Annotated in this window: 56 protein-coding genes and 3 pseudogenes (1 of these 59 running past the window's edge); 16 read left to right on the top strand and 43 right to left on the bottom strand. The window is 53.3% G+C overall.

The features are described from left to right. Positions 1–727, top strand: the 3' end of a protein-coding gene (locus F452_RS0105645) for an FAD-dependent oxidoreductase (RefSeq protein ID WP_152567453.1). The gene continues 1,715 nt to the left of window position 1, outside the view; only the last 727 of its 2,442 coding nucleotides appear in the window; its start codon lies off the left edge, out of view; the stop codon is at positions 725–727. Between the two features lie 43 nt (positions 728–770). Beyond that, positions 771–1,151, top strand: a complete 381-nt coding sequence (locus F452_RS0105640; RefSeq protein ID WP_018965261.1) for a winged helix DNA-binding protein — start codon at positions 771–773, stop codon at positions 1,149–1,151. Positions 1,152–1,210: 59 nt separating this feature from the next. Here F452_RS0105640 and F452_RS0105635 read toward each other — a convergent pair whose 3' ends face one another. From F452_RS0105635 to metG, 3 genes are read right to left on the bottom strand one after another with little or no spacing between them, the layout of a single operon-like run. Further along, entirely contained in the window at positions 1,211–1,993 is a 783-nt protein-coding gene (locus F452_RS0105635; protein WP_018965260.1) for a 3'-5' exonuclease, read from the bottom strand. Further along, positions 1,990–3,762, bottom strand: a complete 1,773-nt coding sequence (locus tag F452_RS0105630) for a bifunctional metallophosphatase/5'-nucleotidase (protein ID WP_018965259.1) — start codon at positions 3,760–3,762, stop codon at positions 1,990–1,992. Before F452_RS0105630 ends, F452_RS0105635 begins: the two co-directional genes overlap by 4 nt. A gap of 29 nt (positions 3,763–3,791) precedes the next feature. Beyond that, positions 3,792–5,834 carry a methionine--tRNA ligase gene (metG, locus tag F452_RS0105625; protein ID WP_018965258.1) on the bottom strand — a complete coding sequence of 681 codons (2,043 nt, stop codon included), beginning with the start codon at positions 5,832–5,834 and terminating at the stop codon, positions 3,792–3,794. 282 nt (positions 5,835–6,116) lie between these two features. Here metG and F452_RS13330 point away from each other — a divergent pair, with 282 nt between their 5' ends. Then, positions 6,117–6,269, top strand: a complete 153-nt coding sequence (locus tag F452_RS13330; RefSeq protein WP_394331910.1) for a DUF1661 domain-containing protein — start codon at positions 6,117–6,119, stop codon at positions 6,267–6,269. Between the two features lie 147 nt (positions 6,270–6,416). Here F452_RS13330 and F452_RS0105615 read toward each other — a convergent pair whose 3' ends face one another. The 3 genes from F452_RS0105615 to F452_RS0105605 are packed head-to-tail and all read right to left on the bottom strand — an operon-like array spanning position 6,417 to position 8,809. Continuing rightward, the gene (locus F452_RS0105615; RefSeq protein WP_018965256.1) at positions 6,417–7,025 is read right to left on the bottom strand and encodes an IMPACT family protein; all 609 of its coding nucleotides are present in this window, start codon (positions 7,023–7,025) and stop codon (positions 6,417–6,419) included. A 3-nt stretch (positions 7,026–7,028) separates the two neighbouring features. Next, a complete protein-coding gene (locus F452_RS0105610; RefSeq protein WP_018965255.1) occupies positions 7,029–7,577 on the bottom strand; it encodes a DUF4924 family protein in 549 nt (182 codons plus the stop codon). Continuing rightward, entirely contained in the window at positions 7,574–8,809 is a 1,236-nt protein-coding gene (locus F452_RS0105605) for a nucleotide pyrophosphatase/phosphodiesterase family protein (protein ID WP_018965254.1), read from the bottom strand. Before F452_RS0105605 ends, F452_RS0105610 begins: the two co-directional genes overlap by 4 nt. Before the next feature lie 926 nt (positions 8,810–9,735). Between F452_RS0105605 and hemH the strand changes: the two genes are divergently transcribed. Genes hemH through F452_RS0105585 form a run of 3 tightly spaced genes read left to right on the top strand, consistent with a single transcriptional unit; the run spans position 9,736 to position 12,917 of the window. Beyond that, a complete protein-coding gene (gene hemH, locus F452_RS0105595; RefSeq protein WP_018965252.1) occupies positions 9,736–10,773 on the top strand; it encodes a ferrochelatase in 1,038 nt (345 codons plus the stop codon). Between the two features lie 7 nt (positions 10,774–10,780). After that, the gene (locus F452_RS0105590) at positions 10,781–11,755 is read left to right on the top strand and encodes a lipopolysaccharide kinase InaA family protein (RefSeq protein WP_018965251.1); all 975 of its coding nucleotides are present in this window, start codon (positions 10,781–10,783) and stop codon (positions 11,753–11,755) included. Between the two features lie 16 nt (positions 11,756–11,771). Beyond that, on the top strand, positions 11,772–12,917 hold the full coding sequence (locus F452_RS0105585) for a glycosyltransferase family 4 protein (RefSeq protein WP_018965250.1): 1,146 nt from the start codon (positions 11,772–11,774) through the stop codon (positions 12,915–12,917). A gap of 137 nt (positions 12,918–13,054) precedes the next feature. On the opposite strand, the gene gpmA is transcribed toward F452_RS0105585, so the two are convergent. Together gpmA and F452_RS12740 are read right to left on the bottom strand one after the other, a co-directional pair. Then, a complete protein-coding gene (gene gpmA / locus F452_RS0105580) occupies positions 13,055–13,801 on the bottom strand; it encodes a 2,3-diphosphoglycerate-dependent phosphoglycerate mutase (protein WP_005875265.1) in 747 nt (248 codons plus the stop codon). Positions 13,802–13,814: 13 nt separating this feature from the next. Beyond that, complete coding sequence (locus F452_RS12740; protein ID WP_244263769.1) at positions 13,815–14,057, bottom strand: hypothetical protein; 243 nt, start codon at positions 14,055–14,057, stop codon at positions 13,815–13,817. Here F452_RS12740 and F452_RS13325 point away from each other — a divergent pair. After that, positions 14,037–14,126 carry a hypothetical protein gene (locus F452_RS13325; RefSeq protein ID WP_230587964.1) on the top strand — a complete coding sequence of 30 codons (90 nt, stop codon included), beginning with the start codon at positions 14,037–14,039 and terminating at the stop codon, positions 14,124–14,126. The genes F452_RS12740 and F452_RS13325 overlap by 21 nt on opposite strands. Here F452_RS13325 and F452_RS0105570 read toward each other — a convergent pair. Genes F452_RS0105570 through rsmA form a run of 4 tightly spaced genes read right to left on the bottom strand, consistent with a single transcriptional unit; the run spans position 14,085 to position 19,079 of the window. Next, positions 14,085–15,395 (bottom strand): hypothetical protein, encoded by a 1,311-nt coding sequence (locus F452_RS0105570; protein ID WP_018965248.1) that lies wholly within the window; start codon positions 15,393–15,395, stop codon positions 14,085–14,087. The two genes, F452_RS13325 and F452_RS0105570, sit on opposite strands and share 42 nt — an antisense overlap. After that, positions 15,392–16,897, bottom strand: a complete 1,506-nt coding sequence (locus F452_RS0105565; protein ID WP_018965247.1) for a polysaccharide biosynthesis C-terminal domain-containing protein — start codon at positions 16,895–16,897, stop codon at positions 15,392–15,394. Before F452_RS0105565 ends, F452_RS0105570 begins: the two co-directional genes overlap by 4 nt. 20 nt (positions 16,898–16,917) lie before the next feature. Beyond that, entirely contained in the window at positions 16,918–18,270 is a 1,353-nt protein-coding gene (mgtE, locus tag F452_RS0105560; RefSeq protein WP_018965246.1) for a magnesium transporter, read from the bottom strand. 32 nt (positions 18,271–18,302) lie between these two features. Further along, on the bottom strand, positions 18,303–19,079 hold the full coding sequence (rsmA, locus tag F452_RS0105555) for a 16S rRNA (adenine(1518)-N(6)/adenine(1519)-N(6))-dimethyltransferase RsmA (RefSeq protein ID WP_026292228.1): 777 nt from the start codon (positions 19,077–19,079) through the stop codon (positions 18,303–18,305). A gap of 130 nt (positions 19,080–19,209) precedes the next feature. Between rsmA and F452_RS0105550 the strand changes: the two genes are divergently transcribed. The 3 genes from F452_RS0105550 to fabD all read left to right on the top strand — a co-directional run bounded on the left by F452_RS0105550 (position 19,210) and on the right by fabD (position 22,732). Next, positions 19,210–20,259, top strand: a complete 1,050-nt coding sequence (locus tag F452_RS0105550; protein ID WP_018965244.1) for a lysylphosphatidylglycerol synthase transmembrane domain-containing protein — start codon at positions 19,210–19,212, stop codon at positions 20,257–20,259. A gap of 30 nt (positions 20,260–20,289) precedes the next feature. Further along, positions 20,290–21,744 (top strand): aminoacyl-histidine dipeptidase, encoded by a 1,455-nt coding sequence (gene pepD, locus F452_RS0105545; protein ID WP_018965243.1) that lies wholly within the window; start codon positions 20,290–20,292, stop codon positions 21,742–21,744. Positions 21,745–21,850: 106 nt separating this feature from the next. After that, complete coding sequence (gene fabD / locus F452_RS0105540; RefSeq protein ID WP_018965242.1) at positions 21,851–22,732, top strand: ACP S-malonyltransferase; 882 nt, start codon at positions 21,851–21,853, stop codon at positions 22,730–22,732. A 181-nt stretch (positions 22,733–22,913) separates the two neighbouring features. Here fabD and F452_RS0105535 read toward each other — a convergent pair whose 3' ends face one another. The 16 genes and pseudogenes from F452_RS0105535 to F452_RS12310 all read right to left on the bottom strand — a co-directional run. Then, complete coding sequence (locus F452_RS0105535; protein WP_018965241.1) at positions 22,914–24,260, bottom strand: lytic transglycosylase domain-containing protein; 1,347 nt, start codon at positions 24,258–24,260, stop codon at positions 22,914–22,916. 18 nt (positions 24,261–24,278) lie between these two features. Further along, positions 24,279–24,986 (bottom strand): DUF5683 domain-containing protein, encoded by a 708-nt coding sequence (locus F452_RS0105530; protein ID WP_018965240.1) that lies wholly within the window; start codon positions 24,984–24,986, stop codon positions 24,279–24,281. A gap of 19 nt (positions 24,987–25,005) precedes the next feature. Beyond that, positions 25,006–25,875, bottom strand: a complete 870-nt coding sequence (locus F452_RS0105525; RefSeq protein ID WP_018965239.1) for a ParB/RepB/Spo0J family partition protein — start codon at positions 25,873–25,875, stop codon at positions 25,006–25,008. A gap of 8 nt (positions 25,876–25,883) precedes the next feature. Then, complete coding sequence (locus F452_RS0105520; protein ID WP_018965238.1) at positions 25,884–26,660, bottom strand: ParA family protein; 777 nt, start codon at positions 26,658–26,660, stop codon at positions 25,884–25,886. A 214-nt stretch (positions 26,661–26,874) separates the two neighbouring features. Beyond that, positions 26,875–27,753 carry a carbon-nitrogen hydrolase gene (locus F452_RS0105515; RefSeq protein WP_018965237.1) on the bottom strand — a complete coding sequence of 293 codons (879 nt, stop codon included), beginning with the start codon at positions 27,751–27,753 and terminating at the stop codon, positions 26,875–26,877. Positions 27,754–27,770: 17 nt separating this feature from the next. Further along, the gene (locus tag F452_RS0105510) at positions 27,771–28,796 is read right to left on the bottom strand and encodes an agmatine deiminase family protein (protein WP_018965236.1); all 1,026 of its coding nucleotides are present in this window, start codon (positions 28,794–28,796) and stop codon (positions 27,771–27,773) included. Between the two features lie 350 nt (positions 28,797–29,146). Then, entirely contained in the window at positions 29,147–29,533 is a 387-nt protein-coding gene (gene secG, locus F452_RS0105500; protein ID WP_018965234.1) for a preprotein translocase subunit SecG, read from the bottom strand. Between the two features lie 2 nt (positions 29,534–29,535). Further along, positions 29,536–30,243, bottom strand: a complete 708-nt coding sequence (locus tag F452_RS0105495) for a hypothetical protein (protein ID WP_018965233.1) — start codon at positions 30,241–30,243, stop codon at positions 29,536–29,538. 12 nt (positions 30,244–30,255) lie between these two features. Continuing rightward, a complete protein-coding gene (lptE, locus tag F452_RS0105490) occupies positions 30,256–30,795 on the bottom strand; it encodes an LPS assembly lipoprotein LptE (RefSeq protein ID WP_018965232.1) in 540 nt (179 codons plus the stop codon). Then, a complete protein-coding gene (locus tag F452_RS0105485; RefSeq protein ID WP_018965231.1) occupies positions 30,782–32,035 on the bottom strand; it encodes a sigma-54 interaction domain-containing protein in 1,254 nt (417 codons plus the stop codon). Before F452_RS0105485 ends, lptE begins: the two co-directional genes overlap by 14 nt. A 27-nt stretch (positions 32,036–32,062) precedes the next feature. Then, positions 32,063–33,331, bottom strand: a complete 1,269-nt coding sequence (locus tag F452_RS0105480; protein ID WP_026292227.1) for a LysM peptidoglycan-binding domain-containing protein — start codon at positions 33,329–33,331, stop codon at positions 32,063–32,065. A gap of 36 nt (positions 33,332–33,367) precedes the next feature. Beyond that, on the bottom strand, positions 33,368–34,672 hold the full coding sequence (gene rimO / locus F452_RS0105475) for a 30S ribosomal protein S12 methylthiotransferase RimO (protein WP_018965229.1): 1,305 nt from the start codon (positions 34,670–34,672) through the stop codon (positions 33,368–33,370). Beyond that, on the bottom strand, positions 34,669–35,622 hold the full coding sequence (gene ftsY / locus F452_RS0105470) for a signal recognition particle-docking protein FtsY (protein ID WP_018965228.1): 954 nt from the start codon (positions 35,620–35,622) through the stop codon (positions 34,669–34,671). Before ftsY ends, rimO begins: the two co-directional genes overlap by 4 nt. A 26-nt stretch (positions 35,623–35,648) precedes the next feature. Next, positions 35,649–36,785, bottom strand: a complete 1,137-nt coding sequence (nspC, locus tag F452_RS0105465) for a carboxynorspermidine decarboxylase (RefSeq protein ID WP_018965227.1) — start codon at positions 36,783–36,785, stop codon at positions 35,649–35,651. A gap of 9 nt (positions 36,786–36,794) precedes the next feature. Continuing rightward, on the bottom strand, positions 36,795–38,558 hold the full coding sequence (aspS, locus tag F452_RS0105460; protein WP_026292226.1) for an aspartate--tRNA ligase: 1,764 nt from the start codon (positions 38,556–38,558) through the stop codon (positions 36,795–36,797). 185 nt (positions 38,559–38,743) lie between these two features. Next, a pseudogene (locus tag F452_RS12310) lies at positions 38,744–38,890 on the bottom strand (hypothetical protein); the annotation flags it as partial. A gap of 43 nt (positions 38,891–38,933) precedes the next feature. On the opposite strand from F452_RS12310, the pseudogene F452_RS12735 reads away from it, so the two are divergent. After that, positions 38,934–39,035, top strand: a pseudogene (locus tag F452_RS12735) (hypothetical protein); the annotation flags it as partial. On the opposite strand, the gene ribD reads toward F452_RS12735, so the two are convergent. Beyond that, positions 38,989–39,981, bottom strand: a complete 993-nt coding sequence (ribD, locus tag F452_RS0105455) for a bifunctional diaminohydroxyphosphoribosylaminopyrimidine deaminase/5-amino-6-(5-phosphoribosylamino)uracil reductase RibD (protein WP_018965225.1) — start codon at positions 39,979–39,981, stop codon at positions 38,989–38,991. The pseudogene F452_RS12735 and the gene ribD sit on opposite strands and share 47 nt — an antisense overlap. Positions 39,982–40,005: 24 nt before the next feature. Here ribD and prmC point away from each other — a divergent pair, with 24 nt between their 5' ends. Genes prmC through F452_RS0105440 form a run of 3 tightly spaced genes read left to right on the top strand, consistent with a single transcriptional unit; the run spans position 40,006 to position 42,093 of the window. Then, entirely contained in the window at positions 40,006–40,887 is an 882-nt protein-coding gene (gene prmC, locus F452_RS0105450) for a peptide chain release factor N(5)-glutamine methyltransferase (protein ID WP_018965224.1), read from the top strand. Then, on the top strand, positions 40,884–41,369 hold the full coding sequence (locus tag F452_RS0105445) for a regulatory protein RecX (protein WP_018965223.1): 486 nt from the start codon (positions 40,884–40,886) through the stop codon (positions 41,367–41,369). Before prmC ends, F452_RS0105445 begins: the two co-directional genes overlap by 4 nt. Continuing rightward, positions 41,353–42,093: a ComF family protein gene (locus F452_RS0105440; protein ID WP_018965222.1), complete on the top strand. Its 741-nt coding sequence runs from the start codon at positions 41,353–41,355 to the stop codon at positions 42,091–42,093. The genes F452_RS0105445 and F452_RS0105440 overlap by 17 nt, the downstream gene beginning before the upstream one ends. Before the next feature lie 118 nt (positions 42,094–42,211). Here F452_RS0105440 and F452_RS0105435 read toward each other — a convergent pair whose 3' ends face one another. The 10 genes from F452_RS0105435 to F452_RS12730 form a co-directional block, all read right to left on the bottom strand. Beyond that, positions 42,212–44,281 carry a M13 family metallopeptidase gene (locus tag F452_RS0105435; protein ID WP_026292225.1) on the bottom strand — a complete coding sequence of 690 codons (2,070 nt, stop codon included), beginning with the start codon at positions 44,279–44,281 and terminating at the stop codon, positions 42,212–42,214. A gap of 18 nt (positions 44,282–44,299) precedes the next feature. After that, the gene (locus F452_RS0105430) at positions 44,300–45,202 is read right to left on the bottom strand and encodes a nucleotidyltransferase family protein (RefSeq protein ID WP_026292224.1); all 903 of its coding nucleotides are present in this window, start codon (positions 45,200–45,202) and stop codon (positions 44,300–44,302) included. 181 nt (positions 45,203–45,383) lie between these two features. Beyond that, positions 45,384–45,518 carry a hypothetical protein gene (locus F452_RS13025; protein WP_021662031.1) on the bottom strand — a complete coding sequence of 45 codons (135 nt, stop codon included), beginning with the start codon at positions 45,516–45,518 and terminating at the stop codon, positions 45,384–45,386. A gap of 103 nt (positions 45,519–45,621) precedes the next feature. Then, positions 45,622–46,203 carry a T9SS-regulating ECF sigma factor SigP gene (sigP, locus tag F452_RS0105420; protein ID WP_018965218.1) on the bottom strand — a complete coding sequence of 194 codons (582 nt, stop codon included), beginning with the start codon at positions 46,201–46,203 and terminating at the stop codon, positions 45,622–45,624. A gap of 146 nt (positions 46,204–46,349) precedes the next feature. Beyond that, a complete protein-coding gene (locus F452_RS0105415) occupies positions 46,350–47,999 on the bottom strand; it encodes a diphosphate--fructose-6-phosphate 1-phosphotransferase (protein WP_026292223.1) in 1,650 nt (549 codons plus the stop codon). A 195-nt stretch (positions 48,000–48,194) separates the two neighbouring features. Then, positions 48,195–48,509 (bottom strand): DUF1905 domain-containing protein, encoded by a 315-nt coding sequence (locus tag F452_RS10740; RefSeq protein WP_018965216.1) that lies wholly within the window; start codon positions 48,507–48,509, stop codon positions 48,195–48,197. Further along, the gene (locus tag F452_RS0105405; RefSeq protein WP_018965215.1) at positions 48,484–48,921 is read right to left on the bottom strand and encodes an RNA-binding S4 domain-containing protein; all 438 of its coding nucleotides are present in this window, start codon (positions 48,919–48,921) and stop codon (positions 48,484–48,486) included. The genes F452_RS10740 and F452_RS0105405 overlap by 26 nt, the downstream gene beginning before the upstream one ends. 6 nt (positions 48,922–48,927) lie before the next feature. Further along, a complete protein-coding gene (pth, locus tag F452_RS0105400) occupies positions 48,928–49,485 on the bottom strand; it encodes an aminoacyl-tRNA hydrolase (protein WP_018965214.1) in 558 nt (185 codons plus the stop codon). Between the two features lie 142 nt (positions 49,486–49,627). Next, on the bottom strand, positions 49,628–50,206 hold the full coding sequence (locus tag F452_RS0105395; protein ID WP_018965213.1) for a 50S ribosomal protein L25/general stress protein Ctc: 579 nt from the start codon (positions 50,204–50,206) through the stop codon (positions 49,628–49,630). A 297-nt stretch (positions 50,207–50,503) separates the two neighbouring features. Further along, a complete protein-coding gene (locus tag F452_RS12730) occupies positions 50,504–50,608 on the bottom strand; it encodes a DUF1661 domain-containing protein (RefSeq protein ID WP_230587292.1) in 105 nt (34 codons plus the stop codon). Between F452_RS12730 and F452_RS12725 the strand changes: the two genes are divergently transcribed. Continuing rightward, positions 50,607–50,681: a hypothetical protein gene (locus F452_RS12725; protein WP_230587293.1), complete on the top strand. Its 75-nt coding sequence runs from the start codon at positions 50,607–50,609 to the stop codon at positions 50,679–50,681. The genes F452_RS12730 and F452_RS12725 overlap by 2 nt on opposite strands. A gap of 162 nt (positions 50,682–50,843) precedes the next feature. Here F452_RS12725 and bioA read toward each other — a convergent pair whose 3' ends face one another. The 4 genes from bioA to F452_RS0105365 form a co-directional block, all read right to left on the bottom strand. Then, positions 50,844–52,124, bottom strand: coding sequence for an adenosylmethionine--8-amino-7-oxononanoate transaminase (gene bioA, locus F452_RS0105380; RefSeq protein ID WP_018965210.1), 1,281 nt, complete (start codon positions 52,122–52,124; stop codon positions 50,844–50,846). Continuing rightward, positions 52,114–53,106 carry a biotin synthase BioB gene (gene bioB / locus F452_RS0105375; protein WP_018965209.1) on the bottom strand — a complete coding sequence of 331 codons (993 nt, stop codon included), beginning with the start codon at positions 53,104–53,106 and terminating at the stop codon, positions 52,114–52,116. Before bioB ends, bioA begins: the two co-directional genes overlap by 11 nt. A 192-nt stretch (positions 53,107–53,298) precedes the next feature. Continuing rightward, positions 53,299–54,831, bottom strand: coding sequence for a peptide MFS transporter (locus tag F452_RS0105370; RefSeq protein ID WP_018965208.1), 1,533 nt, complete (start codon positions 54,829–54,831; stop codon positions 53,299–53,301). A 25-nt stretch (positions 54,832–54,856) separates the two neighbouring features. After that, positions 54,857–55,948 (bottom strand): DUF4831 family protein, encoded by a 1,092-nt coding sequence (locus F452_RS0105365; RefSeq protein WP_018965207.1) that lies wholly within the window; start codon positions 55,946–55,948, stop codon positions 54,857–54,859. Positions 55,949–56,469: 521 nt separating this feature from the next. Between F452_RS0105365 and F452_RS12420 the strand changes: the two are divergent. Then, positions 56,470–56,681, top strand: a pseudogene (locus F452_RS12420) (hypothetical protein); the annotation flags it as partial.

The following is a 56,681-nucleotide window of genomic DNA, read 5'->3' as shown; positions in this document are numbered from 1 at the left end:
GGTACTGGAGGTGGATGCCTGCGGCATGTCCTGTCCGGGGCCGATCCTCAAGCTCAAACAATCCATGGATCAAATAGCTGTAGGAGAGCAGCTCTGCATCTTGGCTACCGACCCCGGATTTGCTCGTGATGCTCAGGCTTGGTGCGACACGACCGGGCACAATCTGATCCGACAGGAGACCATAAAGGGCAAATACAAAGTGACCATCGAAAAGACTGCTTGCAAGGAGGAGGGCACTTGTGTGAGCGAGACTCCATCCAAAGGCAAGACATTCATTCTCTTCAGTGACGATCTGGACAAGGCTTTGGCCACATTCGTACTGGCCAATGGAGCAGCAGCGACGGGACAGCCGGTGACCATATTCTTTACATTCTGGGGTCTGAATGCCATCAAAAAGCCTCACGCCGTAAAAGCGAAGAAAGACATTTGGGGCAAGATGTTCGGCATGATGCTTCCGAAGAACAGCAAAGGGCTGGGACTGTCCAAAATGAACATGTTCGGCTTAGGAGCGAAGATGATGCGCATGGTCATGAAAGAAAAGCATGTGGATTCACTGGAGAGCATGCGCAAGCAGGCGTTAGAAAACGGCGTAGAGTTTATCGCCTGTCAGATGTCCATGGATGTAATGGGGATCAGTCGGGAAGAATTGCTCGACGAGGTAAGCATCGGCGGAGTTGCCACTTACATGAATAGAGCGGAAGAAGCCAACGTCAATCTATTCATCTAAATTTGTGCAGTAACAATCAATCGAGGCTACCGCCTTCCAGCCGATGGAAAATGTAGAGTGTATCTGTACGATGAAGAAGCTGATGGTCGCCATCCGAGAATTGGAATCCAATCTTTTGGATTCCACCGGATGCGATCTCAATCAGGCCATGCTCCTGTGCGTGATAGCCGATGATTCGCTATCAGCGTCCGAAATAGCTGCACAAATAGGCGTATTGCCGGCCCAAAATTCCAAGCTGCTTGCGGCGGCAGAAGACAGGGGGTGGGTCATGCGCAGGCTGGGACATGACGACAAGCGAAAGATTTATTTCAATCTGACGGAAGAAGGTCGAAGGCAATTGGAAAAGGTGAAAGCACTGAACATCGATGTACCGGATCTGATCCGCCCCATATTGGATTCATCCGAAAAGGAAAGGAGGGAGTAAACACCCCCTCCTTCTTTTTTTTAGCTTTGCTCAAATTGCGCACGCACCAATCGGAGATCTTACTCCAACGAGGGCGTGGTCGGATTCATCCGACGCAGACATGCTCCTACGAGACGTATATCGTTCCGCACCTTCTCGCGATAGGTCGTCCTAACTCCCGGCAATCCGAAATAGAGGGCACCGAACAGCTCGGTCAGGCGTGGCAGCTTCCACGTTCCACAGCTCCCGTACAAGTGGGTAAAATCGACTCCCGCCTCCATCGTACAATAATCATCAAGGGAGAACAAGGGAGACGGATCGAATCCCCTCCGTCTCATATCATAGACCAAAACAGAACGGTGAAAGGCCAGATTGTGGGCAGACAGTACTTTTGCTTTCGATACAGCCCCAAGCAAACGTGCGTACACCTCATGCGGATCATCGCCGTGTAGCGAAGCATCCGCGATGCCGTGCAGAGCTGCAGCCTCTGGTGAAACCGGTTCGTCAGTGGACAGCCGGCAAACGACCTCCTCTATACATCTGAAACGAAAGTCCAGCAACTGCCAGCCGACCGATACGGGTGCCGGCGCATCCGCTCCGACCATGAACTGCGTTTCGTCCGCAGGCAATCCGGTCGTCTCCGTATCGATAACGAGAAAACAAGGACGGCTATCCGCAGCGGCAGGCACAGGCACCAACAAATGTGAGGCATCGGCATCGATGATCCCCTTCCGACGAAACTGATCCGAAGAGCCTTCCGATGGCAGGTTGTCAGCCTGCCATGGATCTTTCGGCTTCCATAACGTCATAAAAGCCATGCCTGCGATCAGCACAAGCAGGGCAACAGCCATCCACAGCGTCATCGAGTAGTTTTCTTTCTCTTACCGAAGAGAAACTCCCGATCGCGTGCGATCGCTTCCTTGACTGATCCTGCCGGCACAAATTGCCAATCGCAAACAGGAGGCACCTCTACCCTACCGGTGCGGCGCACATAGCGAATCAGTGCTTGGCGGATATCCACGGCTGTAGAGTTCTTGAGACGAGCACGCAGTTCTTCGGGTGCAATGCCGGCTCCTTCCGTCATCAGTCCGCCCCCACCGTTGGCTCGATATGAATTGAGAGCCACCGTGTATACGCTATCAAGTGCAAAGGGCTTGTATACCCCATCGCCGGACATCTTGTCCCTCACTTCTGTGATGAGCACTCTCTCCCCTATCGGTTTGGTCACATCTACGGTATAGCGCAGTCCTCCCGCCGCACTGAAGTTGAAGGAAGGATACATCGTTTTGAAGCGGTCGGAAGCAACGACATCCTTTTTCAGCAGGATGAGATGACCATTCTGCCGAGTCGGATCCGCCACCCATCGGGAATAGGAAAACTCCAAATAGTCACGTATTTCGCGGCCGGTCATTTGCATCGTGCAAAGAAAATTCTCGTACGGATAGATGGCGAACATGTGGTACATATAGATCGAATCCGCCGGCAAATCCGTATTGGTGAAGAGAGGAGCTGCAAATGATATATCCGCGCCGGACTCGCTCAGCATCACATGATGAATCAGATCCATGAAAGGAGACGAGCCGAACAGTGCGTCTGCAGAGCTTATTTCGGTGGAGGAAACACACATAGGCTCGTTCACAAACCGGCGAACGGCAGCTTCATCGAAGGAGAAATGCGCCATAAAGGCCGAATCGGGAGTAAGCCGCGATATGTCCGTCAAGCCACCTTCCACTCTTTTGTGCAGCACCTTGTCCCCTTTGCGAGTGAGACTGAGCCGCACATCGGACACTTTGTCCAAATGGTTAGCCGGGTTGAGAATGAGAACGGAGTCGGCTCCCCCTCCTTTCACCCTCCGGCTGTACTCCTGATGATCATGTCCGAGCAGCAGTAGATCTATGCCTGCGACTTCACGCGCAAGGGTCATACCGGCGTCTTCGAGGTAGTTCGCATTGTCGTTCTCCCTACCGGAATGCAGTACGCAGACGACAAAGTCCGGTTTTTCCTCTTGAATCACAAACGGCACCCAGTACTTGGCCGATTCGATTATATCGTCGAATCGCATCCCCGTCCACAGGCTTTGCGGCAGCCACTCAGGAATAGCCGGAGTGATAAAGCCCAACAGAGCCACCCTCAGCCCGTTCCGATCGAAAACCGTATAAGGAGCCCAATATGGCTTGCCGGTCTCGGTGTCGATAGCGTTTGCCGCCAAGAAAGGGAAGTCGCAGCCGGCTACCCATTTGTCATAGACGGCATGGCCGGTCTCGATGTCGTGATTGCCCGGTATGGCGGCATCATAGCGCAAGTAGTTCATCGCACGGGAGAAAAGATGAGTACCCGTCGTGTCCATGTAGTTATAATAGTAGGCCGTAGGATCGCCCTGCAATACGTCGCCACCATCGAAGAGCAGCAACTCCGATCTGTCCGACCGGGCAACTTTCAGGAAGGAAGCCAAGCGCGACATTCCACCCGAAGTCGGTCTTAAAGCTTTGAAATCAGTGGGGAATACATTCCCGTGAAGATCCGTAGTGTGGATAATGCGAAGGGAATGCTCCTGCCTGCTTGCACATCCACCGAGGAGAAACACTGCCAGCGGAAGCAGGACGGAAAGTAAACCGAGAAGTCTCTTCTTCATACCGTACGATCTGTAGTACCTCTAAAAGTCTATTTCACCTGACTACCGGCGGCAACTCCTGCTGCCGGCACAATGACCCTGAGCGATCCGTCCGCATCCTCTGCCGAAAGGATCATGCCCTCGGACTCGATACCTTTGAGCTTGCGCGGAGGCAAATTGGCGATGAAGCATACCTGCTTGCCTACCAGCTCTTCCGGAGCATAGTGTTTGGCAATACCCGAAACGATCGTCCGGCCACCCAGACCATCATCGATACGAAAACGCAAGAGCTTGTCCGCCTTAGGCACCTTCTCACACTCCAGCACCGTGCCCACACGGATGTCCAGCTTGAGGAAGTCCTCGAATGCAATGTCTTCGGCTATCGGAGCAGCCTGATGGGCAGCCTTTTCGTTGGCCAGCTTGGTAGCCTGCAATTTCTGAATCTGTGCATCTATCACACTGTCCTCCAGCTTTTCGAACAGCAATTCGGGACTGCCCAAGACATGACCTTCGGGCAAGAGATCCGTACTACCCAAACGATCCCAGCCGAAAGGACAGTCGGTGGAGAGCATAGACAGGAGCTTTGCCGAGGAGAAAGGCAGGAACGGTTCGAAGGCGATAGCCAGATTGGCCGTTATCTGCAGGGACAGATTGAGGATCGTAGCCACACGGTTCATATCCGTTTTTGCCAGCTTCCAAGGTTCCGTATCGGCCAGATATTTATTGCCTATACGTGCCAGATTCATCGCTTCTTTCAGGGCTTCGCGGAAGTGGAACGTATCCAGCTGATGCTCCAAAGCCTGCTTCACGGCTGCAAACTCCTCTATCGTGCGACTGTCGTAATCCGTCAGCTCGCCTTTGGCCGGCACAGCACCACCGAAGTACTTATGAGTAAGGACCAATGCCCGGTTCACGAAATTGCCGAATATGGCTACCAGTTCGTTGTTGTTGCGAGCCTGAAAGTCGCGCCATGTGAAGTCGTTGTCCTTCGTTTCGGGAGCGTTGGCCGTGAGCACATAGCGCAGGACATCCTGCTTGCCAGGGAACTCTTCGAGGTATTCATGCAGCCAGACAGCCCAGTTCCGACTGGTGGAAATCTTATCTCCTTCGAGGTTGAGAAACTCGTTGGCAGGTACATTGTCAGGCAGGATAAACGAACCTTCGGCTCGGAGCATGGCCGGAAAAACGATACAGTGGAATACAATATTGTCCTTACCGATAAAATGAACGAGACGGGTATCTTCCGACTTCCACCACGTCTCCCAACTATCGGGACACAGCTCTTTGGTATTGGAGATATAGCCTATCGGAGCATCGAACCATACATACAGCACCTTTCCTTCGGCACCCTCCACCGGCACGGGGATACCCCAGTCCAAATCGCGACTCACGGCACGGGGTTGCAGCCCCATATCCAGCCAACTCTTGCACTGGCCGTAGACGTTGCTCTTCCACTCCTTATGTTCATCGAGGATCCACTCTTTCAGGAAAGGCTCATGCTTGTCCAGAGGCAAATACCAGTGTTTCGTCTCACGCAGCACGGGAGCACTGCCGGATATCGTACTGCGGGGATTGATCAGGTCAGTGGCATTGAGCGAGGTACCGCAGGCTTCGCACTGGTCGCCGTAAGCCCGATCGTTGCTACAGTGCGGACAAGTACCGGTGATATAGCGGTCGGCCAGGAATTGCTTGGCTTCTTCGTCATAATACTGCTCGCTCGTCTGCTCCACGAACTCACCCTTTTCATACAAGGTCTTGAAGAAGTCGCTTGCCGTACGGCGATGCATATCGCTTGTCGTACGTGAGTATATATCGAAGGAGATACCCAGCCCCTCGAACGAACGCTTGATCTGTTCGTGGTAACGGTCTACGACCTCCTGAGGAGTACAGCCCTCGGCCTTGGCTTTCAGGGCGATGGGTACGCCATGCTCATCCGATCCGCCGATCAGCAGGCAGTCTCTGCCACGCAGGCGCAGATAGCGTGCATATATATCGGCCGGGACGTAGACGCCGGCCAGGTGTCCGATATGTACAGGCCCATTGGCATACGGAAGGGCCGTGGTGATAAGAGTTCGTTTGAATTGTTTATCCATTATTGTTCAGATTGTTTTTTCGTATCTAATTGCTGCAAAGATAATGATTTGACCACCGTTGATAATTGTCCGAAAGTCTCAATGCTACCGATGCCGCCACGAAGATCAGAATTAGAAAGAAGCCATACGGCGACACTATTTGTATTAGAGCGGCATTCATATCCTGCTTTTTTGTTCCGACTCAGTGCTATTTCCTTCTTGATTCGCCTCTCCCCTCTTTGAGCTTCTTACGTTCCAAAAAATGATCACGCACGGAGCGAAAAAACGTGGCGCGAGAATTTTTTGCTTCCCGCGCCAAAAGAAAAAATTTCTCGAACCAAAACGAAATTTTTTAGGCGCGAGTTTTTCAGAAAACACGAACCGCAATTTGTCCGTTTTACGCTCGAAAAGCTCAATTTGCCCTTTCTCGACAAACAGACTTTTCCCAACGGTTGAGAAAAGAGTCGGATGGTGAAGTAGTAACCGGAGGCAACAGGCAGAAGTTCTTCTACACATAAAACAGCTACGACACAAGTGCTTTCGGAATGAAGTGCATCTGTAGTCGGTTTTATATACTCTCTGCGATTCGGAAAAGGGAGTGGATCAATCTTCGTCTTGGAGGAGGGTGACGCCGTAGATGGAAGAGAGGCGATTGCGCAGGATGGCGGCATCGTTGCCGCGGAGGCTGACGGTAAGCCTGCAATTCTCGGCAAAATCCTGCGAGCGGATAGAGGCTCCGGCATCTTTCGCCAGTCGCATCACTTCGCCCAGCAAAGGATATTCGAAGGCGATAGTCAGTTCTTCATACAGGATCTCTTCTTTTCGGTCGGCTGCTTCGAGAGCTTCGCGAGCTGCTTCGCGATAGGCAACGATAAGACCGCTCGTACCCAGCTTGACACCTCCGAAGTAGCGTACCACGGCAACGAATACCTGTGTAAGCCCCTGCGAGGTGATCTGACCGAGGATGGGTTTGCCGGCAGTCCCCGACGGTTCTCCGTCGTCATTGGATCGGGTACGTTCGCCTTTGGCTCCCAGCTTGTACGCCCAGCATACATGGCGCGCATCGAAGTAGCGGCGGCGCAGATCGGCTACAAGCGAAAGTGCCTCCTCTTCCGAACTCACGGGATAGGCGAAAGCCAGAAAGCGGCTGCGCTTCTCCGTGTACTGCGCTTCCGAGGGAGCACCGATCGTGAAGTAGGAATCTTCGGCCATGGTTCAGAGAAGAGCCTCTTCCGTGCCCTGCTCTTGGGCGGCAAACTTTTCGGACAGGACGGAGAGGAGCGTACTCATTTGTTTGATACTGGCGAGCGTCTCTTCGCTCACTTCCTTTTTTTGCAGGCGCAGGGTCAGCAGACCGTATATGGCAGTCAGGCAAGTCTCTATCTCTCCCGTATTGCTGCCTGCGCTCTTGGCTCTAAGCTGTACGATGGCAGGGAGTACCTGATAGTAAAGTCCTTGATAAATCATCTCTTTGGGGTCTGCCATCAACCGCGTATGGATCTCTTCCATTTGCATGATGGCTATGCGGACGATATTGATATGCCCCTGCTCGCGGACGCCCTCGGTCAGCATCATATCCACCAGCTCGGCATACCAGCGGTCTATCTCGGCGGTCGTCTCCCTATCTTGCCGATATTGGGCGATGACAGTGGTGCGAAGCCGCTGCATATCCAGTTCGTTGGCACGTATGAGATCCTCTATCTGCCACATGTAGAGGACGTACTCGGCGATATTGTTGCGCCGTTTTTCCCTTGCTATGATCATAGTCGTTGGTCTCGGATGAGGTCGTTCAGCAACGTTTCGTCTGCGTCATTGGGTGCAGGCTCTATGCCCAACAGTCTGCATATCAGCGGATAGATGGTGATATTCGGCAGATTTTCCACCCTGCTGCCCGGACGAAAACCGGGTCCCACAGCCCGGAGTAAAGCCCTCATTTCCGGTGCTTGGTTGTCATAGCCATGTGCCGCTCCCGGACGAACGTCTTCGTCTACTGAGAAAAACACGGTGGAGCCTATGTCCGGGATTACGACCAGTTCGCCCAAGCGTGGATTGGTACCACAGTGCAGGCGCGCAGGCACATCCCCTTTGCGGTAAACCGATATATGAGGAATGGTCCGCAGGATCTCATAGGCTCGCTCGGTATAGGAGGGCTTCGGGTACAAGTGGGTGAAGGCTCCGGTGGCCATGTAGAGGAAGCTGTCCGCAGGCAGATGATGCGCCAGATTGACGCATTTCTCATTTTCGTATGTAGCCATACCATGATCGGATACTATGATGAAGTCGGTCTGAGCGGCTATGGGAAGAGACTCCAACCGTTTGCGGAAATAGCCGACCACACTGTCCAGCCGCTCTACCATAGCCAGTGTCAGCGGGCTTTCGGGCGTTTGAGAATGGCCGATCATATCCGGCTCCTCGATGTACCACATGAGCAAGCGCGGTCGCTCCTTTTCGGGCAGACTGAGCCACGCGATGACGGAGTCGGCACGGTTACGAAACGGAACGGTGGAGGAGAATTTTTTCCACCGCCACGGCCGAAGCCCATTTACAGCCGTCTCGGATCCTACCCAAAAGTAGACACCGGCACGGATGCCTTGGCGTGCAGCCGTATTCCAAACCGGCTCACCGCCCCAGAATCCGGGAGTCTCCACGGCTTTTCGGTCGGATATGCGAAAAACGCCCAGAACCGAATCCACAAACTCATTGGCTACGATGCCGTGATGGTCGGGGTAAAGCCCCGTAGCCATGCTGTAATGATTGGGAAACGTAAGCGAGGGGAAGCATGGCCGGAGCGACCCGCTCAATCCTTCCTGCGCCATCCGATCCAACTCCGGTGTATGTGCCCGATCGGTATAGTCCGGCCGGAAGCCGTCCAAAGACAGGACCACGACGTACCGTTCCGATTGCTTAGGTGTTTGTCGGGCTGTCCGGCAACCGACATAAGAGAAGGCAAGAAGCAGAAACAGGATGAAAGGAAATAGAGGTAAATGCTGTCTCATTTTTATAAAAATCTTTCGATTTGATACGGCCAAAGGTAAGGGATTCCTCTTTTACTACCGTAAGCAGATCGGTTTTTGAGCCGATGATTTTCACATGTCATCGGGAGTGCAAAAATCACAGGCATACCCACAGCCGACCCTTCCGACCTCTCCAAGAGCAGCACGACAGACTTTTTTGGTCGGGAAAATGCCATTGTTCGTCGGGGAATCTGCATTTCGGTTCTGCAATGCAGATTGTTCGGCGTGCAAACCTGCAAGTCGGACACGAAATTCGTTCCCGCAATTTGCGGGAAAGCATCTCCGAGCCGAAAACCCTCGCCGCAACTTGCGGGACGACAAGTTCGCGACAAAAAAGCTCCCCGCAACTTGAGGGAAGCTTTTTCGGGTCAAAGATGTATTCCCGCAAGTTGCGGCGACCTTTTTGGTCGGGAAAGTGTCATTGTCCGCCGGGGAATCTGCATTTCGGCTCTGCAATGCAGATTGTTCGGCGTGCAAACCTGCAAATCGGACACGAAATTCGCTGCTCCGACTTGGAGGACGACAAGTCCGCGCCGAAAAACCTTCCTCCAACTTGGAGCATGACAAAGTTGCACCGCAATTGCTTCCTCCAAGTTGGAGGGCGACAAGTCCACACCGAAAAAGCTTCCTCCACCTTGGAGCGACCTTTTTCGGCTCCGCGATGCAGATTTCCTGTCGGACATTCCCTCTTTTGCCGAAAGTACCCGTATATCCTAATTCGGAGAGAGACTCTCGCACGGCATTTTCGTCGGATCCTTTTGCAGCAGAGTCGATCCCTTTATTCATTGCACATCCGAGCTTCGGCCAATATGACTTCCTTACTCCGTTAATGCTCACATTCATTTAGGGAATGGGATCGGAAAAATAAGGGACGCGAACGGAATCTTACCTATCTTCGTCTTGAAATTATGGCAGATAGTAGAAGAACCGATGACAATAAAGGTGCGGAAGAGGTGGTATTGCTGCTGAATATCGGCTCGCCGGACAGCCCTGAGGTGAAGGACGTGGCACGCTACCTCAATTCTTTTCTGACCGACAGGAGGATCATCACTTTGCCTTTTCTCCTGAGACAGCTGCTCGTACGAGGCATTATCACTCCTTTCAGAAAGAAAAGTTCGGCTCGCAAGTATCGGACTGTTTGGGACGAAGCCTCCCGATCTTTCCCCCTCTTGTCGCATACGAAAGCCATAGCCCGAGCACTGGCACATACGGGCAGAGAAGTCCACGTAGCCATGCGCTACGGCAAGCCGGCTGTGGCCGATGTACTGAAGGAGCTGCCGCGCGATCGAAGTCTCGTCGTCCTTCCGCTCTTCCCACACTATGCCATGAGCAGCTACGAGACGGCAGTGGAGCACTGCAAGGCCGAAATCCGCCGCCTTTGTCCGGATCTTTCCTTCCGCATCGTGCAGCCTTTCTACGCACACGAAGCCTATATTCGTACCCTTGCCGATAACATCCGGCCCTATCTGACGAAGCCTTTCGACAAGCTCGTGCTTTCCTATCACGGTATCCCCTACGATCATTTGGACAAGACCACCCGACAGGCTTTAGACCTCCGGCATCCCGAAGGGTGTTGCACGGAGGAGGATCCTACGGCAAGCGTCTGCTACCGCCATCAGACATACAGGACAACGGCACTGATCCGCGAGGCGCTCGGCTTGAACGAAGAGCAGGTAGAACAAGTATTCCAGTCTCGCGTAGGCCATACCGAATGGCTGCGCCCCTATTTGGTGGAGCGACTGTCCGCTTGGCCGCAAGAGGGAACCAAACGTATCCTCATAGCCTGCCCCTCCTTCGTATGCGACTGTCTGGAGACTCTCGAAGAAGTAGCCGATCACGGACAAAGCATTTTCAAAAAAGCCGGAGGCACGGACTTTACCTACATTCCTTGTCTCAATAGCGAAGCCCGTTGGATCGATGCGCTCCGAACCATCTTGAAAGAGTAATTACAGCATGCTCAGTTATCATACCGATATACCGACAGACCTGCCCCTCCTGAAGCAAGCCGTCGAAGCCATCCGCCGGGAAGAATCCGGCGGTGCCGTACCCGATACCGATCCTCCGAGGGTGATATACGAAGCGCGCAACCGGCTCTACGCCATCCGTACCGCACAGGGAGAGCAGGTGGTGAAGAGCTTCCGGATCCCTATTGCCATTCAGCGCGTCGTCTACTCATTTTTCCGTCCGTCGAAGGCAGCCCGCTCTTATCGCAACGCCATACGGCTGGGTCGGTGCGGCATCGGCACTCCGCGGCCGGCGGGCTATGCTATCGAGAGCGAAAAAGGGCTTCTGCGCAGGAGCTATTACGTCTGCGAGAGCATGCACGACTGTCGGGATATTCGTCTCTCCATGCAGGGCGTGGAAGGAGGCGGGGCATTGCTCCGTGCGCTGGCCGGATTCATCGCCCGAATGCACCGAGCAGGCATTCATCACATCGATTTGTCGCCGGGCAACGTACTGTATCGGACAGACGAGAAAGGCGAGTATTCGTTCTACCTCATAGACCTGAACCGGATGAAGTTCTACGACAAGCCGATTACGGGACGGAAGGCCTGTGCCAACTTTGCGCGTCTGAGCTTCTGTCCGCCGGTGAGCAAACGGCTCGCCGAATATTATGCCGAGGCACAGGGGTTGAATACGAATGAAGTGGTCGAAGGAGTGCAAAGCGAATCGGATCGGTTCTTTCGCAGCAAAGTCCGCAAGTATGCCCGCAAGGCACTGGTGCGCGAACAAAAGCGAATGAGCCGCTCCGCTTTCCGTCGGGCATATATCCGCTATTGCTCGGTACGCCTTGTCCGAAAGCTCACGGGCAGCACTCGTCTCTTCCGCATCGAGAACGATCTGTACTTCTCCTTTCTTGAAGTGGGCGACCTGCGCCATACGCTGAAAAGAGCCGAAGGATATTCCTCGCCGAAAAACATTCAATAAGAAAAAAGGAAACCGGATGAATCGTATAGCTTTTGATGCCAAGAGAATCACATCCAACGCCACCGGATTGGGCAATTACAGCCGCTTCGTGGTCGAAGCCTTGGCCACCTTTCACCCCGAACACCGCTACTACCTCTGTTCTCCCAAGAAGGGCAATCCGGCTCTGTACTCCACCTTGCAGCAACGCGAGGGCATAGAATGGCTGCTGCCCGAAGGTGGTACGGGAGGATCGCTTTGGCGCAATTTCGGTGTGGTGCCTCGATTGCAAAAAGAGGACATCGATCTCTTCCACGGTTTGAGCCACGAACTGCCACTGGGCATATACGGCAAGGGTATCGCCACGGTGGTAACGATCCACGACCTGATCTTCATTCGCTATCCCCACTATTATAAGCCTGTGGACAGGCTGCTGTATCGGCTCAAATACGGCCATGCTGCCCGTCGTGCCGACAGGGTGATAGCGATAAGTGAGCAGACCAAGCGCGATGTGATGGAGTTTTTCCACGTGCCTGCCGATCGGATCGATGTCGTCTATCAGGGTTGCTCGCCTGCCTTCGGACAGGCTACAGAGGAGGATGAGTCGAGGGCGAGAGAGCGGTATGCTTTGCCTGAGCGTTACCTGCTCTATGTGGGAAGCATCGAGACGAGGAAGAACCTCCGACTGGCCGTGGAGGCTCTGGCACATTGCCGCGACCAGCAAATCAGGCTCGTTGCGGTAGGGAAGCGTACGCCATACTGTGCGGAGGTGCAGCAGTGTGCAGAGCGATCAGGGGTGGCAGACCGGCTCATGATGCTGCACGATGTCCCGTTTGCCTTCCTGCCGGGCATCTATCGCGGAGCAGAGGTATTCGTCTATCCTTCGCGCTTCGAGGGCTTCGGCATCCCGATTATCGAAGCACTGGCTTCGGGTGTGCCGGTCATTGCAGCCACAGGCTCGTGTCTGGAAGAGGCCGGAGGTCCCTCGTCCCTGTACACCGACCCCGACGATGCGGAAATGATGGCATCCATGCTGGACAGCATCCTCTCCGACAGCTCTCTCCGCGAGAAGATGATAGCCGACGGGCGTGCCTATATAGAGCGTTTCTCACCCGAAGCCGTAGCCCGATCCCTGATACGTGTGTATGACAAGGTCTTGCAGGATAAAGACCTCCGGCACAAATAACATCCACTGCAAACGAGCAAAAAGATGAAATGAAAAGAGAGCGTTGCAACGCTAACAGTCGTGCAACGCTCTCTTCTTGTTTTTTCTCCTTGCCCTCTGTCGAAAAGCAGAATTGGAAAGGGCCGGCGATGGGGGATTTATTTCTTCTTGCCCTGATTGGCTACTGCCTCCATCAGCTTTTTGATCTCTTCGGGATCGCCGAGGAAATAGTCCTTGACCAAACGGAGATTGTCGTCAAATTCAAAAACATAGGGTACGGCCGTCGGGAGGTTCAGGCTGATGATGTCTTCGTCCGAAATGTTTTTCAGCACCTTGATGATACCGCGCAGACTGTTGCCGTGAGCTGCTACCAATACCTCGTCATGCTCCTTGAGCGTGGGGAATATGGTTTCGTTCCAATAGGGGAGGATACGATTGACCGTGTCGCAGAGAGCTTCTGTCAGTGGCAGGTCTTTCTCGCACACGCCTTTGTAGCGCGGATCCATGAACGGAGAGCGCGGATCCTCTTTCTCCATAGGCGTGGGGGGAACGTCGTAGCTACGACGCCAGATGAGTACCTGCTCGTCCCCGTACTTCTCGGCAGTCTCGGCTTTGTTGAGGCCTTGAAGCATGCCGTAGTGTTTCTCGTTCAGACGCCAGGTCTTCTCCACCGGTATCCAATCCAAGTCCATCACATCGAGGACACCGTTCAGGGTCTTGACAGCACGTTTGAGATAGGAAGTATAGGCTTTGGTAAACTGAAAGCCTTCTTTCTTCATGAGCTCGCCGGCTTTCTTGGCTTCTTCAATACCTTTTTCGGACAAATCCACATCTGTCCATCCCGTAAAGCGGTTTTCCTTGTTCCACAAGCTCTCGCCGTGGCGAATCAATACTATTCTTTTCATAATTACACTGTAATCAAAGTCCGGTGCGAAAATAATGATTAAAGTTCAATGCCATACCTATGGCAAGAACAGCTGATACAAATAGAAGAAAAACGGCATCAAGGCGCAGAGCCATTCGGCCGATCAGGAAAAAACACGAGCCGAAAATTGCCCGAATCGCAAACCAAAAGCTGAAAGGAAGTGGCGTGAGAATTTTTTCGTTCTCGCGCGAGAATTTTTTCATTCCCGAACCAAAATGAAAAAGTTCCCGCGCCACGTTTTCAGGCGTGGAGAACCAAAAAATTTACGGACGAGATGTGAGCAAAGTGTCGATGATGACCTCTGAGGCAGTAGCCCCTCGGGGAGAAAGCAAATAGTCCCGAATGAAGGCCCGACGCCTATCGGCTACGGGATCGGGTCTGCGCTCTGCTATCTTTTGTAGAAACGAATCGATGTCTTCTGCAGAATCTGCCATATCGTGCAACGCGAAGGCCTCTTGGGCGGCTCGGTTGAGCCCGTGAGGCAGGCGTCCGTTCTTCCGCATAAAGAGAGACGGACGCCCCACGATCTGATATTCCACGGTGAAAGCACTGCAATCATGCACGAGAGCCGAAGAGCGACAGAAGAGATCGACATAAGTTCCTTCGGCCAATTCGGCATGAGGCATATCTGTCCATTCCCGGTAGTACCGATCCGTTCGTTCGCGTCCCCACGAATCCAGAGCATAGAGTTTGGTCTTGAGTATCGGATGCGGCTTGAAAGCAAAGCGCAATCGGCCTTCGTACTTCCGTGCCAATCGGAGGAAGGTATCCGCATAATCGAGGAAATTGGACAGGCTATATCCCCAAGGTTCTATCGAATGGTGCGGAGCGATGATTACGAGGGGTAGCTCTTCATTATTTTTCTCCGTTCGATCCCTCATTTCGGAGGAGAAAGCATCGAACAAAGGTGCTCCGCTGACCACTCCGTTGCGTCCCTTCGCGCGCGAGAGTCGCGAGTAGATGCGAAGGTCTTCTTCCGAAACTAAAAAATAGTACCCCAAAAGATTGTGAAACAGGAGGTCGTACCAGTCAGGATATTCTTCGAGGGGATAGCCATACAGGCTATAGCAAGTGAGTATATCGGGGAAGGCCCTCTGGCGAAGGGGTGGCGGCAACTGGATGTCGTAAGGTGTGGTATAGAAAATGTAATCCGGTGCAAATTCTGCCCGAATGTCTCTTACCTCTCCATTGTCCCGACAAGTCGGCTGCGGATCGAAGCCTTTGGCTTGAAAGTGGGCAAGTGTCTTTTGCAGGAGTTCGCCCCGTTCGCCGGCCGGCAGATTGTTCGCCGGACAAACGATGAGTACAGGCCGAATGCGCGGATGCCGGAGCATGGCAGCAAACAGGGCATCGTATTTCCACATGGAGTCGTACACGGCAAGGAATACGACATTGATGGTTTCCTTGTCGCATAGTTTCTTTTTTAGCTCGTCGTTGCGCTGCTGTGCTTCGCGAATGAGCCGAGGCTCTACCGTTAGGCGGCGCAGGCGGCGTTTCCCCTCTGTGATGACGTACTGCATCCGTTTGGGAGCGAGGGCATAAAGACGAGATGTGAATCGGTGGAGGAGGTTCATCGGCGACGGAGGTATTTGTCTACGGCTCTATTGAACTCGGGAGACAGGCGCATGGCATAGACAGCAGCGAGTGCTCCCACTCCGATAGGGATGGAACGGAGGGGTATGTCGATCCAGGGAGAATCGACATGAGGGATCAAGGCATTGGCACCAAAAAGGAGGGCGAAGAGAGCCAACAGACGGAAAAGGGCCGGAGAAAAGGGCGAAGCATGCAGCTTCCGGCTGATCATAAACTGCTGTACGCCATAGCTCAGCAGTGTGGTCAGGAGCGTAGCGATGGCTGCTCCGTTGATGCCCAAAACGGGGATCAGCCACAGATTGGTGAGCACGGCCAGGATGGTGACGAGGAAAGTATAGTAAAGATTCCAGTGATAATACTTGGAACAGCTCACGATCGGATTGCCATAGTTCAGCGTGATTTCGATCATCTTAGCGATCCCCAAAAAGAAAACCACGTATTTGCCGGCGGCATAGAGGTGACCGTTCGGAAGGATGGAGAAGATGCTGTCGATATTGAACCAAATAAGCAAGAAGATAAGGCCGCCGGAAAGAAGCTGATGCAGCGAGACGCGCTTGAAGAGTTCGTCGGCTTTGAGCAGATCGTTCCGTTTCATGGCATCGGCCATCAGGGGAGAAGAGACGCTGAGCAGGGATCTGGAGGGTATTTCCACCACGGCTACCATATAGAAAGCGATAGAGAAAATACCACCCGAATCCAATCCGCCCTTGTCCAGAGAGCTGACCATGAAGAGATCCAAGCGGCTGCTGAGCTTGCTACCTATACTGGCTACGACATAGAAGAGGGTGTAGCGGAGAAAATTGCGCTTCAGCTCCGGTGTCAGAAAGCCCCGATTGTGACGGAGATTGACCTTGCCGATTCGCCGGATATAGGCCAACATCAAGAGCATACATGCGGCATAGGCTGCAATAAATATGGCGATGAAAACCTCCAGACCGACCCATCGGAAAGCATACAGCAGATAAACGACGATCAGCATCAGCCTGAGCACTACCTCGCGGATCAGCTTCGGCACGGCTATCCGCATCAGTTGTGTGGCATAGAGTTCGAAGACAGACCAAAAGAGCATGAAGACGAACAAGGGAACGATGCTATAGTAAAAGTCCACCAGCTCGGGGCTATTGCGGCTGAACATGGTCACAAAGGGGCCTTTGGCCAGCAGCATCAAAAGGGTCATAAGCACTCCTCCGACGAGGGCTACCGCCATCATGTAGTAGAAGTAACCATTGTCCCGAACTCCATCGGGGGAGGCTTCTCCGCTCTCGCTATGGAAGTAGGGGTAGAATCGGAAGGCAGAGGAGTTAAGCCCGAGGAGTGCAAAACTGCTGATCAGCGTAGCGGCTTCGACGATATTACGGGTCAGACCGACTTCCTTGGGGGTAAGAAATTCGGTGATAATAAGGAAAGTGGTCAGGAAGCCGATGAAAGCACCTGCATAGCTGACGAGGGTTCCTTTGATACTCTGGCGTTCGACAATCCCCATAGCTCGCGTCCCGTCCGAAATTACAAAGTCTGAGCAAGCAGCGTGGCCACAAGCATATAGATCATCATCCCGATGAGGTCGTTCGTAATGGTGATAAAGGGACCGGTGGCTATGGCCGGGTCTATCTTCAATCGATCCAGCAGCATCGGCACCATGGTGCCGAATATGCTGGCGAACAATACGACGGAAAAGAGGCTGATGGAGACGGCGGACATGACGAGGACGTCACCGAGGAAAAAATAGTTGAACAGGAAGACGACAAGGCTGATGATAGAGGCATTGATCAGGGCTACGACGACTTCCTTGGCTATGAGAGTCCAGAGTTTGGCCTGCTTCAGGCTGTTATTTGCCAGTCCCTGCACCACGATGGCCGAAGACTGGATGCCCACATTACCGCCGGTGCCACCGATGAGGGGAATGAAGAGAGCCATCTTGGGATTGGCGGCAAAGAGGGAGTCGAATCCTCCCAGGAGGATGGAGTTGGCCAATCCTCCTGCCATACCGATGAGAAGCCACGGCAGACGTGCTGCGGTCTGCATATAGACCTTATCCGAAGCTTCGATGTCGTGCGAAATACCCGAAGCCAGCTGGTAGTCGCGTTCGTGCTGTTCGCGGATTTCGTCGATCACATCGTCGATGGTGATCCGGCCTACCAAACGACCGATACTGTCCACCACCGGCAGAGCTACGAGGTCGTACTTCTCTATCTTCTCCGCGACTTCTTCGATCGGGTCATTGTCTTTGACGGAGATAGGCTCGGTCTTCATCACATACTTGATCTTCGAGGCGGAAGGGCTGGTGATCAGTTTCTTCAGTGGCAGCACCCCTTTGAGCCGTTCTTCATCGTCGATGACATAGACGTAGTATATCTCGTCCACATCTTCTGCCTGCAAGCGCATCTCTTCGATACACTTGGGCATACTCCAGTTCTCATTGACGATGATCATCTCGGTACCCATGAGGCTACCGGCTGTGTCGTCTTCGTACTTGAGCAGATCGATAATATCTCCGGCCTGCTCTATATCGGTCACCTGACTGAGAATCTCGTCTTGCTGGTCTTCGTCCAGCTCACGAATTAGCTCGGCCGCATCGTCGGTCTCCATATTGCCGACAAATTTTCCGGCGATGGTCTCGGAAGGAATCCTTTCGAGTACCTTGTTTCGCTCATCCTCATCCAGCTCCAAGAGCACGAGACCGGCTTTCTCTCCATCGAGCAGGAGGTAGAGGTAGACTGCCTCGTCCAGATCCAGCTCGTCATAGAGATCCGCAATATCCTCGGGGTGGAGCTTGCTCATCAGGTCGAGAGCATCCGCATCGCGCTTTTGGTCGATGATCTGGCGAAGATTGTGAAGATATTCTTTCGTGAAGTCCATAAGAATTCGTTGATCAGGGGGAAATGAAAATGCTATTGCTGCAACAAGAGTGTAAGTGCGACGAAATCATCGGGGGACAACTGCTCCGGTCGCTTCGAGAAAACAGGATCGTCGAAACGATCGAATCCGACCGGCAGGATACCGCGAAGAGAGTTCCTGAGCGTTTTCCGGCGCTGTCCGAAAGCTGTTTTCACCACCGTCTTCAGGGCTTTTTCGCTACATGGGAGTTCCTTGCGGTCATTGCGTGTCAGACGTATTACGCCGCTCTGCACTTTGGGCGGAGGATCGAAAACGGAAGCGTCTACGGTGAAGAGGTATTCGATATTGTACCAAAGCTGCAATAACACGCTCAATATGCCATAATCCTTTTTCCCCGGAGGCGATGCCAGTCGCATAGCCACTTCGCGCTGGAGCATTCCCGAACAGCAAGGGATCTGCTCGCGAACGTCCAACAGACGGAAGAAAATCTGGCTGGAGATATTGTAGGGGTAATTGCCTATCAGGCAGTATTGTCGTCCTTCGGGGAACAGCTCCGACAAAGGATAGTGCAGAAAATCGCCCTCGATGATCCGATCGGAAAGCTCCGGGAACTCTTCTCGCAAATAGCTGACGGACTCTCCGTCGATCTCTATGACGCGAACATCATACCCCTTGCGAAGCAAGAACTGCGTAAGCACTCCCATACCCGGCCCGATCTCCAGTACAGGCAATGCTTTATGCTCGCAGAGGGTGTCGGCTATTCGCTCTGCAATACTCAGATCGCGGAGGAAGTGTTGCCCCAGTGCCTTCTTGGCTTTTACTCGCATCATGAAATATAAATTCTTTATATTTGCGTTGTTTAGAAAATGCTAAGGTACGATATTTTGATTGTTATTTTAATGGCATCGTACTAAGGGTAATCTAAATAGCAAAATCATTTATCAAGATAAGAGCAACTAAATGACTAATAATATAGGGCAAGAAATAGTGACAGCAGACAGGTCTAACAAATGGAAGTCGGTAGCTAAGGTCATTATTCCTTTCGCCATAGGCGGTCTGCTCCTCTGGTTGGTGTACCGCAAAATGGATTTCTCCGCCATTGGCAAGATCGTCCGCGACGGTGTCAATTACTACATCATAGCTTTCTCTCTCTTGTTCGGATTGGCTGCCAACTGTATACGCGGTCTGCGCTGGCAACTCCTCATAGAGCCTCTGGCTTCTCCTCATCCACGGAAAATCAATGCCATTCTGACTACTTTGGGCAATTACACGGTCAATATGGCTCTGCCCCGTGCCGGAGAATTTTGGCGATGCGCGGAAGAAAGCCGCTACGAGAAGATACCTTTCCCCCAGCTCCTCGGTACGCTCTTCATGGACAGGATCATGGACTTGGTGATGGTCGGACTCATTACATTGAGTATCATGATGGGCTTTCAGGGCTTTTTCTCCGCTTTCTTTGCTCGCAATCCACAGCTGACGCAAGGCTTTTTCACCATTTTCAGTTCCATCTGGCTATACGTTGCTGTCGTAGGTGTCGGGCTGCTTTTCTTCTTGCTCTATAAATACCTCTCACACGTAGGCCCCGTTCGCAAGATAGCAGCACTCATCGGTAGAATACTGGAGGGGCTTCGGTCTATCTGGCACATGGAGCACAAGTGGCTCTTCATCTTGTATTCCATCCTCTTGTGGGTAGGATATTTCTTTTACTTCTACACCACATTCTTCGCTTTCGACTTTACCCGATCGCTGGGCATGGGAGTGGGGCTGATCAGCTTTGCCATGAGCAGTATAGCCGTAGCCGTACCTGTACAGGGAGGGGTAGGGCCGTGGCACTTTATGGTCATTGCTTCTCTTGTGGCTTTCGGCGTGACGAAGGAGGATGCCGGAGCGTTTGCCTTGGTGGTACACACGACTCAAACCGTTTGGACTACGGCCGTCGGGTTCGTGGCTATCGGCTTGCTTCCTTTTGTCAATAAGAAATACGATCGCATAAAACAGTCAAACAATTAACAACAATCATCCAAAACACTTTTCACAGTTATGTCAACAGAGATCAAAAACCTCAAACCACGAGCCGTCTGGGAGTACTTCTACGACCTGACACAAATACCTCGACCTACCGGACAGATGGACGAGGTGACCAAGTACGTATTCGACTTCGGCAAGAGACTTGGTCTGGAGACCGAGCAAGACGAGGTGGGCAATGTCATCATTCGCAAGCCGGCCACGCCGGGCATGGAAAGCAGACCGATCGTGACCCTCCAATCGCACTTGGATATGGTGCCTCAAAAGAATTCGGACGTCGATCATGATTTCACCAAAGACCCCATCGATGCATATATCGACGGAGAGTGGGTGAAAGCTCGTGGCACTACTCTGGGAGCCGATAACGGTATCGGAGTGGCCTATGCAATGGCAGCTATGGCAGACTCTACTCTCAAGCATGGTCCGCTGGAAGCTCTCTTCACCATCAATGAAGAAGTGGGAATGGACGGTGCCAATGGTCTCAAGCCAGGGTTCTCTCGTGGCGACATCCTGCTCAATATAGACTCGGAGGCTGAAGGCAAGCTCTTCGTAGGCTGTGCAGGAGGTATCGATGTCAATGCCACACTGGAATATAAGGAGGAAGAACTCGTTTCGGACGAAGAAATAGGTGTAAAGGTATCTTTGACAGGACTCAAAGGAGGACATTCGGGTGTCGATATTCACCTTGGACGAGCCAATGCCAACAAACTGATGTTCAGATTCCTGAAAGAAGCTGTAGGATTCTACGGTGCTCGCTTGGCATGGGTAGAGGGAGGATCGCTCCGCAATGCTATTCCACGCGAAGCATTTGCCGTTATCACCATTCAGGAAGAAGAGGCCGGAGCTGTATGGGAACTGGTATCCGACTATCAGGATTTGTTCCGTAAGGAATTCAGCGGCATAGAGGAAAACATCAAGTTCGAGGCCAGTCGTATCGAATGCCCCCGAACGATTATCCCCGAAGAGATCCAGGACTGTCTGATCAATGCCGTGGAAGCCTGCGTCAATGGCCCGCAGTCGATGCTCCAAGACTTCCCCGGTACGGTAGAGTCTTCATCCAATCTGGCGTTGATCACAGCCAAGGAAGGGGTGATCTCCGCTCGTTTCCTGGTGCGTAGCTCTTCCGAATCGCGCAAGATGTGGGTAGCATCGGCTATCGAGAGCGTTTTCTCTTTGGCAGGAGCACGAGTGGAATTCGACGCTTCGTACAATGGCTGGCAGCCTAATATCCAGTCGCATATCCTCGAGGTGATGAGTAAAGTATTTGAAGAGTATTACGGCCAAAAGCCCGAAGTGCTGGTGATGCATGCCGGCTTGGAGTGCGGTATCATCCAAGGCGTAATGCCGGATATGGACATGATCTCGGTAGGCCCCGAACTCCGATCGCCGCACTCTCCGGACGAGAGGGTTCATATCGAATCCGTAGCTCGCACGTGGGAGGTGCTGGTGAAAGTACTGGAGCGGGTGTAGGCCGAATGTGGAGAAATCGTCCATCGTCTTTTGATGCTCGACTTTAACAGAATAGAGAGACTAATAGAATAATCGGAATCATAATCAAGACTATAACGAAACAGAGATGAAAGCATTTGTATTCCCCGGTCAGGGAGCACAGTTTGTAGGAATGGGAAAAGACCTGTACGAACAGAACCCCGAGGCCAAAGCATATTTTGAAAAAGCCAATGAGATATTAGGCTTTCGCATTACGGACATCCTCTTCAACGGCACGGCAGAGGAGCTGAAACAAACCAAAGTGACCCAGCCGGCGATCTTCCTTCACTCGGTGATTCTGGCCAAAACGATGGGCGAAGACTTCCGTCCCGATATGGTCGCAGGCCACTCGCTCGGAGAGTTTTCGGCATTGGTCGCAGCAGGTGCCATGACCTTCGAAGATGGTCTTCGCCTCGTATCGAAACGTGCCATGGCCATGCAGAAAGCATGCGAAGTACGCCCCTCGACTATGGCGGCTGTACTGGGTTTGCCTGACGAAAAGGTAGAAGAAATCTGTGCCCAAGTGACGGACGAAGTTGTCGTACCGGCCAACTACAACTGCCCGGGACAGATCGTTATATCCGGTTCGGTAGAAGGAGTGGACAGAGCTTGCGAGCTGCTCAAGGAAGCCGGAGCCAAGCGTGCTCTTAAGCTTGCTGTCGGTGGAGCATTCCATTCCCCTCTGATGGAACCGGCTCGTGAAGAGCTGGCAAAAGCCATCGAAGAGACTACGATCAGTCAGCCGATCTGCCCCATCTATCAGAATGTAACGGCTTCTGCTGTCACCGATCCGGCAGAGATCAAGAAGAACCTGATAGCACAGCTGACGGCACCGGTTCGCTGGACACAGAGTGTGCTGAATATGACTGCCGATGGAGCCGACCACTTTATGGAGTTAGGCCCCGGAAATGTATTGCAGGGCTTGGTGAAGAAAATAGCGCCTGACGTGACAACGGAAGGACGTCAGTAACCGGATCATAAGACTTTCTAAAAGAAGCGGTGTGCCGAAATCGCCCGAACAGCGACTCAAGAGGCACACCGCTTTTCTATTGCCTACAGACTATACGACCGGCTATTCTCCGGACTTTTCTTGTCATAAGCCTTGGAGAGTATAGACGGTTCGTGCTTATTCGGAAGAGGGTGGCGGAGGATTATTTCCTTCTGCGGGACTTTCGCTTGGCTCTGTACTTGCCCTTTTTCTTGGAGCCGGGGGACGAGCTTTTAGTGATTTGCAGCTTCTGACCGGGTTTGACGGAAGCCGACTTCAAGCCGTTTGCCTTCTGAATGGCTGCCACCGAGGTGCCGTAACGTTTGGCGATGGATGAGAGCGATTCACCTCGTTTGACATTATGGAAGATGATGGTTCGTCCGGATCCTCCTGAGCGTTGTCCGCCTTGCTCAGGGAAATCCGATACGGAAACTTCCAAGTCAGGGGAATAAAGCGAATCGCGAACCTTGTCCAATTCCTTGATGGCAGTGACAGGAAGACGTAGTCGGCACAGCTGGGTATTGCCGGGGATGATGCCCCTTCTGTATTGGGGATTGAGCAGCTGCAATTCGTCGTTGGTCACACCGGATAAGCGGCGAATGTGATCGAAGGATACTTGTCGGGACAGCATGATCGTATCCGTAGCCAAGGGAACGCCTGTCTCTCCGGCGCAGATCTCATGTTCGATATGGTAGTGCATGGCATAGTATGCACCGATGAAGAGCGGGATGTAGTTCCGCGTTTCGCGAGGAAGATAGGGATAGATCTCCCAGAAGTCGGTCTTGCCACCGGACTTTCGGATGGCTTTGTTCACATTGCCGAGTCCGCAGTTATAAGCTGCGATGCAGAGGAGCCAGTCATGATAGAGGTCGTACATGTCCTTGAAGTAGCGGCAGGCAGCCTCTGTACTTTTTTGCAGATCCAGCCGTTCGTCGACGAGGCTGTTTATAGTGAGTCCGTATATCTTGCCCGTAGCCAGCATGAACTGCCAGATACCGGCTGCTCCGGCCGGCGATACTGCCGTAGGGTTGAGAGCCGACTCCACGATGGTCAGGTACTTCAGCTCGATCGGGAGGTTATGACGGTCGAGCGTCTCTTCGATCTGAGGGAAATACAGGTCGGCGAGCGAGAGCATATAGCGGACAAGGCGACGACGTTCCTCGGTGTAGAGCTTGATGCACTGCTTGACGGCAGGGTTGAATTGTATGGGTACGGCCGATGGCAGGGCGGAAAGCCTCCGGATGTACACGGAGTCCGGAGTATAAGGACCCGTATCGGAGTTGATGCACGGACGCTCGCCACGTTTTGTCTTGGTGGAATATCCTTTATGCCAAGTGCGGAGGAGTCTCTCCAAATCCTTGTCCAAGTCCGAAGAGGGTAGCAGACGACGGGCTGCATTGCGCACGTCCTGAGTAGAGTCCGCCGGAGTGTAACGACCTATGGCATAGGACGATCGGATCGGCAGAAAAGCCAGGAAGGCAATGAGGGCGGGGAGGAGATATTGTTTCATCCGGAGAGTAAGGGGAGGTCAAAAAGTGAGGCCGCAGCTAACTCCATAACGGAAAAGGCCGGACTTATCGTCTGTACCCACCGTCGGACTGAAATGAAAAGAGAGGTCGGGAGAGATGTTGAAGTCGAACAATTCGGCATCCACATAGGCATCCAGCATCGTCAGAAAGTAGACGCCGAGCGTAATGATGATACTCAAATCCCTGTTGCGACGGTAGTACTCCGTGCCGCGTTTGAGTCGTGCTCTGAGCTGTTCGCTCTTGACGTAGTCGGCCGGATCGGCCCCGAAGGGAAGGAAGTTGTGCCAAGCCGTCTGCGAAGGATCGCCACTCATGAAGTCGGCATAGGCTTTACGATACTCGGTGTACGTCTTGTTGTTCCAGAGGATGGCATAGCCGCATCCCGTGAATGCACCCCATACGATCGGCAGCTTCCAATACTTGCGGTTGTAGATCTGACCTGCTCCGGGCAGGAGGGCCGAGTAGAGGAGTGCACGGGTGGAATTGGGTTTCCACGTCTTGGCTGTCGAGAGGTCGCGGGGAGATGCAGTAGCGGCCGGCAGGGAAGGCGTCTGCACTCGGAGCGTATCGGGGAGCTTCGTAGTCGCGGTATCGGCCGCACTCGTCGCCGGCCGTGCGAGACTGTCGGGCACGACGCTCTGTGCCGCTGCCTGAGAAAGACAAAGGCAGAGGAACAGGACGACAATTCTCCAACGACTTCCGGACATAACGGCTACGGTAAGAGGATTAGCGGATACGCTCGAGCAAAGCCATGATTCGCTCCAGCTCTTCTTCCGATGCGAAGGGAATGGTCAGCTTGCCTTTCCCCTTGGCATCGCAGTCGAGCTTGACCTTCGTCCGGAAGAATCGGGACAACTGACCCGTGAGCAGGCGGTACTCTTCCGGCAGAGACTGCTTGGCCTTCTTCTGCTTGGCGGACGAATCGGCTCCCTCTTCGCGGTAACGCGCTGCCAGACTCTCCACGGCACGGACGCTGAGTCCCTGCCTGATGATCTCGGCATAGAGGGCAAGCTGATGCTCGGGATCGGGGATACTGAGCAAGGCGCGGGCATGCCCCATATCTATTTTCTTCTGGGTCAGACCTATCTGTATCTCGCCCGGGAGCTTGAGGAGACGCAGGTAGTTGCTGATCGTGGTGCGCTTCTTGCCCACGCGGGTGCTGAGTTCCTCCTGTGTGAGGTCGTAGGTCTCGATGAGCTTCTGATAGGCCAGAGAGATCTCGATGGCGTTGAGGTCTTCGCGCTGGATGTTTTCGATCAGTGCCATCTCCATCACATGTTCGTCCTCTTCCGTCTTGATGTATGCCGGCAGGGTGGTCATACCGGCCATTCGGGCTGCACGCCAGCGGCGTTCTCCGGAGATGATCATATAGTCGCCGGTGGACTTCTTCAGTAGTGTGATGGGCTGTACCAATCCTATCGAATGGAGCGAAGCGGCCAGTTCTTTCAGGGACTCTTCCTCGAAAGTCCGGCGCGGCTGATCGGGATTGGGGTATATATCGCTGATGGCCACTTCGCTGATGGACGAAGACCCTATGACCTCCGCATCGAGGAGGGAGTCCAGGCCACGACCGAGCGTTTTCTTCGTATGCTTCATAAGTAGAGTCAGGCTCCTTTCTGTTTGTGCTTTTTGATCAGCTCGGCCGCCAGCTGCATATGATTGACCGCTCCGCGGCTATCGGCATCGTACAGCAGTGCCGGGATACCGTGGCTGGGTGCCTCGCTTAGTTTGATGTTGCGCTGGATGACCGTATCGAAGACCAGATCGCGGAAGTGCTTCTTGACCTCTTCGTATATCTGATTGGCCAGTCGCAGGCGGCTGTCGTACATGGTCAAGAGGAAACCCTCTATCTCCAGTGTGGGATTGAGCTTGCCTTTGATAATGCGGATCGTATTGAGCAGCTTGCTGATCCCTTCGAGAGCGAAGTATTCGCACTGCACGGGGATGATGACGGAATGCGCCGCCACGAGCGAATTGACCGTGATAAGGCCCAGCGAGGGGGAGCAGTCGATGAGGACGTAGTCGTACCGATCGGCTATGCCGCGCAGCAGACGGTGCATCACTTTCTCGCGCTCCGGCAGGTTGAGCATCTCGATCTCTGCACCGACGAGGTCGATATGCGAAGGGATAATGTCCAGCCCGTCCACGGGAGTGGGCAGCACAGCTTCGGTCACCGGCAGATTGCACACGAGACATTCGTATATGGTGTTCTGCAGGGAAGCGATGTCTACGCCCAGTCCGGAGGAAGCATTGGCCTGCGGATCGGCATCGACCACCAATACTTTCTTCTCCAACGTAGCGAGCGAAGCTGCCAGATTGATAGTCGTTGTAGTCTTGCCTACACCGCCTTTCTGATTGGCCAGAGCGATTATTTTACCCATATTTCAAGAATATCAATGCGCCAAAACTACGTATTTTCGATCTACTAACGTGGCACATACGTGGAACATTGTATTACAACTGTTGAAAACTCCTCTATATTGTTGATAAAGGTTACACTATATAATAGTAGGAAAACGCCCCACGGAAAGGAACGCTCCGGCTCCTTTTCCAAGGGGGGAGAAACGGACCCCATCCCCCCTCTCGCCATGACGATCAGCCCCGAAGGAAACGCTCCGTGAGGCCGGAGAAAGCGTCGATCCGCCGATCCCGGAAGAACGGCCACCAGCGGCGCACCTGCTCGGTTCGGGAGGGATCTATATCCACTACCTCCACAGCCTCTTCCGTTGCGCTCAGCTCGGCCAGCAGTTCGCCCTGCGGTCCGGCTACGAAGCCGGAGCCCCAGAACGTGATGCCACCGGTCCGGCCTGAAGGATCTGCCTCGTAGCCGACCCTGTTCACCGCCACCACGGGGATGCCGTTGGCCACGGCATGTCCACGCTGTACGATCTGCCACGCTTGGCGTTGGCGGAGCTGCTCGGCAGGCACGTCCGTGCTTTCGGTACCGATAGCCGTGGGGTAGATCAGTATATCGGCACCCTGCATGGCCATCAGTCGCGCCGCTTCGGGATACCACTGATCCCAGCAGACCAATACGCCGAGGCATCCGACGGACGTCGGGATGGGGGTAAAGCCCAAGTCGCCGGGCGTGAAATAGAACTTCTCGTAATAGGCAGGGTCATCCGGTATATGCATCTTGCGATACTTCCCTGCGATAGTGCCGTCTCGCTCCAGCACGACGGCCGTATTGTGGTAAAGCCCCGGAGCGCGCTTCTCGAAGAGGGAGAGCACCAGCACGATGCCGGCTTCGCGTGCGATGGTACCGAAGAAATCGGTACTCGGTCCCGGGATGGTCTCTGCCTGGTCGAATACCTGCACGTCTTCCGTCTGGCAGAAATAAAGCCCGTTGTGCAGCTCTTGGAGTACGACCAGCTCGGCACCGCGTCGGGCGGCTTCGCGGATCTTGTCCGCCAGTCGCTCTTGGTTCGAGCGGACGTCCGCGGTGTTGGCTTGCTGAATGAGTGCTACTTTCATAGTCCTTTGCTGTGGAATTAGCGTATGAATCCTTGGGGGTACTGCATCGTAACGCAGTGGAGACTGCCATGCTGCTTGACGAGTGCACGGCAGTCGATGCCGATGACCTCTCTATCGGGAAACAGCCCCTGCATCACCGAGAGGGCGACGGCATCGAGGCGCGAATCGTAGGTGGGCACGAGTACTGCCCCGTTGATGATGAGGAAATTGGCATAGGTGGCGGGCAGTCTGTCCGCTCCGTCGTATAGGGCTTCCGCCATGGGCAGCGGCACGAGTCGGTACGGCTCTCCGTCCGGGCGGCGCAGCTCCTTCAGCTCCTGCTCCATGGCCGTGAGGTCGGTATGGTGCTCGTCCGTGGGATCTTCCGAGCGGACGTAGACGATGGTACGGGCATCGACGAACCGCGCCAGCGTGTCGATGTGCCCGTCGGTGTCGTCGCCGGCCAAGGCTCCGTGGCGGAGGGAGAGTACACGGCTGACGCCGAGGCTCTCTTTCAGCGTGTCGATAATGGCCGCACGGCTCAGGCCGGCGTTGCGGTTCGGCTCGAAGAGGCAGCTGTCCGTGGTGAGCAAAGTGCCTTCGCCGTCCGTCTCCAGTGCTCCACCTTCGAGAACGAAGGCGAGGCGATTGTCGAGGGTAACTCCCTCGGCGAAGAGACCCAGCGCGTGGAGCCGTCTCGTGATGAGATTGTCGTGATGGGCGGCGAACTTCATGCCCCAGCCATTGAAGGTGAAGTCGGCTATCATCGGACGGCCGTCGGCAAGGAGGGAGATGCCTCCGTGGTCGCGCGCCCATGTATCGTTCGAGGGTAGCTCGAAGCAGCTGAGCCGGTGGTGCAGCTCCGGAGGCAGCAGGCCGAGCACCCGTTTGCGATCGGGGCAAACGACTATCAGCCGCTGGTGGCGGAGTATGGCGGTGGCTATGCGGACGAAGCAGGTTTCCACCTCTTCGAGCATATATGCCCAGTCGGTCAAGGGGTGAGGCCAGGTCAGTTGTACGGCCTCTTGCGGTGCCCATTCGGGCAGGAATAGTCTCTTTGTCATTGGCTTTGTCGTCTGCTCTCTTGTCGGGGCTTTCCTAAACGTCTAGACCTTTCTCTAAAAACGTCTAGACGTTTGTCTCAATACGTCTAGACGTTTCGGGCAAAACGTCTAGACCTTTTTGTCGAAACGTCTAGACGTTTTTTCGGGGTACGTCCGTTCGTTCCATCAGTAAGGGCTTGTCGCACCCCTCGGAAGCTCTGTCGGTCTGCATGCTGTCCCTCTGCCGAAGGGCGGCGGAGCGGCCGCTCCACCAAAGTAAAACGTCTTTGCCCTCAAGCCTCGGCTCAAAGACAAAGACGTCTGTCGATCCCCTTATCTCCTGCAAGGGATATAGAAAGGGCTGATCCTCCTTATTGTGCCTGCCCCTCCTCGGGAGTGGTCTCTCCTGTCGCGGGCTGGGCGGATTCCGTAGCAGCGGCATCTCCGCCGAAGTTGATCACCGCAGAGTTCTTTTCTTCTTTCACCTTCTTGTTCAGGGTTTCCTTCATGACGTTTTGGCTTTCATCTGCTTTCCCTGTGTGGAGGAAGTGAGTAGAAACGATCGCCAGAACGGCAATAATACCGGCCGACCACCAAGTGGCTTTCTCGAGGAAATCGGTAGTCTTGCGGACGCCCATGATCTGATTGCTGGATGCGAAGCCTGCTGCCAAGCCTCCCCCTTTGGAGTTCTGTACCACTACGACCAGAATAAGGAAGAGCGATATGAGCAGAATGAGAATAGTCAGTACGATGTACATCTTTATAGTTTGTTTTTGTCGTTAATAATCAACTTCTCTAAGAATCGAATTTGATCCGCAAAGTAAAGGTTTTTTTCCGGATAATTCAAACTAATGGTACGAATTATCCTCAGTGCCTTATCGTAACGTCCCTGCTTGATGTATATACGCGCGAGGGTTTCGGTGAAGAGCCCTTCGTCCAGCTCGTCCGCCGGGACGATCGGGGCCGGATCCTTGGCTGCCGGAGGCGTGCTCTCAGGCGGTGTGTCGGCTGCCTGCACGGACAAGACCGGCACGCTATGGGACGATTCGGCCTGATCGGCAGGTGCCGTGGCGGCGAAGTAGTCCGAAGCCGAAGCGATACCGCTGTCTCCTCCGTAGGAGATCTCCGAAGGCAGGTCGGCCCCGCTTCGGGTCATTTCGTCGAGGAAGTCATCGATGAGCGAGAAGGCGTCCGGCTCCTTGTCGGCCGAGGCAGGTTGTAGCTGCTCCGGATGCGTATATTGCTCCACGAGCAGGTACAGCTTGCGCCTGTCCGGCAGATAGGGCGCCAGCCGGCGCAGCTCCGAAGCATAGCGCACGTCCTGCACCACATACATATTATATAGGTATAGGAAGACGAAGGTGGAGCAGTAGGGATAGGCCTCGTACAGGGCTTTCATCTCGGGCAGCGTGGCGGCCGAGAGTCGGGAGGGGTGCTCCATGTAGGCATACAGGTCGTTAGTCGTCATAGTGGGGGAGGATTACCAGTTCTCTACCGTAGCGTTATACACCTGCTTCACCAGGTCCTCGACCATATTGGCCAGCAGGGCGTCCTGTACCGTCACCAGATCCTGGCCGCTGTCGAAGTCTGTGGAGGACGTAAAATCCCGATCGAAGCTCTGTTCGGGGAAGGCCTTGTTCTCGTAGTGCACCTGAATGGATAAGGTTACCTTGGTACGTGCGGCCAGATCGTTGTCCTGCACGGCGAGGGGAGCGAGGTCGTAATTAGTGATCACCACCTCGATGATCATGTCGGCATCGTTGGTTCGTGCCATTTCGAGCTTGGTGCGGCGCGTAAAATGGTTTTGCAGGGCTTCAGTCATATTCTGCGCCAACGGAGGATATACACGGGTGGCCTGATTGGTCACATCCGGCATATAAAGCGTTTTCACGCGGCTATAGTCCAAAGCTCCTCCGTTGAAGCTGTAGGAGATGCTGCATGCCGAGCAGGTCAGCAGGACAATGAGCACTGCCACAAAAGCGGAAAGGCTGTATCGCCCAAGGGTTCTATTCCAGTCCATACTCCTTGATTTTACGGTATAGTGTCCGCTCCGAAATCTTCAGTTCCTCGGCCGTCTGCTTGCGCTTGCCGCCGTGGCGTTCCAGTGCGCGGGAGATCATTTTCCTCTCCACCTCCTCCAGCGAAATCGGATCCTCGGTGTATTCGCTGGCTTCCTGTATCGGCTCCACGGGGTCTACTGCTTCCGCGATGGGGGACGTATGCGTGCTGACGCCCCACTTGGCGTCCGCATTGCGCTTGTCGTCACCGCCCCAGACGTCCGTTCCCACAGACCATGAGGGCTGTTCGTGGTGCGCCAAGCGGTTCATCATTCCTTTCAGATCGGCTATCTCTTTCTTCATATCGTATAGCACTTGGTAGATGATCTCGCGCTCGTAATGGGGGATTTGTTTGTCTGCTTCGGTCGGTTCGTTCCGCCGGATCACCACGGGGTGGAAGTCCTGCATCCCCCCTGCGTCCAAATAGCGAGTGATAGTCTCTGCCGATACCGTCCGCTCCTCCTCGAGGATGCTCAGCCTGTCGGTTATATTGCGCAGCTCTCGCACATTGCCGGGCCAGCGGTAACGCATCAATATGGTACGGGCTTCGTCCGAGAGGCGCAGCGGTGGCATCTGGTACTTCTCCGCGCTGTCAGCGGCAAAACGGCGGAAAAGCAAGGGCACGTCGTCCGGTCGCATACGCAGCGCAGGCACCTCGATCGGTACCGTATTGAGACGGAAGAAGAGGTCTTCCCGGAACTTCCCGTTCGCTACCGCCTCCTTCAGGTTTACGTTCGTCGCCGCTACGATACGGACATCCGTCTTCTGCGACTGGCTGGCTCCTACGGGGATAAACTCGCCCGTCTCCAGCACCCTGAGCAGCCTCGCCTGTGTAGGCAAAGGCAGTTCGCCCACTTCGTCCAGAAAGATCGTGCCGCCGGATGCTTCTTCGAAGTAGCCCTTGCGGTCCGATACCGCTCCGGTGAAGGAACCTTTGCGGTGTCCGAACAGCTCGGAGTCGATGGTTCCTTCAGGGATGGCTCCGCAATTAACGGCAATGTAGCTATGATGTTTCCGGGCACTGTAGTAGTGGATTATCTGTGGGAAGAACTCTTTCCCCGAACCGCTCTCCCCCGTCACGAGGACGGACATGTCGGTAGGAGCCACCTGCGCTGCCACTCGGATGGCATGTTCCATCAGCGGACTGCTGCCGATGATGCCGAAACGCTGTTTGATCTGTTGTACATCTATATTGGTGCTCATGGCCACAAAATTAGAAAAACCCCGACGCTACTGCCGTCCTTCCCTCATTCCTATCCGGAACTGAAGGGACAAAGCTCTTCTCAACGAAGCCGTATCGGCTGCATCTATCCCGTACTTCTCAGGCAAAGGAAGTACCAGCTCCGTACCCAAAGGGATGTTGTTGGGATCTGCGATTTTCTCTTTGTTCTCTTCATATATATAGACCCAGAATACGCGGTCGCCATACTTCTCCAAGGCGATGCGGGCCAAAATGTCCCCTTTGCGGATAACGATCCGGCCGAGATCCGTCGCGGCAGGTACGGTCTTTACCGTATCGGTCGTCTTGGCGGTCGTATCCACGGGTGAAGACATCCGGACGGGAGGTTCTTGTCGGGTCGGCTCTTTTGTCGAGAGGACAGGCATCCGATACAGTAGCAAGTATGCCGCAGCGGCACCCAATATCAGGACTGTCAGGAAGACAATAGCGGTCGTCCTCCTGCTCTTTTGCCCCCTCTCTTTCTTCTCCGCCGGCTCTTCGGTCGGGGCGGAAGGCTCCTTCGCTGCCGGCTGCGGTACCTCTTCCGTATCGGGAAGCGGCTCCTCCGTCAAGGCTTTCTCCTCGGCAGGTGTAGGAAGTATATCATCTTCCGTCTGTACCGATGTATCGGTATCGCTTTCGGCAGGGACGGGGATCTCTTGAGGCTCTGCGACTTCCTCTTGGCTCTCTTCGTGCAATGAAACGAACGAAACCCCTTCTTCGACAAGCGGTTTGGTGATGGTATCGGGTATCTCAGCGGTCGGCAACAAATCGACTTGGGGGAACATGGAGAAAGGTCTGTTGAGCACCTCCGACAACTCCCCCTCCGCGATGAAGCGGTATCCTGTCAGGTCATCGCCTTCTTTCACCGGCTCGAAGCGTCCGAACTGCGACCAGGAAACGGGATGACCTCTTCGGAGAAGCTCCGAAAGCAGTTCGGGGATAGCCTTCCACCAGCGCATCACGACTTCCTCCGTATAGGGTACCAAGTCTATAAGGGCATGAGGGATCGTCTCTCGGATGGCGGAGGAACTCGAAGACGTCAGCCGGAGTTCTATCCTCGGTGGCACCAGCACGCGTGAGCCATCCGGGCGGATTCCTACATATTCATCCGCCTTCACAGCCTGCCACAAGCCTATACCATCCTGCCTTACGGCGTCCCCCTTGGAGAGGAACTGACCCATCAAACGACAGTAATGAGACCATAGTTCGTTCGAGGTCGATACATCGACACCTGAGGCCGTGGCCAACTGCGCAATCCAAAGTTCCTGTTGTATCATCCGGTTCTGCTTTTGGTTTCGGTAGGAGGGGTTTTATCAGTCCACTATACGTGCATAGAGATCGAAAGGCTCTGCACCGGTCACTTCCACCATATAAAACCGCCCGGGTTTCAACTCCTGACCGGAGACGAACGGGATCAGTACCTCGGGATCGACCTCAGGCGAATCGTATTCCGTCCGCCCCACATAGAACCCATCTTCCGCACGGTCTATGATCACGCGCAGGCGGCTGCCGATCTTCGCCTCGTTATGAGCGGCAGAGATACGTTCCTGCACGGCCATCAGTTCGCCAAGACGTTCCTGCTTGACGGATTCGGGTATATCGTCTTGATAGTTCTTGTCGCAGTAGGTGCCGCTCTCGTGCGAATAGGTGAATGCCCCTAACCGTTCGAATCGGATGTCTCGCACGAACTGCAGCAACTCCTCGAAGTCCTTCTCCGTCTCGCCCGGGTGGCCGGTCATCAGCGTAGTACGCAGATGGATACCGGGTACTTCCGTTCGGATCCTTTGGATCAGACGGTAGGTCTCCGCCTTGGTAATGCGCCTGCGCATCAGTCTGAGCATCGGATCGCTAATGTGCTGCAGAGCCATGTCGAGGTATTTGCAGACGTTAGGCCGCTCACGCATCACAGGCAAGAGATCCAAAGGAAACTGTGCCGGATAAGCATAATGGAGTCGAAGCCACTCGACCCCTTTGATGTCGGACAAACGAGCTGTCAGTTCTGCCAGACGGTTGGCTCCGTACAGGTCGAGGCCGTAGAAAGTAAGATCCTGAGCGATCAGTTGGAACTCCCGAGTACCATGCTTTACGAGCATCCGTACCTCTTCGACTAAGTCCTCCATCGGGCGCGACCGATGCCGGCCGGTGATAATCGGTATGGCGCAGTACGAACAGCTACGATCGCAGCCCTCGGATATTTTCAGATAGGCATAATGCCGCGGCGTGGTCAGTTTGCGCCTGTTCTCCGCCTCGGCATAATAAGACTTCCCCAAATGGGAAATGAGCTGCTTCCAGTCGAACTTGCCGTAGTAAGCATCTACTTCGGGTATCTCTTTCTTCAGATCCTCCCGAAACCGCTCGCTCAAACAGCCCATTACATACAGCTGACCGATCCGTCCGGCCTTCTTCGCCTCCACCATCTCCAGAATGGTATTGACAGACTCCTCCTGTGCATCGCCTATAAATCCGCAGGTATTCACCACGACGATCTCGCCGCATACCGAAGCCGGATCATGATGCACTGTATAGCCGTTGGACAGGAACTGGCGCATCAGCACCTCGCTGTCCACCAGATTCTTGGAGCACCCAAGCGTAATGACGTCTACTCTGTTTCTTCTCATTCGCCAAAGAGAGAGTCCACGAATTCTTTCTTACGGAAGATCTGTAGGTCGTCCATGCCCTCACCCAAGCCGATGTACTTCACCGGTATCTTGAACTGATCGGATATGCCGATGACCACACCGCCCTTAGCCGTGCCGTCGAGTTTGGTCACGGCGAGGGCATTCACTTCAGTCGCTGCGGTGAACTGCCTTGCCTGTTCGAAGGCGTTCTGACCGGTGGATCCGTCCAATACCAATAGGATCTCATGCGGAGCATCGGGCACTACCTTCTGCATCACACGCTTGATCTTCGTCAGCTCGTTCATCAGATTCACCTTATTGTGCAGACGTCCGGCCGTATCGATGATCACGACATCGACGCCGTTGGCCACGGCCGAACTGACCGTGTCATAAGCCACCGAAGCGGGGTCGCTACCCATCTGTTGCTTAATGATAGGTACTCCAACTCGCTCCGACCAGATCTCCAACTGCTCTACGGCCGCAGCACGGAAAGTATCGGCAGCTCCGAGCACGACACTCTTGCCGGCCTGACGAAAGCGATGTGCCAGCTTGCCGATGGTCGTGGTCTTGCCTACGCCGTTTACGCCTACTACCATGATCACATAAGGTTTGGTACCGGAGGGTATGTCGAAGTTGTCGCCATCGGCCGATCCGTTCTCCGTGAGCAGCGAGGCGATCTCCTGACGGAGGATAGCCGTCAGTTCGGAAGTGGAAACGTATTTGTCGCGAGCCACTCGTTCCTCTATACGCTTGATGATCTTGAGCGTGGTATCGACGCCTACATCCGAAGTCACCAGCACGTTTTCCAATTCGTCCAAGACCTCATCGTCCACTTTGCTCTTACCGGCTACGGCACGAGTGATCTTGGCGAATACGTTTTCTTTGGTCTTGGACAGGCCTTCGTCCAAAGTCTCCTTTTTCTTCTTCGAGAATAATCCGAATAATCCCATATCGTATATGCTGTTATATCTCTTCCTTAGTTCATTCTGTTCTTGTAATCCTCATAATCGAATCGGCGCAATACCTCTTTCTTCCCATCGGTACGCAGCAGTACGATGTCTGGATGGCGTACCCCGTTGAACATGGTCGTCTTCACAGTCGTGTAGTGGAGCATGTCCTCGAATATCAGTTCATCGCCCACCTGCAACGGCCGGTCGAAGCTCCAGTCGCCAATGAAGTCGCCGCTCAGACAGCTGCATCCGCCTATCCTGTATGTGGGCAGTCCGGGTACCGGCTCCTGATGTGCTCCACGAATGACGGGTTTGTAAGGCATCTCCAGACAGTCCGGCATGTGACAGGTGAAGGATACGTCCACGATAGCAGTGGCAATGCCCTGATGCTCTACGATGTCCACCACCGTGCTCTTGAGGAACCCCGTCTGCCAGCCGAAAGCACTGCCCGGCTCCATGATAAGATGCAGATGGGGGTGGCGACGGGAGAAGTCGTTCAGCACTTGCACGAGGTGCTCCACGTCATAGTCCCGACGGGTCATCAGGTGGCCGCCGCCCATATTGAGCCAACGCGCTTGCTCCAGCACGGAAGCGAAGCGATCCTCAATGATCTTGAGGGTCTTCTCCAGTTCATAGCTTGTACTCTCGCAAAGCGTATGAAAGTGCAGGCCCTCGATATCCTCCGGCAGGGTGTCGCCCAGCTCGGAAGCCGATACACCGAAACGCGAACCCGGTGCACAGGGATTGTAAAGAGCGGTCTCTACGGCCGAGTATTCGGGGTTGATCCTGAGTCCGAGCGATACGCCTACGTTCTTCACCATGGGAGAGAGCAGGCGGTACTGGCTGAGGGAGTTGAACGTGACGTGGCTGCTATAGCGCAGTATCTCCGGAAACTCCTGCGGCGTATAAGCCGGGCTGAATGTATGAGCCGGTGCGCCCATCTCTTCGAAGGCAAGGCGGGCTTCCCATATGGAGCTGGCCGTACTGTGGGGTACGTATTCCCTGATGATCGGGAAGGTGCGCCAGAGGGCATAAGCCTTGAATGCGAGGATGATCTCCACACCCGTACGGTCGGCTACGGACGCGATCAGGGACAGATTGCGCCTGAGCAGATCTTCTTCCAGTACGTAGGCCGGAGATGCTATGTCGTGGTATCTTGCCATCTCTCAGGATTAGTTCTCGTTCGGTATCAGTTCCAAAAATAGCTCTTGGAGCTGTGCCTCATCAATGACAGAGGGGGCGTCGATCATGACATCCCGACCGGCATTGTTCTTCGGGAAGGCGATGCAGTCGCGGATGCTGTCCAAACCGGCGAAGAGCGATACCCAGCGGTCTAAGCCGTAGGCCAATCCGCCGTGAGGAGGTGCTCCGTACTTGAAGGCATTCATCAGGAAGCCGAACTGCTCCTGTGCTTTCTCCGGTGTGAAGCCGAGCAACTCGAACATTTTCTGCTGCAGGGCACTGTCGTGAATACGAATGGAACCACCTCCGACTTCGACACCGTTGATCACCATATCGTAGGCATTGGCACGCACGGCACCCGGATCGGTATCGAGCAGAGGGATATCCTCCGGCTTCGGACTGGTGAAGGGGTGGTGCATGGCGTAGAATCGCTTCGTTTCCTCATCCCATTCGAAGAGGGGGAAGTCCACGACCCAGAGGCAGGAGAATTTATTCTTATCGCGCAGGCCGAGCTGAGAACCCACTTCGAGGCGCAGTTCGCACAGCTGCTTGCGCGTCTTCATGATGTCGTCTCCGCTCAGGATCAGAATCAGATCGCCCGGCTCTGCCTCCATCGTTCGGCGAAGCTCTTGGAGCGTCTCCTGTGTGTAGAATTTGTCCACGCTGCTCTTGACGCTGCCGTCCGCTTCCACACGGGCATATACCATCCCTTTGGCTCCCACCTGCGGACGCTTCACGAAGTCCGTCAGTGCATCGAGTTGCTTACGGGTGTAAGAGGCAGCCCCCTTGGCACAGATACCTCCGATATAAGCTGCGGAGTCGAATACGCTGAAGCCGTGGCCTTTCAGCACATCCATCAGCTCTACGAAGAGCATTCCGAAGCGCGTATCGGGCTTGTCCGAGCCGTAGTACTTCATGGCATCGTGCCACGTCATACGGGGGAAAGCCTCCGCAATCTCCACGTGGCGGATGGTACGGAAGAGATGCTTGGCCATACCCTCGAAGGTGGATAGCACATCCTCCTGCTCCACGAAGCTCATCTCGCAGTCGATCTGCGTGAACTCAGGCTGGCGGTCGGCGCGGAGGTCTTCGTCGCGGAAGCACTTCACGATCTGGAAGTAGCGGTCGAAGCCGCTTACCATCAGTAGCTGCTTGAAGGTCTGAGGCGATTGGGGGAGAGCGTAGAACTGGCCGGGATTCATCCGAGAGGGCACGACAAAGTCGCGGGCACCCTCCGGCGTGGACTTGATCAGCATGGGAGTCTCCACTTCGAGGAATCCCTCGCCGTCGAGATACTTCCTCACCTCCAGAGCCATCTGGTGGCGCAGTTCCATATTGGAGCGTACACAGTGCCGGCGCAGGTCGAGGTAGCGATATTTCATGCGGAGGTCATCGCCTCCGTCCGTTTCGTCTTCGATGGTGAAAGGCGGCACTTCGGAGCGGTTCAGCACATCCATTTCTCCGACTGCTATCTCTATATCTCCGGTGGGGATATTCGGATTTTTGCTGGAGCGTTCCATGACGGTGCCCGTGGTGCGGATCACCCACTCACGTCCCAAGTCTTCGGCGCGGTCGCATAGTTCGGCAGGTGCCGAATCACGGTTGAAAACCAACTGCGTAGTACCGTAGCGATCGCGCAGATCTACAAAGGTCATGCCGCCCATGCGGCGCACGCGCTGTACCCAACCGCAGAGGGTAACGGTTTGTTGCAGATGAGAAAGGCGCAACTCGCCACAAGTATTTGTTCTGTACATAATGATAAGGGGTTCTTCTATTTATGATTGATTTTGTGGAACAAAAGTACGAAACAAAGCGGACTTTTCCGCCTAAAACACTCGATGCCGTCTGGGGGTAATACCCTAAAAGCAAAGGCCTTGCAGATTTCCGAAAAGTCCTATGACGAAAGCAGATCTTTGACCCGAATCGGACTTTACAAAGGTTACGTAGAATAAGAGGCACCGTGATCTGACCGCATGTACTCTGCTCCCATCATCCGATAGCTCTCCCTTCGTATAGCAGTTCTCAGACCAAAAATGCATGGGACATCAGTCGAAAAAACGTGGTTCGAGAATTTTTTCGTTTTGGTTCGGGAATGAAAAAAATCTCGCGCGAGAACGAAAAAATTCTCACGCCACTTTTCGGGAAAACACGCGCCGCAATTTTATCGATTGCGGTGCGTAAAATTCAGCGAGAGGGAAGGAGAGGGGCACGAACTCCCTCATTTAAGATAAGGGTGCTGCGTTCGATGCGCACATCGTCGTACAAGCTGCTGTCTATGAAAGACCGGAGTATGCAGGCTCCTCCCTCCACCAACAGCGACTGTATGCCACGAACATGCAGCTCGGCCAGCATCTGCTCCACGGCAGGACGGGAGGGATCGATCCGAACGAAAGAGACGGACGGGGGATAGCCGGAGGGTTGTTCTCTTTCGGTGAAGACCAGTGTAGGTACGCTGCCATCGAAGAGGCTAAGGTGGCGTGGGAGGGCCAGATGACGATCTGTGACCACACGCAGCGGATTTCGGCCGTACCAGTGCCGAACCGTCAGAGAGGGATTGTCCAAAAGAGCGGTACGGAACCCCACCAATATGGCATCGTGCATCATTCGCCTGTGGTGCACAAAGCGTGTGGTCAAGGGAGTACTCAGCCTGACAGGAGGAGTGGAGGCATCGTTGCGCAGGGCATCGATGAATCCATCGCTACTCTCAGCCCACTTGAGCGTGACATAGGGGCGATGCTGCCGTTGGGCTGTGAGGAAATGCCGATTCAGCTCCTCGGCTTCTTCAGCAAGCAATCCGACCTCGACTGAAACACCTCCTTCTCGCAACATCTTGATCCCCCTTCCTGAAACGGAAGGGAAAGGATCGAGCATGGCCACTACTACATGTGGAATGCACTCCCGAAGGATCAGCTCGGCACAGGGAGGTGTTTTGCCATAGTGAGAGCACGGCTCCAAACTGACATAGAGGGTACTCTCTTTCAGCAAAGACCTGTCTCGTACAGAGCGTACGGCCATGACTTCGGCATGGGGCATGCCGGCACAGTGGTGGTAGCCCTCGCCGATGATACGCCCACGAGCCACAAGGACTGCTCCGACAAGCGGATTGGGAGAGGTGAATCCTTCGGCATTCTGTGCCAATTCGATGGCGCGGCGCATATACAGGGGATCGGGAGTCATACCTAATTGCTAATTTTGTTTCTGATGATTACGCTTAACGAAGCCCAACAGCGAATCGAATCGACACTGAACGACCGATACGAAAAGGACGAACTGCGCAGCATCGCGCGCGAGCTGCTGACCGAGGCAACCGGCCTAAGCCGCTCCGCACTTTTGCTTGCAGACAAAGATACGCTTTTATCGACCGAAGTGGCGCAAGCTCTATCCTGCTATCTGGATCGGATGAGGACAGGGATGCCGCTACAGTATGCCGTGGGACATGCGCCTTTCTTCGGGCGTGAATTTGCGGTAAATCCTTCCGTGCTGATCCCTCGTCCGGAAACAGAGGAATTGGTGGAGTTGATCCTGCGAAAGGAGAGGTCTGCGGCGGCTCCGCTTCGTCTGCTCGATGTCGGCACAGGCAGCGGATGTCTGGCCATCACATTGGCGCGAGAACTTCGAGCCGAAGTATGGGCGATGGATGTTTCACCCGATGCTTTAGCCACAGCTCGCGCCAATGTCGGCAAGGGCGACCGGATATTTTTCTTCGAGGGCGATATTCTTTCTCCCGATAATCGTTGGGATATACTCCCTTCCGTGGACATTATCGTCAGCAATCCTCCGTACATCATGCCTGCGGAAAGCACCGGCATGGCGTATCATGTGCTGGGACATGAACCGGCCCTTGCACTCTTTGCGCCCGAGGAGGATCCCCTCCTTTTCTATAAAGCCATTGCCAACCTTTCCGGCAGCGGTAAGCTACGCTCCGATGGACGGCTCTATGTGGAGCTGAATCCGCTACTGGCAGAAGCCACTTGCGAAGTATTTTCGGCCAAAGAGGGGTGGTGTGAAGTCCGATTGCACACGGATCTCTCCGGCAAGAGCCGTTTTCTCTCGGCAAAATATTTACCCGCTGACAAAGCATGAAGACAGAGGAGGAACTACTGAATCGGATGCAAGCTTACTGCGCCCGTACGGAACATTGCAGATCAGAAGTGGTAGCCAAACTGCGACGGGCAGGGACAGACGAGCTAATGATAGAGCGGCTGCTGCAGCGGCTTGTGGAAGATCGGTTCATTGATGAGGATCGTTTTGCCCGTGCTTATGCTCGTGACAAATACCGATTCAATGGCTGGGGCCCCAAGCGCATCGCTTTGGAACTGGCCAAACGGCATATTCCAGATTCGATCATCGGCACGACCTTATCGGATTTGGAGGAGGGTGAAGATAAGATAGAAGACAGCCTGACACGACTCCTGGAGCGCAAACTTCGGAGCATAAAGGACACGGACGATCGCAGTCGTCTGCACCGCTTGGTGCGCTGGGCAGTGGGACGAGGATTCGAATACGAACAGGTGATGAGGGAGGCATCACGCCTCCTCCGCAAAGGGTATGAGGAAGACTGCTAACGGTACGGGCCGGCATATCCGATTGCTGATTCGTAAGGCGTTGGATCTCTTTTTCCCTCGCTATTGTCCGGTATGCTATAGCTTGCTCGCCGAGACGGAGATTGGGGTCTGTCCTCGTTGCATGGTGAGAATGCCGCGGTATATCGAAGGAATACAATACGGATTGGATCGTCTGAATGGAGATGTCTATATCGACGCGCTGTACAGCCTTTTTATTTTCAAAGAGGACGGGGGTGTAAGGCCTATGATACACGCACTAAAATATGGAGGATACAGTGAAATCGGCGAAATGCTCGGACGAATGGCCGGCCGATCCTATCCTTCCCTGTCCAAGGATTACGATCTGATAGTACCGGTTCCTTTACACCCACGCAAACAACGTAAGCGCGGCTACAATCAGGCACTCCTCATCGCACAAGGATTAAGTCGCGTAACGGGAATACCTATTCAAGAAGGTTTGCGCAGAAAGGTATATACGGACAGTCAGACCGGACAGTCCTATTCGGAACGAAAGTCAGCCATGAAAGGAAAGTTTGCCCTCTCCCCGAATACGCGCGTGGCAGGTATCCGTATTCTTTTGGTGGATGATGTGCTGACTACCGGAGCTACGGTACAGGCTGCGGCCGAACCATTGGCAGAGGCTTTTGCTGCCAAGATCGGCGTGCTGGTGGCAGCTGTCACCAAACGTCCGTCAAATTGGTCTCATTATTCTGATGAGCGATAGAAAGAACTTATAAAGCTTCTTCCTTTCGATTGATTTCCCCCTCTAACGAGAGAGGCTGCGCCCCAAGGAATAATCCTCGGAACGCAGCCTCTTTTTCATATGGGAGTTGTTGGTGAGCTTACCAAACGACTACACGCTTTTCAGGCTCCAAATACATCTTATCGCTGGGCTGTATATTGAAAGCTTCGTAGAAAGCATCGATATTGCGCAGTGCTTGATTGACGCGTAGCTCGCCCAAGCTGTGCACATCGATCTGTGTGAGGCGGAGAACCTCTTCTGGACGAATATTTTGTCCCCATAGACGGGCATAACCGATAAAGAAACGCTGATCGGGAGTGAATCCGTCGATTTCTTCCATTACCTCGCCCTTGGCCGCATTGCGGAAAGCCAGATAAGAGACGAGGAGACCACCCTGATCTGCGATATTCTCTCCGAGCGTCATGTTACCATTGGCACGAACACCATCGGCTACATAGATCTCGCTGAACTGATCGGCCAGCTTTCCGGCTGTGGCCTCGAACTTCTGAGCATCTTCAGCAGTCCACCAGTTGATCATATTGCCGTCTTTGTCGAAGTTGCGTCCTTGATCGTCGAATCCATGCGTCATCTCGTGTCCGATCACTACGCCGATACCGCCATAATTGACAGCATCGTCTGCATCCATGTTGAAGAAAGGTGGTTGGAGGATAGCTGCAGGGAAACAAATTTCGTTCGTGGTCGGATTGTAGTAGGCATTGACATCCTGCGGATTCATCAGCCAACGCTCGCGATCTACGGGCTTACCGAGGTCAGCCATATTGTCGTCATGCATCCATTTGGTGGCGCGCTTGATGTCGGCATAGTAACTGTCGCCCTTGATTTCCATCTTGGAATAGTCTTTCCACTTGTCGGGATAACCGATCTTGACGATGAAGGAATTGAGCTTTTCCTGAGCTTTCATCTTCGTGGAGTCGCCCATCCATGTGAGCATATTGATACGTTCTCCAAGAGCCGTCTGCAAGTTCTTAACGAGTTTGAGCATACGTTCTTTTGCTTCGGGCGGGAAGTATTGCTTTACATAGACTTCGCCCAGTGCTTCGCCGAGAAGGCCGCTTACCATACCTACGGAACGTTTCCAGCGAGGATGCATTTCGGTGGTTCCACTCAGCGTCTTGCCGAAAAAGTCGAAACGGGCTTGCTCGAAGTCATCGCTCAGATAGTTTGCTGCACCACTGATCGTGCCGGCGAGGAGATAGTCCTTCATTTCATTCAGATCGGCTTTGGCAAACCAAGAGTCGAACTTCTTGAAGAAATCGAGTTGCTCCACATCCCACTCTTCAAGGGAGGCGAGCTGACGATCGGCGAGGTAAGTGGTCCAATCGAAGCCTTGGTACTTATCCGTAAACTCCTTCACCGCCATCTTATTGTAGTTACGATGGGTATCGCGTAGTTCTTCTTTGCTGTAGCAGATTTGTGCCAGTTCGGTTTCCATCTTCATGGCATTCTCTGCAATACGAGTAGCGGCCTCTTCATCGTAGCCGGCCAGCTTGGCAATCTTGTTCAGATATGCTACATACGCCTCACGTATTTGCTGAGACTTGGCATCCTGCTTGAGATAGTAGTCGCGATTGTCAAGAGCCAAGCCGGTCTGGGTGATATGGAAGATATTCATCTCGCTATTCTTGGCATCGGCATACACATACGATCCGAAGAACGTGCCTCCACCCATATTGTCCTTAGCGGCGGCGTACTTCACCATAGCAGCCCTGTCTGCGATAGCTTCGATCTTCTGAAGATCTTCCTTCAGAGGAGCAGCTCCGTCTTTATTACGCTTGACGCTATCCATAGCTTGGCGGTAGAGCGTAGCTATACGATATTCGTTAGTGCCCACTTCGTACTGTCCTGCTGCGAGGTTGTCCACAATCAGGTGTACACGCTCGAGGGTGCTGTCGCGCAGGATGTCGAATGAGCCATAGCGACTGTAAGCTGGTTTGAGCGGATTGTTCTTCATCCAATTGCCGTTGCAGTAGCGATAAAAGTCGTCCTGCGGGCGTATGGATGTATCCATGGCACTGAGGTCGATGGCCGGTACCGGCTCACGCTTCCTGTCAGTACCGTTAGTCTGACCCTTATTGCCATTGCAGCCGGTCAGCACCAATGCGCCGATCATTGCCGGCGTAAGGCAAAGAAACTTGATTGTTCTGTTCATTGTTTGTGATATTTGGCGTTAAAACAATTTCGTTGGGTATTCTCCGGCTTCTGTCAGCTCCCGTAGCTTGGCTACGACATTGGGGCGATCAGCCGAATAAGTGACACCGAACCATTGAGCGGTCGTATCGAGGACTTCGACCGAAGCTCGACCGGTGCTAATAAGATCGTTCACAACATAAGGGATGAAGAACTCGCTCTTCAGCTCCTGTCCATGAGCGTTCAGGAAGTTGATGAACAGTTCTTCCGAATAGTCGAAGTAGTCAGGAGTAAATCCCCACATATTCATCGAAACGGGTGCATCCTCTGCCAGCGTACAGATCTTTCCAGTCTCATCTCGGAATGAGATAGTACCGTCTATGCGCTCGATACCGGTACGCTCCACCACACCGGTGAGCAAATGTTTTTCGTCTACCTGGCATACTCCACGCGAAACGCCGCCGCTTTCGCTCAGGGTATTACCAACACGGTAGCCGACCATGCAGTATTCGCCTTGCTTACCCTCCAGCGTCATGAGCTTACGAGCCAAAACTTCGAAGCCGTTGCATCCATAGAAATCGTCCGCATTGATGACGGCAAAAGGTTCGCGAATCGCATCTCGTCCCATCAGAACGGCGTGATTCGTTCCCCATGGTTTCTCGCGCCCTTCCGGACAAGAGAATCCTTCCGGCAAGCGATCCAATTCCTGAAAAACCAGTTCGACAGGGATACGACCTTCGTATTTGGTCAGAATTTTTTCGCGAAATTCTTTTTCGAACGAATGACGGATGACAAAGACCAGCCGACCGAATCCGGCACGAATAGCATCATATACGGAATAATCCATGATCGTATCGCCACCGGGGCCTATGCCGTCCAGTTGCTTGAGACTACCATAGCGGCTGCCCATACCCGCAGCCAAGACAAAAAGTGTGGGTTTCATCGGTTTCTAAAAACTCTTTTTTATATGTAATGCTGCAAAGTTACGATTATCCACAAAGGGAGCAGCCGAAACTGTACAGGTTTTCATACCTCTGTACAGCTTCGGCTGCTATATCTTTTCAGTAGGGGATGCTCCGAAACGCTATTCCTTATTACTTGTACGGAAAAGGAAACAACTGCTATCACGAGCAACGTGAACGGGCCATAAGTTTGAGCTTGTCAAGGATTTGTTTGTGTCTGAGGCTGCATCGCTCTTCTGCCGCATCGAAAACGATTTGCAGCTTCTTGCGATCAAGAATACGGTAGATGTCTGTCATAAGCATACTCGCCAAAAGAGTTAAGGATGAAAGGAGTCGTTCTCCTTCTTTCCATCCTTTTAGAGAACGCTTACGACTGCTTTATTATTGTATGGGATATCGACTAAGCCGACATGCCCATCATTTTGCGCAAATTGATCAGCGCATACCGCATTCGCCCGAGTGCCGTATTGATGCTTACTCCGGTAGCATCTGCAATCTCTCGGAAGCTCATGTCCTCCCAGTAGCGCATTCTCACTACTTCCTGCTGCACTTCGGGCAGGACGCTCAGGTACTGCTCCAACTCTTCGATGGTAGCCAGTTCTATCAGTTGTTCTTCCGCCGTCAGATTGCTGTCCGCCACCTTTTCGACAGGAGCGGCGGCGTCATCATCGAAAGACTGCAATCTGGCTCCTTCCCCTCTGACTCGGCGATAGTGATCCATCACGAGGTTATGCGTAAGGCGTAGCAGCCAAGCTTTGAACTTGCCGGTGGGGATATATTGTCCGCGACGAAGCGTATGGATCACTTTGATAAAAGTGTCCTGAAAGATATCCTCCGCCAAATCGGCGTCGTTCACGGAAAAACGGATGTAAGTATGGACTACAGCATCATACCGGGACAGTATGACATCGAAAGCCTCATCGCATCCTTCTGTATAAAGGCCGACCAATTCATCATCGGTCAGCTTGTGGAAACTACTCATAGGAGAATCCTCTTTATTTATTGTTCAGAAGGTAGAGATGCGTCGATAGGCTATTCTTTTAGATGAGACTTATTGCAAAGAAAAACATTTTTTTCAACAACACAAACAGAGACAAGCACTTATTTGGCGGAATAATGTACGTGCCGTCAGCGGCCGTTCTTTTCCAAGCGGAGCGTCATGGTAGGGCTGTCGCACACATGCTCCGGTCCGAAGAACTGTATCGGGCCGGGGTAAACATACTCGGTGCTCAACGCCCATTCGCGACGCATCTCGCGCAATGCTCGGTACGGTTCGCCGTCCATATCCACCAGCGCTTTTCGAATCACGGGCTTCATCTTCCCGCTCCTACGCTCAATATTCATCATCATCGTCATGGGAACACCACCGGCCTCCCACTCGGCAACAGGATCTGCCGTATTCTTAATGGCAGCCATGTAGCCCGTCTTTCCCGTTGCGATCAGGATAGAAGCTGCACGTCCGAGGCAGTAGCAGTAGTTGGCATCGAAGTTGGAAGGCATGGCACAGCGTCCTTCGTAGCCGAAGAAGTGCGTGAGGGTGCTGAAGCGTCCCTGGAATCGTCCTTCTTCCGCCCATTCGGCCAGCTTCTGAGCCGTCATATCCGCCAAGAGCTTCTCGGTGGCGATGAGCGACACCTGTACATTGCCGTGAGGATCGCGGTCGGCAATCAACTGCCGAGCCACATCCGCCGGCAAGCTGTCGTACAGGCGGGAATTTTCGGGACTGAGTTTGTTTTTGATATACTGTCTCTGCGCCGAACGTTTGATGAGCTTGAATTCGGCATCATTTTGGGAAAGAAACTCATTCAGCTCCTTGATCAACCTCTTCATGGCCGGCAGGAATTCGATCAATCCCTCCGGGATCAGTACCGTCCCGAAGTTCATTCCTGCCTCTGAGCGACGCACCACGGTCTCGGCGATATAGGTCACCACATCGTCCAGATAGTAATTGTTGGCCTCCACCTCTTCGGATACGATACAGATATTGGGGTGGGTCTGGAGGGCGCACTCCAGTGTAATATGAGATGCCGAACGCCCCATCAGTTTGATGAAATGCCAGTACTTCCGAGCCGAATTGCAATCGCGCTGGATATTACCGATCAGTTCGCTATAGACTTTGGCAGCCGTGTCGAAGCCGAAAGAGGTTTCTATCTGTTTGTTTTTCAAGTCGCCGTCGATCGTCTTCGGACAGCCGATCACTTGTATTCCGGCATCGATCGAAGCATAGTATTCGGCCAGGATACAGGCGTTGGTGTTGGAGTCGTCGCCACCGATGATGATCAATGCCTTGATGTCCAGCTCTCGCAATATCTCCAGTCCGGCTTCGAACTGTTCGGGCTTGTCCAGCTTGGTGCGTCCGGAGCCGATCATGTCGAAGCCCCCCGTATTGCGGTATTCATCTATTACCTCAGCAGTCAGTTCGCGATACTTATGCTCTATCAGACCATCCGGCCCCATAAGAAATCCGAAGAGCCGGCTGTCGGGGTTGAGCAACTTCATCTCATCGAACAGGCCGGCTATCACATTGTGTCCGCCCGGTGCCTGCCCGCCCGAGAGGATAACCCCCACATTCGTAGGAGGATACTCCGTCCGCTCTCCTCCGGATGCGAAAGAAATAAGCGGCAAGCCGTATGTATGGGGGAAAATAGCAGCAATCTCTTCTTTGTCCGAAACCGCCTCCGTAGCTTCTCCTTCTATTATCTTCACTGCGCCTTGCAGAGACGCAGGCATTTTAGGCCGGTAGGACATCCGCGCCAGGTGTAGTGCACTCTTTGCCATAATAATAAGCTGAACTTAATGTGACCGTATCTCCGGCGAATAGCATCTACACACAACGGAGACAAAACAAACTTAATCATTTATTTCCGCCTTGCAGTCGAAAGAGGATCCGTATCCATCCATCGTGCAAGGACTATTCTTCACTTCTGCCGACTCCCACAGACAAGCTATCCGCAGGAAGCGATAGCAATCATTTCAGACAGGTAGGAGGGTAACACGCACGCTATCCCCCGGCTGCTTGCCTATGGCTCGCCTAATATCCTGCCGCAGACCGAGTATGTGACAGGGCAAGCCCATACGAACGATAGACCCCGTATAGGGATAACCGTCGAAAGTAGCCTTAACCCTCACACGCCCTTTGCCATATACTGCTTTGACGTCGAATGGAATCTCTACGTATGCGGCATCCATATCGGCCACCTTTCGGATGACGGCCTCGAATTCGATCGGAGAGTGCGTGCCGTTATCCTCAGAAAAGGGGGCCTCAGTCTTCGGAAAAATCTTCTTCATCCCAATCGAACGACTCGAATGAATACTGCTGATGCGGCATCTCTTCGCTAAACTGCTCCAGCTCTCGCCTATCCTTTTTGGTGGGACGCCCGGTACCTTTGGCCCTATCCACGAAGCCCGAAATGCGCTGCATCTCGAGTATCTCGTACTCTTCGGGAGGAGTGATATTCTCCAGAAAGTCCTTCACCAGCTTGGCACCCATCCGATTCTGAGCCAAAGCCAGAATGCGAAAGGAGTAGGTCACCGGAGGTTTCCTTACCTGAATGACGTCGCCTACACGTACCATGCGCGAAGGCTTGGCTTGCAGTCCGTTCACCGTCACGCGGCTCTTCTTGCAGGCATCCGTGGCTATCGTTCGTGTCTTGAAGATACGTGTAGCCCACATCCAACGGTCTATCCTTACCTCTTCCATCTCTCTTTAGTTGTACTGGTTCATCGTCCTTTGGATGCCGGCCAAGCAAAAGCTCTTGATGATCTCCACGGCATGCTTGGTCAGCTCCGGCAGCTTCTCCTCTTCTTCGGGGGTAAAACGGCTGAGGACGAAGTCCACCTGCCTTCCTTTGGCGAACTCATCGCCCAAGCCGAAACGCAGACGGGCATAATCGACCGATCCCATCACCTCGGCAATGTTCTTCAGCCCGTTATGCCCCGCATCGCTTCCTTTGGGTTTCAGCCGCAAAGTACCGAAAGGCAAAGCCAAATCGTCCACAAGGACGAGCACCTGTTCGCGAGGGATATTCTCCTGTTGCATCCAGTAGCGAACGGCATTGCCACTCAGATTCATATATGTATTCGGTTTCAGCAGGATCAGCTCCGCATTCTTCACACGCATACGGGCTATCGCTCCGTAACGAGCTTCCACGAACTGCACGCCGCCGTCTTCGGCCAGAGCATTCACCATCCGGAAGCCCACGTTATGTCGCGTACCGTTGTACTCTCCACCGATATTGCCAAGACCGACGATCAGGTATTTCATATGCTATGAGTAAGATAGGACTCTCGAATACGGAAGAGCCGCCTCCGTAGCCCCGCGTCAGGGGTATCAGGGGGCGGCTCTCCTTCATTATGAGAAAGCCGGAACTTCGATCGAAGCTCCGTCTTGCTTCTGTACGTTTTTTTTACTGTTTCTTCACGGCTGCACCACGGGCTGCACGAGTCAGCTTCACGGCACATACCACGGCGTTCTTTGCATTCATCAGGGTCAGACCTTCGAAGTGGAGTTCGCCCACCTGTATCGTCTTGCCGAGCTGCAAGTTGGAAACGTCGATATTCAGCTTCTCGGGGATCTCGCTGTAGAGAGCTTTCACCTTGAGCTTACGCATTTCCAAGCTCAACTTACCCCCTGCCTTCACACCTTCGGCGTGTCCGGTAAGGACTACAGGTACTTCCATTACTACGGGCTTTTCGTCCGTTACTTGCAGGAAGTCGATGTGGATGATACGGTCTGTCACCGGATGGAATTGTATTTCCTTCAGGATAGCCTTGTATGAGCCACTGCCTTCCACGGTCAGCTCCACGAGGAAGATCTCAGGTGAGTAGATCAGATTGCGCACGGCATCCTGCGATACGATAAGGTTTACGCCTTCTCCTTTTCCGCCATAGAGAACGGCAGGTATCTGATCTTCTTTGCGAATGGCCTTGGCAGCCTTCTTTCCGAATTCGGCACGAGGAGTACCGGTCAGTTGAAATGTTTTCATTTTCTTTTCTTGTTTGTGTTACTCAAAATTAGTCTTGTCCTAATTTCCCATCACACCTGCCGCCTGAAGCCGGAGGCCATGAGTCATCAAAAACGCTGCAAAGATAGGAAAAATAAAGAACCCGCGTATAAACCTTACAAATCCGGAAACAACGAGTAATACTCTTGGAGACAATCAAATGGCCCCCCCTTTTGAAGGACATGGCACAGGCCGATCTGCCTTTGGGAGACTGTGTCGTTTCGGAGGAAATTGTCTGAGAGTTTTTCAATGGCGGCAGGTTCCTGCCGGTTCGGTCGTTTACGCCCGGGAATTTTCGCGTTTGTGACGTCTAAAAACATGGCGCGTAAACTTTTTAGCTCCGGCGCGGGAAGTAAAAAATTTACGCGCCGGAACGAAAAAAATCTCGAGCCATTTTTCCGGAAAACTCAGACCGCAATCGGCAGATTTTTGGGACGTATGGGCAAGGTTGCGATAATTCGAACGCTCGTCAAGCGGGATGGCCGAAAGAAAGGTCGGCAGGTGCTAATCCACATGCGGTGAGCAAATGGCAAACTCGTACGGGAGTATTGGCATATTCGCCGACTCCCCCCCTTCGAATCAGGCACAAATCGTGGGGTTATCGGACAAATGAAATGGATCAATCCTGACTGAGTACGCGGAGAAGTCCGTGCGTGAGGGTGCGAAGATCTTCCGGCGATATGATGAAGGGTGGCTCCAGATAGCAGAGACGGCCGAAGGGGCGCACCCAGATTCCCTCTCGGACGAATCGCTGCTGTAGCGTGGCCATATCCACGGGCTGCTTCATCTCCACTACGCCGATGGCTCCGAGCACCCGTACTTCGGCCACGCTATCGAACGAAATGGCCGGTGACAACTCTTCGCGCAGCTGTGCTTCGATGGTCTTGACTCGTTCCTGCCAAGGGCTTTCGAGCAGCAGGCGGATGCTTTCGGTCGCTACGGCACAGGCCAGCGGATTGCCCATGAACGTGGGGCCGTGCATGAAACAGCCGGCTTCGCCCGAACATATCGTCCGAGCTATCGCTTCGGTCGTGATCGTAGCAGAGAGAGTCATATAGCCGCCGGTCAATGACTTGCCGAGGCAGAGAATGTCCGGTACCGTGGCAGCATGCCGGAGAGCAAACAGTTCGCCCGTGCGGCCGAATCCGGTAGCTATCTCATCGAATATCAGCAACACGCCGGCTTCGGAGCAGAGTCTGCGAGCTTCGACGAGATACCGGGGATGGTAGAAATACATACCGCCGGCTCCCTGCACGATGGGTTCGAGGATGAGGGCTGCCAGCTCCGCTCCCTTTTCGGAGAGGAGGTCTCGGAGCGGCTCCATATCCGCCGGTAGCCATTCGCCACCGAAGCGGCTCTTCGGCTGTGGCAGGAAATACTGTACGGGCAAGGCTCCCGAGAAAATGCCGTGCATACCGGTGACGGGATCGCATACGCTCATGGCGTGCCACGTATCGCCGTGGTAGCCCGAGCGGATCGTGGCGAATCGGGTACCCCTGCTCTGTCCGCAGGCTTGCTGATATTGGAGAGCCATTTTCATGGCTACCTCCACAGCTACGGAACCGCTGTCGGCATAGAAGATTTTATTCAGCTCGGACGGCAGGATACTCAGAAGTAGTTCGGCCAATTCTACAGCCGGGCGATGGGTGAAACCGCCGAACATGATATGGCTCATCTCCCGAAGTTGCCGTTCTACGGCGGCATTCAGCCGCGGATGATTATAGCCGTGTATGGCCGCCCACCACGAACTCATGCCGTCGATCAGTTCGCGGCCGTCTTCCAGATAGATGCGTACTCCCTCGGCTCGCTTCACGGGGAATACGGGCAATGGATCTATGATCGATGTATAGGGATGCCAAAGGTGGTTGCGATCCAATTGCAGCATTTCGTCAATGGTCATAGCTTACCTCCCAGTCTGTATCGTTAGTCACTTGAAATCCGCATTCCTCAGCGAGCTGCATATCCTCAGCGGCTTTGCTTCCCGTTGTGGTGAGGAGGTCGCCCGTAATGGCTGCGTTGATACCTATATATATAGCCTTGCGCTGAACGGCAGGGCTTAGTTGTGCCCGTCCTCCCGAAAAACGAAGAAAAGCTCGAGGATTGATCAGCCGGAACAGAGCCACCGTCGTCAGGTACTCCTCTTCGGTCAGAGGCGGAGTTCTCTCCAGCGGAGTGCCGGGGATCGGTTGCAGGATATTGATCGGGATGGAGTAGACATCGATGCTGCGCAGGAAGAAAGCAAATTCGATCCGCTGCTCCATCGTCTCCCCCATGCCGATGATTCCGCCACTGCATACGCGCATTCCCACACGGCGTGCCGCTCGGATGGTGGCGAGCTTTTCGTCCTGCGTGTGAGTGCTGCACAGGGAGGGGAAGAAACTCGGAGCCGTCTCCATATTGCAGTGGTAGGTGGTCACCCCGTTGTCGAATAATATCTGTAGTTTCTCTTCGGAGAGCAGCCCTAAGGAGGCGCAGCATTTGATATCCGTTCGTTGCTTGATGGCACGATAGCTTTCGGCCATCTGCCTTATCTCGTTCATAGACGCAGTGCGTCCGCTGGCCACAAGGGAAAAGCGTCCGATGCCTTGCCGCCTGTTGTAAGCGGCCTGTTCGGCGCAAACCGTAGCAGTAAGAAGTCCGTATCTCTCTATCGAAGTGGCATAATGGCGGCTCTGAGCACACCATTTACAGTCTTCGGGGCAGTTGCCACTCTTGGCATTGATGATGGAGCAGGTGTCGAACTTATCGCCCATGAAATGTCGGGTGATCCGATGTGCAGTCTCGTAGAGAGCTTCCTTATCGGCAGAGGATGCCAGCAGGAGGGCTTCCTCAAAAGTTAGTTCGCCACCGTTTATCAGTCTGTTTTCGATCGTCTGAATCATATGTGGAAGCGGAGCAGATCCTTTCCGGTCTGCATCCGCGACAAAAGTAGAAAGAAGCTCCGGCAATAGAAACTAATCGCCCCACAGCCACGATGCTATTACCGATCAAGTAGAAAACAATAGAATATAAAAGAGGCTGCCTCATCGAGATGAGACAGCCTCCTGAAGTGTCAGTCTTTAACAGACCCTATATTACTTCGCTACTCGCTCCAGCCACTTAACCATGGCCAACATCGTGAACATGGAAATGAGACATGCTACCACGAATACAGCCCAAGTAGCCCAGATAGGAATGTTCTCATACATAATCGTACCGATAATGAGAAGCTGATTGCCCAAAGCGGTAGCTCCCAACCAGCAGCCCTGCATCACAGCTTGAAGGTGAGGAGGTGCTACTTTTGACACGAATGACAATCCGAGAGGACTGATGAACAATTCTGCAATGGTAAGGATCAAATAAGTTCCGATCAGCAAGAAAGGTGTAACGCGCTGTGCGTTCGTAAGTCCGCCTAAAGCCTCACGCTCGGCAGAAGTAGGCAGACCTACTGAACCGATGGACATAATCACAAAAGCCAATGCAGCGATTCCCATACCGATAGCAATTTTCTTCGGAGTAGAAGGTTCGATACCTTTAGAGCGTAGCCATCCGAAAATACCGATGATGATAGGCGTCAGGAATACAACGAAGAACGGATTGAATGACTGGAAGATTTCGGCACCTTTGATTCGAGTGAATCCCAAATTGATGTCGATCATACTCAAATCCGTGTAGTCATTTGCAAAGAATGTAAGCGTAACACCATTCTGATGGAATGAGAACCAGAAGAAGATAACTACTGCGAATACAGCAAAGAGAGCATAGATCCGCTGACGTATTTCCGTGCTGCTCATTTGGATTTCCGCTTTGGCTTCTGCCGTAGCTGCTGCTTTCTTGCTGGGGTCGGGAAGTTTCTTCTTATTGGCAATGTAAATTGCAATAGAGATAAACATTGCAACGATTGCTGCAGCAAACGCATAATGGAATCCGGTGTTGAAGATATTGAGATATTCGTTTGCAAAGGCAGAGAAGTCCGTTACAGTTCCACCACTTACCTCTCCTGCAATGCGTTTGAATGTCTCCATCGCTTCGGGAGTAATGGTACCATTGATGAGCTTATGACAAAGGGCAGGTAGGTCCGGGTCATATTCGAATCCATGACTTTGAACCCAACCATTACGGATACCTGTTGCAATCATCGGAGCAAAAAGGGCTCCAACATTGATGAACATATAGAAGATTTGGAATCCGGTATCACGCTTGTCGGAATAACGAGGGTCATCATACATCTGCCCTACCACAGCCTGCAGATTGCCCTTGAATAGGCCATTACCAAAGGCTATAACAAACAAGCCAATACAGGTAAGCGTCAGATAAAGCGCAAAATTAGGCACCGGTGTAGGTGTAGGGATAGCGATCATCGCGTAGCCGAGAGTCATGAGCATAAGACCGGCAAAGATGGTTCCCTTGTACTTCTTCGTTTTGTCAGCAATGTACCCTCCGGCCAAGGCCAAAAGATAAATCAGCGCATAAAAAGTAGCATAGATAGTGGTGGCTTCTGTTTTTTCGAGACCGAATTTGCTCACAAGGAAGAGAGCCAGAATTGCCATCATGATGTAGAAACCGAAGCGTTCGCCCATATTAGAGAGGGCTGCCCCGATCAGTCCTTTAGGGTGATTCTTTAGCATAAGAAATCGTTTTAATGGTTGATTATTATTTGTTTTCGTTGATTTGACGGATGGCTCCCGTATTTTCATCGAATACGACGCGGATAGCCGGACCCTTGTCGCGGAACATTTTGGGAGCTAAGGCCTGTCTACGGCCAAATTGTGTGATAGGAAGTTCTTCTTCGAAGAGCACTTTGCGGTTGTGTTCCAATGTAATGCGAGCCGCTCCGGGCAGATTGTAAACGATACCCTTGAGACTCTTTTCATACTTGGCCGCCTCTTTTTCGTCCATTTCCGGAGCCTTGTCCGTGATGCGAAGACTGAAGCTAACCGGTTCTCCCGAAAGATCGTCCGAATCGACTACCCCTCTAAGTGGAGAGAATCGAAAAAGGATTTGTCCTTTTATATTGTTTTTGGGTTCAATAGTCCATGATCGTTCTTCCCATGCAATCTCTTCCTTTCCGTAGAATAATTCCAGCAGAGCAGCTTCCTGTGCTTTCAGCTCTTGTGTCATCAGCTGCAAAGCTGCTCCATCCTTGGGCATATTCTCAGCCTGACCGGTCAGCAAATCCATCAGGCTCTCACGTATGCGGAATACTTGGGCGGCGGCGATCTCCGCTTGCTTTCCTTTCGTGCCTGCCACGGTATATTCCTGAGGCAAAGCAGGACGTTTTTCTATGTCGGGCTGTATTATCGGCAAGCGGAAGAGAGTGTCCGGACATGGCGACGGCAAGTCTTGCCTGTCGGCATTGATACCGACTATGACACCTCTTTTGTTGAGGGTTACGAAGTCTGCCACCGTACCGGCACGGAACTCTACTATATACTCATGATCGAAATCGGGTACCCCCACGGATCGGGCTATCACTCTACCCAGACGGTAATGGATGGTCGGTTCTCCGCCGGCCTCCTGTCCGAAGTACCTTTGGGCATAGAGATGGAGCGGTCCGGGCTTGTGGATAGTACGTTCTAATTGTGCCCGTACGACGATGCGAGTCTGTGGGAGGGCATAGACAATCCCTTCTCCATTGTAGCGAACAGGCTCATAGGAAGCAACGTTGGTTTGTGCCGAAACGACTCCTGTGCAAAGGAGCAAAGCAGGCAACAGTAGCTTGAAGAAAAAAGTCTGTGCGGACATTCTCAAAAAACTTAGATTGCAAAGCTACACTATTTTTGCCGAATCTTAAACACCTTTTCACCCTTCACATATCACCAAACAGATAGACCCACGGATAAAATGGGCGGGCCGTTGCTCTTGGCAATGGAATGTACAGATTACGATTCCCTCGGGTTTCGACTTTATGCTATATTTGCCGGCCGATAGAGGTTGCTATGGGAAGCTTAATGTTGCGACCGAACGCTCTTTCGAACGAATAGAATTACTTTTCAATAAACGACTAAACGATAATAAATCATGAGTACTGAAATTACCTCCCACACGAGATCCTTCCGGTCGGCATTGTCGCCCCGACAGATACATTCGACATCCCGGCATTTGAATAAAGGGGAGGTTGTCCCAGACAAATAAAAAGGAACAGATCCTCCATAAAATATTCACAAATAAAGAGGCATGCGCCGAGTTCACTGTAGAACTCGGCGCATGCCTCTTTATTTACAGCCCTCGATAAGGACCTTTTGAGCTATCCGATTTATATACAAATGGCATTCAATCTATATATCAATCGAAAACGATTTATATATAAATCAGAAACAATCTATATACAAATCGAAAACGGTTTATATATAAATCACGAATCGACCTCCTACAAAGCGAATTGCAAGTCCCAAAAGGTCGCTTTCTTTTCTCTTTCACCTCAAAATCCACTTCCTTTCGGATGCTTATTTGGAATGATTCCAAACTCAGCTTCGTT

The sequence above is a fragment of the Porphyromonas gulae DSM 15663 genome (assembly GCF_000378065.1).
Taxonomy (GTDB): domain Bacteria; phylum Bacteroidota; class Bacteroidia; order Bacteroidales; family Porphyromonadaceae; genus Porphyromonas; species Porphyromonas gulae.
Note: the sequence above shows the minus strand (reverse complement) of the source record. Positions and strands in the feature narration are given on the sequence as shown.

Excerpts from the sequence above, each read along its gene's own strand:
- F452_RS0105640 (WP_018965261.1), top strand. The coding sequence starts at position 771 with ATGGAAAATGTAGAGTGTATCTGTACGATGAAGAAGCTGATGGTCGCC.
- F452_RS0105635 (WP_018965260.1), bottom strand. The coding sequence starts at position 1,993 with ATGACGCTGTGGATGGCTGTTGCCCTGCTTGTGCTGATCGCAGGCATG.
- F452_RS0105630 (WP_018965259.1), bottom strand. The coding sequence starts at position 3,762 with ATGAAGAAGAGACTTCTCGGTTTACTTTCCGTCCTGCTTCCGCTGGCA.
- metG (WP_018965258.1), bottom strand. The coding sequence starts at position 5,834 with ATGGATAAACAATTCAAACGAACTCTTATCACCACGGCCCTTCCGTAT.
- F452_RS0105615 (WP_018965256.1), bottom strand. The coding sequence starts at position 7,025 with ATGGCCGAAGATTCCTACTTCACGATCGGTGCTCCCTCGGAAGCGCAG.
- F452_RS0105610 (WP_018965255.1), bottom strand. The coding sequence starts at position 7,577 with ATGATCATAGCAAGGGAAAAACGGCGCAACAATATCGCCGAGTACGTC.
- F452_RS0105605 (WP_018965254.1), bottom strand. The coding sequence starts at position 8,809 with ATGAGACAGCATTTACCTCTATTTCCTTTCATCCTGTTTCTGCTTCTT.
- hemH (WP_018965252.1), top strand. The coding sequence starts at position 9,736 with ATGGCAGATAGTAGAAGAACCGATGACAATAAAGGTGCGGAAGAGGTG.
- F452_RS0105590 (WP_018965251.1), top strand. The coding sequence starts at position 10,781 with ATGCTCAGTTATCATACCGATATACCGACAGACCTGCCCCTCCTGAAG.
- F452_RS0105585 (WP_018965250.1), top strand. The coding sequence starts at position 11,772 with ATGAATCGTATAGCTTTTGATGCCAAGAGAATCACATCCAACGCCACC.
- gpmA (WP_005875265.1), bottom strand. The coding sequence starts at position 13,801 with ATGAAAAGAATAGTATTGATTCGCCACGGCGAGAGCTTGTGGAACAAG.
- F452_RS13325 (WP_230587964.1), top strand. The coding sequence starts at position 14,037 with ATGAAAAAGTTCCCGCGCCACGTTTTCAGGCGTGGAGAACCAAAAAAT.
- F452_RS0105570 (WP_018965248.1), bottom strand. The coding sequence starts at position 15,395 with ATGAACCTCCTCCACCGATTCACATCTCGTCTTTATGCCCTCGCTCCC.
- F452_RS0105565 (WP_018965247.1), bottom strand. The coding sequence starts at position 16,897 with ATGGGGATTGTCGAACGCCAGAGTATCAAAGGAACCCTCGTCAGCTAT.
- mgtE (WP_018965246.1), bottom strand. The coding sequence starts at position 18,270 with ATGGACTTCACGAAAGAATATCTTCACAATCTTCGCCAGATCATCGAC.
- rsmA (WP_026292228.1), bottom strand. The coding sequence starts at position 19,079 with ATGATGCGAGTAAAAGCCAAGAAGGCACTGGGGCAACACTTCCTCCGC.
- F452_RS0105550 (WP_018965244.1), top strand. The coding sequence starts at position 19,210 with ATGACTAATAATATAGGGCAAGAAATAGTGACAGCAGACAGGTCTAAC.
- pepD (WP_018965243.1), top strand. The coding sequence starts at position 20,290 with ATGTCAACAGAGATCAAAAACCTCAAACCACGAGCCGTCTGGGAGTAC.
- fabD (WP_018965242.1), top strand. The coding sequence starts at position 21,851 with ATGAAAGCATTTGTATTCCCCGGTCAGGGAGCACAGTTTGTAGGAATG.
- F452_RS0105535 (WP_018965241.1), bottom strand. The coding sequence starts at position 24,260 with ATGAAACAATATCTCCTCCCCGCCCTCATTGCCTTCCTGGCTTTTCTG.
- F452_RS0105530 (WP_018965240.1), bottom strand. The coding sequence starts at position 24,986 with ATGTCCGGAAGTCGTTGGAGAATTGTCGTCCTGTTCCTCTGCCTTTGT.
- F452_RS0105525 (WP_018965239.1), bottom strand. The coding sequence starts at position 25,875 with ATGAAGCATACGAAGAAAACGCTCGGTCGTGGCCTGGACTCCCTCCTC.
- F452_RS0105520 (WP_018965238.1), bottom strand. The coding sequence starts at position 26,660 with ATGGGTAAAATAATCGCTCTGGCCAATCAGAAAGGCGGTGTAGGCAAG.
- F452_RS0105515 (WP_018965237.1), bottom strand. The coding sequence starts at position 27,753 with ATGAAAGTAGCACTCATTCAGCAAGCCAACACCGCGGACGTCCGCTCG.
- F452_RS0105510 (WP_018965236.1), bottom strand. The coding sequence starts at position 28,796 with ATGACAAAGAGACTATTCCTGCCCGAATGGGCACCGCAAGAGGCCGTA.
- secG (WP_018965234.1), bottom strand. The coding sequence starts at position 29,533 with ATGTACATCGTACTGACTATTCTCATTCTGCTCATATCGCTCTTCCTT.
- F452_RS0105495 (WP_018965233.1), bottom strand. The coding sequence starts at position 30,243 with ATGACGACTAACGACCTGTATGCCTACATGGAGCACCCCTCCCGACTC.
- lptE (WP_018965232.1), bottom strand. The coding sequence starts at position 30,795 with ATGGACTGGAATAGAACCCTTGGGCGATACAGCCTTTCCGCTTTTGTG.
- F452_RS0105485 (WP_018965231.1), bottom strand. The coding sequence starts at position 32,035 with ATGAGCACCAATATAGATGTACAACAGATCAAACAGCGTTTCGGCATC.
- F452_RS0105480 (WP_026292227.1), bottom strand. The coding sequence starts at position 33,331 with ATGATACAACAGGAACTTTGGATTGCGCAGTTGGCCACGGCCTCAGGT.
- rimO (WP_018965229.1), bottom strand. The coding sequence starts at position 34,672 with ATGAGAAGAAACAGAGTAGACGTCATTACGCTTGGGTGCTCCAAGAAT.
- ftsY (WP_018965228.1), bottom strand. The coding sequence starts at position 35,622 with ATGGGATTATTCGGATTATTCTCGAAGAAGAAAAAGGAGACTTTGGAC.
- nspC (WP_018965227.1), bottom strand. The coding sequence starts at position 36,785 with ATGGCAAGATACCACGACATAGCATCTCCGGCCTACGTACTGGAAGAA.
- aspS (WP_026292226.1), bottom strand. The coding sequence starts at position 38,558 with ATGTACAGAACAAATACTTGTGGCGAGTTGCGCCTTTCTCATCTGCAA.
- ribD (WP_018965225.1), bottom strand. The coding sequence starts at position 39,981 with ATGACTCCCGATCCCCTGTATATGCGCCGCGCCATCGAATTGGCACAG.
- prmC (WP_018965224.1), top strand. The coding sequence starts at position 40,006 with ATGATTACGCTTAACGAAGCCCAACAGCGAATCGAATCGACACTGAAC.
- F452_RS0105445 (WP_018965223.1), top strand. The coding sequence starts at position 40,884 with ATGAAGACAGAGGAGGAACTACTGAATCGGATGCAAGCTTACTGCGCC.
- F452_RS0105440 (WP_018965222.1), top strand. The coding sequence starts at position 41,353 with ATGAGGAAGACTGCTAACGGTACGGGCCGGCATATCCGATTGCTGATT.
- F452_RS0105435 (WP_026292225.1), bottom strand. The coding sequence starts at position 44,281 with ATGAACAGAACAATCAAGTTTCTTTGCCTTACGCCGGCAATGATCGGC.
- F452_RS0105430 (WP_026292224.1), bottom strand. The coding sequence starts at position 45,202 with ATGAAACCCACACTTTTTGTCTTGGCTGCGGGTATGGGCAGCCGCTAT.
- F452_RS13025 (WP_021662031.1), bottom strand. The coding sequence starts at position 45,518 with ATGACAGACATCTACCGTATTCTTGATCGCAAGAAGCTGCAAATCGTT.
- sigP (WP_018965218.1), bottom strand. The coding sequence starts at position 46,203 with ATGAGTAGTTTCCACAAGCTGACCGATGATGAATTGGTCGGCCTTTAT.
- F452_RS0105415 (WP_026292223.1), bottom strand. The coding sequence starts at position 47,999 with ATGGCAAAGAGTGCACTACACCTGGCGCGGATGTCCTACCGGCCTAAA.
- F452_RS10740 (WP_018965216.1), bottom strand. The coding sequence starts at position 48,509 with ATGAAGAAGATTTTTCCGAAGACTGAGGCCCCCTTTTCTGAGGATAAC.
- F452_RS0105405 (WP_018965215.1), bottom strand. The coding sequence starts at position 48,921 with ATGGAAGAGGTAAGGATAGACCGTTGGATGTGGGCTACACGTATCTTC.
- pth (WP_018965214.1), bottom strand. The coding sequence starts at position 49,485 with ATGAAATACCTGATCGTCGGTCTTGGCAATATCGGTGGAGAGTACAAC.
- F452_RS0105395 (WP_018965213.1), bottom strand. The coding sequence starts at position 50,206 with ATGAAAACATTTCAACTGACCGGTACTCCTCGTGCCGAATTCGGAAAG.
- bioA (WP_018965210.1), bottom strand. The coding sequence starts at position 52,124 with ATGACCATTGACGAAATGCTGCAATTGGATCGCAACCACCTTTGGCAT.
- bioB (WP_018965209.1), bottom strand. The coding sequence starts at position 53,106 with ATGATTCAGACGATCGAAAACAGACTGATAAACGGTGGCGAACTAACT.
- F452_RS0105370 (WP_018965208.1), bottom strand. The coding sequence starts at position 54,831 with ATGCTAAAGAATCACCCTAAAGGACTGATCGGGGCAGCCCTCTCTAAT.
- F452_RS0105365 (WP_018965207.1), bottom strand. The coding sequence starts at position 55,948 with ATGTCCGCACAGACTTTTTTCTTCAAGCTACTGTTGCCTGCTTTGCTC.